This window comes from Dictyobacter vulcani (assembly GCF_008974265.1).
Taxonomy (GTDB): Bacteria; Chloroflexota; Ktedonobacteria; order Ktedonobacterales; family Ktedonobacteraceae; genus Dictyobacter; species Dictyobacter vulcani.
Window position 1 is genome coordinate 288356 of record NZ_BKZW01000003.1, and the last position, 57671, is coordinate 346026.

Annotated in this window: 47 protein-coding genes and 3 pseudogenes (2 of these 50 running past the window's edge); 22 read left to right on the plus strand and 28 right to left on the minus strand. The window is 49.4% G+C overall.

The annotated features are described in order from the left end of the window. Positions 1–781, minus strand: partial view of a CHRD domain-containing protein gene (locus KDW_RS25395; protein WP_151758730.1) — the 5' portion only. Its footprint begins 71 nt before the window's first position; 781 of the gene's 852 nt are visible here — the first part of the coding sequence; its start codon is at positions 779–781; its stop codon lies beyond the left edge, outside the window. A 514-nt stretch (positions 782–1295) separates the two neighbouring features. Continuing rightward, positions 1296–2183: a LysR family transcriptional regulator gene (locus KDW_RS25400; RefSeq protein WP_151758731.1), complete on the minus strand. Its 888-nt coding sequence runs from the start codon at positions 2181–2183 to the stop codon at positions 1296–1298. Between the two features lie 141 nt (positions 2184–2324). On the opposite strand from KDW_RS25400, the gene KDW_RS25405 reads away from it, so the two are divergent. Then, positions 2325–2978: a class I SAM-dependent methyltransferase gene (locus tag KDW_RS25405; RefSeq protein ID WP_151758732.1), complete on the plus strand. Its 654-nt coding sequence runs from the start codon at positions 2325–2327 to the stop codon at positions 2976–2978. Positions 2979–3022: 44 nt separating this feature from the next. Here the strand turns inward: KDW_RS25405 and KDW_RS25410 are convergent, their stop codons facing one another. After that, entirely contained in the window at positions 3023–3805 is a 783-nt protein-coding gene (locus KDW_RS25410) for an enoyl-CoA hydratase (protein ID WP_233097905.1), read from the minus strand. Positions 3806–3850: 45 nt separating this feature from the next. Continuing rightward, positions 3851–5431, minus strand: coding sequence for an acyl--CoA ligase family protein (locus tag KDW_RS25415; protein WP_151758733.1), 1581 nt, complete (start codon positions 5429–5431; stop codon positions 3851–3853). A gap of 469 nt (positions 5432–5900) precedes the next feature. On the opposite strand from KDW_RS25415, the gene KDW_RS25420 reads away from it, so the two are divergent. Next, entirely contained in the window at positions 5901–6263 is a 363-nt protein-coding gene (locus tag KDW_RS25420; RefSeq protein ID WP_151758734.1) for a PPOX class F420-dependent oxidoreductase, read from the plus strand. 80 nt (positions 6264–6343) lie between these two features. Here the strand turns inward: KDW_RS25420 and KDW_RS25425 are convergent, their stop codons facing one another. Together KDW_RS25425 and KDW_RS25430 are read right to left on the minus strand one after the other, a co-directional pair. Continuing rightward, positions 6344–6856, minus strand: coding sequence for a cupin domain-containing protein (locus tag KDW_RS25425; protein WP_151758735.1), 513 nt, complete (start codon positions 6854–6856; stop codon positions 6344–6346). A 23-nt stretch (positions 6857–6879) separates the two neighbouring features. Beyond that, complete coding sequence (locus KDW_RS25430) at positions 6880–7491, minus strand: DUF308 domain-containing protein (RefSeq protein ID WP_162005602.1); 612 nt, start codon at positions 7489–7491, stop codon at positions 6880–6882. 224 nt (positions 7492–7715) lie between these two features. On the opposite strand from KDW_RS25430, the gene KDW_RS25435 reads away from it, so the two are divergent. Further along, positions 7716–8222 carry a nucleotidyltransferase domain-containing protein gene (locus tag KDW_RS25435; protein WP_151758737.1) on the plus strand — a complete coding sequence of 169 codons (507 nt, stop codon included), beginning with the start codon at positions 7716–7718 and terminating at the stop codon, positions 8220–8222. Positions 8223–8259: 37 nt separating this feature from the next. Here KDW_RS25435 and KDW_RS25440 read toward each other — a convergent pair whose 3' ends face one another. The 5 genes from KDW_RS25440 to KDW_RS25460 all read right to left on the minus strand — a co-directional run bounded on the left by KDW_RS25440 (position 8260) and on the right by KDW_RS25460 (position 12836). Further along, entirely contained in the window at positions 8260–9099 is an 840-nt protein-coding gene (locus tag KDW_RS25440; RefSeq protein WP_371876278.1) for an ABC transporter permease, read from the minus strand. Continuing rightward, on the minus strand, positions 9092–9892 hold the full coding sequence (locus KDW_RS25445; RefSeq protein ID WP_151758739.1) for an ATP-binding cassette domain-containing protein: 801 nt from the start codon (positions 9890–9892) through the stop codon (positions 9092–9094). The genes KDW_RS25440 and KDW_RS25445 overlap by 8 nt, the downstream gene beginning before the upstream one ends. Continuing rightward, positions 9876–10319, minus strand: coding sequence for a MarR family winged helix-turn-helix transcriptional regulator (locus KDW_RS25450; RefSeq protein WP_151758740.1), 444 nt, complete (start codon positions 10317–10319; stop codon positions 9876–9878). Before KDW_RS25450 ends, KDW_RS25445 begins: the two co-directional genes overlap by 17 nt. 155 nt (positions 10320–10474) lie before the next feature. Beyond that, a complete protein-coding gene (locus KDW_RS25455) occupies positions 10475–11782 on the minus strand; it encodes a zinc ribbon domain-containing protein (RefSeq protein WP_151758741.1) in 1308 nt (435 codons plus the stop codon). Between the two features lie 388 nt (positions 11783–12170). Further along, positions 12171–12836: an alpha/beta hydrolase gene (locus KDW_RS25460; protein WP_198925545.1), complete on the minus strand. Its 666-nt coding sequence runs from the start codon at positions 12834–12836 to the stop codon at positions 12171–12173. 926 nt (positions 12837–13762) lie between these two features. On the opposite strand from KDW_RS25460, the pseudogene KDW_RS36155 reads away from it, so the two are divergent. From KDW_RS36155 to KDW_RS25475, 3 genes and pseudogenes are all read left to right on the plus strand, one after another. Beyond that, positions 13763–14603, plus strand: a pseudogene (locus tag KDW_RS36155) (MetQ/NlpA family ABC transporter substrate-binding protein). A 124-nt stretch (positions 14604–14727) separates the two neighbouring features. Beyond that, positions 14728–15708 carry a methionine ABC transporter ATP-binding protein gene (locus KDW_RS25470; RefSeq protein ID WP_151758742.1) on the plus strand — a complete coding sequence of 327 codons (981 nt, stop codon included), beginning with the start codon at positions 14728–14730 and terminating at the stop codon, positions 15706–15708. Then, positions 15708–16376 (plus strand): methionine ABC transporter permease, encoded by a 669-nt coding sequence (locus KDW_RS25475; RefSeq protein ID WP_151758743.1) that lies wholly within the window; start codon positions 15708–15710, stop codon positions 16374–16376. The genes KDW_RS25470 and KDW_RS25475 overlap by 1 nt, the downstream gene beginning before the upstream one ends. Before the next feature lie 206 nt (positions 16377–16582). Here the strand turns inward: KDW_RS25475 and KDW_RS25480 are convergent, their stop codons facing one another. After that, positions 16583–17275, minus strand: coding sequence for a class I SAM-dependent methyltransferase (locus tag KDW_RS25480; protein ID WP_151758744.1), 693 nt, complete (start codon positions 17273–17275; stop codon positions 16583–16585). Positions 17276–17585: 310 nt separating this feature from the next. Here KDW_RS25480 and KDW_RS25485 point away from each other — a divergent pair, with 310 nt between their 5' ends. Both KDW_RS25485 and KDW_RS25490 read left to right on the plus strand, forming a co-directional pair. Further along, positions 17586–19220 (plus strand): peptide ABC transporter substrate-binding protein, encoded by a 1635-nt coding sequence (locus KDW_RS25485; RefSeq protein WP_151758745.1) that lies wholly within the window; start codon positions 17586–17588, stop codon positions 19218–19220. Positions 19221–20065: 845 nt separating this feature from the next. Next, the gene (locus tag KDW_RS25490) at positions 20066–20521 is read left to right on the plus strand and encodes an RNHCP domain-containing protein (protein ID WP_151758746.1); all 456 of its coding nucleotides are present in this window, start codon (positions 20066–20068) and stop codon (positions 20519–20521) included. Between the two features lie 81 nt (positions 20522–20602). On the opposite strand, the gene KDW_RS25495 is transcribed toward KDW_RS25490, so the two are convergent. After that, on the minus strand, positions 20603–21814 hold the full coding sequence (locus KDW_RS25495; RefSeq protein ID WP_151758747.1) for an MFS transporter: 1212 nt from the start codon (positions 21812–21814) through the stop codon (positions 20603–20605). A gap of 707 nt (positions 21815–22521) precedes the next feature. Here KDW_RS25495 and KDW_RS25500 point away from each other — a divergent pair. Further along, the gene (locus KDW_RS25500; RefSeq protein WP_162005603.1) at positions 22522–22956 is read left to right on the plus strand and encodes a hypothetical protein; all 435 of its coding nucleotides are present in this window, start codon (positions 22522–22524) and stop codon (positions 22954–22956) included. A gap of 275 nt (positions 22957–23231) precedes the next feature. Continuing rightward, complete coding sequence (locus KDW_RS25505; RefSeq protein WP_151758749.1) at positions 23232–24752, plus strand: alpha,alpha-trehalose-phosphate synthase (UDP-forming); 1521 nt, start codon at positions 23232–23234, stop codon at positions 24750–24752. 93 nt (positions 24753–24845) lie between these two features. Here KDW_RS25505 and KDW_RS25510 read toward each other — a convergent pair whose 3' ends face one another. Then, positions 24846–25826, minus strand: a complete 981-nt coding sequence (locus KDW_RS25510) for a restriction endonuclease subunit S domain-containing protein (protein ID WP_151758750.1) — start codon at positions 25824–25826, stop codon at positions 24846–24848. 147 nt (positions 25827–25973) lie between these two features. Beyond that, positions 25974–26888: an EamA family transporter gene (locus KDW_RS25515; protein ID WP_151758751.1), complete on the minus strand. Its 915-nt coding sequence runs from the start codon at positions 26886–26888 to the stop codon at positions 25974–25976. 231 nt (positions 26889–27119) lie between these two features. Here KDW_RS25515 and KDW_RS25520 point away from each other — a divergent pair, with 231 nt between their 5' ends. The 7 genes from KDW_RS25520 (at position 27120) to KDW_RS31990 (ending at position 34147) form a co-directional block, all read left to right on the plus strand. After that, complete coding sequence (locus KDW_RS25520) at positions 27120–27914, plus strand: hypothetical protein (RefSeq protein ID WP_151758752.1); 795 nt, start codon at positions 27120–27122, stop codon at positions 27912–27914. A 452-nt stretch (positions 27915–28366) separates the two neighbouring features. After that, positions 28367–28951 (plus strand): RNA polymerase sigma factor, encoded by a 585-nt coding sequence (locus KDW_RS25525; RefSeq protein ID WP_162005604.1) that lies wholly within the window; start codon positions 28367–28369, stop codon positions 28949–28951. Between the two features lie 5 nt (positions 28952–28956). Then, a complete protein-coding gene (locus KDW_RS25530; protein WP_151758754.1) occupies positions 28957–30771 on the plus strand; it encodes a HEAT repeat domain-containing protein in 1815 nt (604 codons plus the stop codon). A gap of 191 nt (positions 30772–30962) precedes the next feature. Beyond that, a complete protein-coding gene (locus KDW_RS25535; RefSeq protein ID WP_151758755.1) occupies positions 30963–32282 on the plus strand; it encodes an MFS transporter in 1320 nt (439 codons plus the stop codon). A gap of 41 nt (positions 32283–32323) precedes the next feature. Beyond that, positions 32324–33283 carry a copper resistance CopC/CopD family protein gene (locus KDW_RS25540; protein WP_151758756.1) on the plus strand — a complete coding sequence of 320 codons (960 nt, stop codon included), beginning with the start codon at positions 32324–32326 and terminating at the stop codon, positions 33281–33283. Between the two features lie 47 nt (positions 33284–33330). Continuing rightward, on the plus strand, positions 33331–33618 hold the full coding sequence (locus tag KDW_RS25545; RefSeq protein ID WP_162005605.1) for a CopD family protein: 288 nt from the start codon (positions 33331–33333) through the stop codon (positions 33616–33618). A 259-nt stretch (positions 33619–33877) separates the two neighbouring features. Continuing rightward, on the plus strand, positions 33878–34147 hold the full coding sequence (locus KDW_RS31990) for a hypothetical protein (RefSeq protein ID WP_162005606.1): 270 nt from the start codon (positions 33878–33880) through the stop codon (positions 34145–34147). Positions 34148–34186: 39 nt separating this feature from the next. Here KDW_RS31990 and hypF read toward each other — a convergent pair whose 3' ends face one another. The 3 genes from hypF to rpoD all read right to left on the minus strand — a co-directional run bounded on the left by hypF (position 34187) and on the right by rpoD (position 37933). After that, positions 34187–36349 (minus strand): carbamoyltransferase HypF, encoded by a 2163-nt coding sequence (hypF, locus tag KDW_RS25555; RefSeq protein WP_307767768.1) that lies wholly within the window; start codon positions 36347–36349, stop codon positions 34187–34189. Further along, positions 36250–36513 carry an acylphosphatase gene (locus KDW_RS34300; protein ID WP_233097907.1) on the minus strand — a complete coding sequence of 88 codons (264 nt, stop codon included), beginning with the start codon at positions 36511–36513 and terminating at the stop codon, positions 36250–36252. The genes hypF and KDW_RS34300 overlap by 100 nt, the downstream gene beginning before the upstream one ends. Before the next feature lie 298 nt (positions 36514–36811). Further along, complete coding sequence (gene rpoD / locus KDW_RS25560; protein WP_307767764.1) at positions 36812–37933, minus strand: RNA polymerase sigma factor RpoD; 1122 nt, start codon at positions 37931–37933, stop codon at positions 36812–36814. A 1098-nt stretch (positions 37934–39031) separates the two neighbouring features. Between rpoD and KDW_RS25565 the strand changes: the two genes are divergently transcribed. Continuing rightward, the gene (locus KDW_RS25565) at positions 39032–40204 is read left to right on the plus strand and encodes a metallophosphoesterase family protein (RefSeq protein ID WP_151758760.1); all 1173 of its coding nucleotides are present in this window, start codon (positions 39032–39034) and stop codon (positions 40202–40204) included. A 596-nt stretch (positions 40205–40800) separates the two neighbouring features. Here KDW_RS25565 and KDW_RS25570 read toward each other — a convergent pair. Next, positions 40801–41694, minus strand: coding sequence for a LysR family transcriptional regulator (locus KDW_RS25570; protein WP_151758761.1), 894 nt, complete (start codon positions 41692–41694; stop codon positions 40801–40803). 317 nt (positions 41695–42011) lie between these two features. Here KDW_RS25570 and KDW_RS25575 point away from each other — a divergent pair, with 317 nt between their 5' ends. Beyond that, positions 42012–43772, plus strand: a complete 1761-nt coding sequence (locus KDW_RS25575) for an MFS transporter (RefSeq protein WP_151758762.1) — start codon at positions 42012–42014, stop codon at positions 43770–43772. A gap of 88 nt (positions 43773–43860) precedes the next feature. On the opposite strand, the gene KDW_RS25580 is transcribed toward KDW_RS25575, so the two are convergent. Together KDW_RS25580 and KDW_RS25585 are read right to left on the minus strand one after the other, a co-directional pair. Further along, entirely contained in the window at positions 43861–44664 is an 804-nt protein-coding gene (locus KDW_RS25580) for an alpha/beta fold hydrolase (protein ID WP_151758763.1), read from the minus strand. Positions 44665–44759: 95 nt separating this feature from the next. After that, positions 44760–45209 (minus strand): cupin domain-containing protein, encoded by a 450-nt coding sequence (locus KDW_RS25585; protein WP_151758764.1) that lies wholly within the window; start codon positions 45207–45209, stop codon positions 44760–44762. Between the two features lie 233 nt (positions 45210–45442). On the opposite strand from KDW_RS25585, the gene KDW_RS25590 reads away from it, so the two are divergent. Then, entirely contained in the window at positions 45443–45874 is a 432-nt protein-coding gene (locus KDW_RS25590; protein WP_151758765.1) for a MarR family winged helix-turn-helix transcriptional regulator, read from the plus strand. Positions 45875–45923: 49 nt separating this feature from the next. On the opposite strand, the gene KDW_RS36160 is transcribed toward KDW_RS25590, so the two are convergent. From KDW_RS36160 to KDW_RS25610, 4 genes and pseudogenes are all read right to left on the minus strand, one after another. Further along, a complete protein-coding gene (locus tag KDW_RS36160) occupies positions 45924–46448 on the minus strand; it encodes a DsbA family protein (RefSeq protein ID WP_151759076.1) in 525 nt (174 codons plus the stop codon). A 24-nt stretch (positions 46449–46472) separates the two neighbouring features. Next, positions 46473–46952 (minus strand): annotated as a pseudogene (locus KDW_RS36165) (redoxin domain-containing protein); the annotation flags it as partial. 196 nt (positions 46953–47148) lie between these two features. Beyond that, positions 47149–47997, minus strand: a complete 849-nt coding sequence (locus KDW_RS25605; RefSeq protein WP_233097908.1) for a sugar phosphate isomerase/epimerase family protein — start codon at positions 47995–47997, stop codon at positions 47149–47151. Between the two features lie 190 nt (positions 47998–48187). Continuing rightward, positions 48188–48451 carry a hypothetical protein gene (locus KDW_RS25610; RefSeq protein ID WP_151758766.1) on the minus strand — a complete coding sequence of 88 codons (264 nt, stop codon included), beginning with the start codon at positions 48449–48451 and terminating at the stop codon, positions 48188–48190. A gap of 658 nt (positions 48452–49109) precedes the next feature. On the opposite strand from KDW_RS25610, the gene KDW_RS25615 reads away from it, so the two are divergent. Beyond that, entirely contained in the window at positions 49110–51116 is a 2007-nt protein-coding gene (locus tag KDW_RS25615) for an ATP-dependent Clp protease ATP-binding subunit (protein WP_151758767.1), read from the plus strand. A 496-nt stretch (positions 51117–51612) separates the two neighbouring features. Then, positions 51613–53857 (plus strand): annotated as a pseudogene (locus KDW_RS25625) (ATP-dependent Clp protease ATP-binding subunit). Between the two features lie 106 nt (positions 53858–53963). Here KDW_RS25625 and KDW_RS25630 read toward each other — a convergent pair. The 3 genes in view from KDW_RS25630 to KDW_RS25640 are tightly spaced (at most 4 nt apart) and all read right to left on the minus strand, a layout consistent with a single transcriptional unit that may run on beyond the window. Then, positions 53964–55895, minus strand: coding sequence for an ABC transporter ATP-binding protein (locus KDW_RS25630; RefSeq protein WP_151758770.1), 1932 nt, complete (start codon positions 55893–55895; stop codon positions 53964–53966). 4 nt (positions 55896–55899) lie between these two features. Continuing rightward, the gene (locus KDW_RS25635; RefSeq protein ID WP_151758771.1) at positions 55900–56889 is read right to left on the minus strand and encodes an ABC transporter permease; all 990 of its coding nucleotides are present in this window, start codon (positions 56887–56889) and stop codon (positions 55900–55902) included. Next, on the minus strand, positions 56890–57671 hold the 3' portion of the coding sequence (locus tag KDW_RS25640) for an ABC transporter permease (RefSeq protein ID WP_151758772.1). Its footprint extends 211 nt past the window's final position; the window shows 782 of its 993 coding nt (coding positions 212–993); its start codon lies beyond the right edge, outside the window; its stop codon occupies positions 56890–56892.

Sequence of the window (57671 nt, forward strand, 5' to 3'; positions counted from 1 at the left end):
GAACGTTGATGTCCCAGCCAGTGGCGGGAATGCTTGAGACGCCAGAGAATGTCATGGTTTTTGTGGCATTCCCGTTGCTATCCACCTGTAATGGACTCAAATCGTAGAGTACTTTTTGGGTGTAATTACAATTGCCTGCATGTATATGGGCAGCGTGGGTGCTGTTGGGGACCAGACCGCTGACATTTAACGTGACTGTCAGGGTATTATTCTCGACACTGAGTTTGCTATCGCCAACCGCGTTTTCGTTGCTGCTGGTGCTTGGTCCAAAGGTTGCATCGACTGAGGTTGCTGCATCGGGATTCAGGATAGTGGCACAGGCGATGGATATCTCTTGATCGGCTGACTGGAGTTTTGGGCCGTTGTGGACATTGATAAGCCAACCAGTGGCGGGGATGCCATCGGCGATGTTTTTTAGCGTGGTTGTGCTGGTGCCTTGCCCTGTCTGGTCGGCGGTCACATCTGTCAATGGATATTTAATGGCATCGGTGGGATTCTGACAACTGCCAGCATGAATATGGGCTGGATGGGTACTACTGGGTGCCAGGCCGACAAGTTTGGCGGTGACAACAAGGGTTTTTGTGCTGGCATTATAGCTAAGGCGGACGCTACCAGTGGGACTATGGGTTAGTTTGGCATAGGCTACGTTTGCACCTGTTTTTTTGCTGGCGTAGCCTACGCGGGGGAACAGCAGCAAGCTGAGTAGTACGAGTAACACCGTTGCTCCTGAGATAGAAGCAACTATGACCTTTCCTGTTCGTGGCGCAGATCTTAAGGACATATATACTCCTCATTTCTCGCGATGACAATAACATTCGTGTTTATTATATATTTTTGCTTTTATAATTGGCAAAGTGAACAATTATATCTGGTAATATAAAAATCGATGAATTCTAATTCATTTCTTTTGTGTTAGATATTGAACATTTTTATCAGTTGCAGCTCGTATTATTGGCTCAGAAGATTAGCATAATGAGCACATCGAAATACTGCGACCATGAACAGATCATGCTGTGATTGAATGCCGGGGGATCAGGGCACCTCAGATCTCCGATGTGCCCTGACCAATAGTAAGGGGGAGTGAGTGATGGTTATGATTGTTGCCAGGCCCGAATATAGCTGTCCATATAATCGCTAAAGGCATCCAGCACGGAGACCTCAAATGGGCGTTCAGGAATGCGACCGCGATACATATCGAGTGCCTGCGTGATTGGGCTAATAAACTATACTGGTCTTTTCCATTTCAAGTCTCTAATAGAGTATCATATACAATATATGACAATTAGTTGCAATCGCTATAACAGGCGTGTCTCTTCACGCAAGATGCAGATAAACTCATTGGCCGCAGGAGAAAGTGATTTTCCGCGTTCATGGCGCAACAATACACATTCCCTTTGCATGGCAGGCAAATCTGGTATGGGGAGTTCAACCAGGATGCCCGCTTGAAGTCCATGATGAGCAAATGAGCGTGTCATCAAGGCGGCACCAATCCCGCTCATGAGTAGATCATAGGCGGTATGGGGTGGTACTTCGATGCTGGCAAACTGACTGGCCTGTATATTTCTCTGCCAGTAGCGCGCATCCAGGTTCCAATCTATCTGAAAAAAAGGCCGGCTGCCGACTTGCAGGTCTTCCAGAGTAACCTGTTGTTGTTGTGATAAGGGATGGTTGGCGTGGGCTATGACGATCAAGGGCTCTTTAAGCTGCACAATTGGATAGAGTGCAGGTGAAAAAAATGGTCCTACCACGATACCTAATTCAACAAAGCCATCATGAAGCATCTCCACAATTTGTTGATTATGGCCGGTATGGACTGCAATATCCAGTCCAGGATGAGCTTGCCGCAGCCGCGCTAGCGTAGAGGCAAAAAAGCCGGTGCTACAGGTGGGTGAGGTTGCCAGCATCAGCTGCCCTTTTTTGCCCTGGATGGTATGTTGCGCGGCCTCAAGACCCGCGTTCATCGCTGCCAGTGCCTGGCGTGCATGCGGTACGAAATTGCGCCCCAACTCTGTAAGCTGTAATTGCCTGCCGCCACGGACAAATAGTGTATCCCCTAACTCCTGCTCCAGCGCCTGAATACGCAGACTAATGGTTGGTTGTGATATGCCTAAGCGACGCGCAGCTTTACTAAAACTTTGCTGTTGCATAACTTGATCAAATGCCTGTAACTGATGAAGGTCCATGCTCTATGCGCTGCCTCATTTTCCATAAAAAATTTCAATATCTATTATAGCTGATCTGCTATTGTTCTTAAAAAGTGCATGGCGTATCCTTTTTTTAGTGATTGCATGCTTGAAAAAAACGTATGAGGAGATAAAAAAAATATGCCAGCACTCTATAAATTTATTGAGGACGTCTTTGGGGTTGGAGAATCTTATGGCCATCCAGCGGGCTGGAAAGGGATGATTGCTGGAAAGTTGATGGCGAAGCAGCATTATCCAGAGAATCAATGGACGGTCGAGTTGTTGCAGTTACAGGGGAATGAGCAGGTGCTAGAGGTTGGTTTTGGTCCTGGTATCGCTATTCAAGCGGCGGCGGCATTGTTGACAACTGGAAAAATTACTGGTGTTGATATCTCAAAGGCGATGATGCGGGAGGCCCGGCGGCGCAATGCTCAGGCTGTGCGTGTTGGTCGGGTAGAGCTCTTGCCGGGTAATGCCTATGCGTTACCTTTTGCTGATAGTACATTTGATAAAATTTATAGCATCCATGTCATCTATGTCTGGTGGTGGAATCAGCCTCAGCAGGTACTGGCAGAAGTCTATCGTGTCCTGAAACCGGGGGGTCTGTTCTGTGTGACCTTTTTATCACGTGAGAGCTGGCCTGGTTATAGCGCTGAAAAGGCCGCGTCTTTTGATGGTCCTGATGGTCCGAGTGTGGAAAAACTATTTACCGAGGCCGGATTTCGTACAGTACACATTAATAATGGACCCGTGGCTAAAAAATTTAGAGAGATAGCCGTTCTGGGTATAAAATAATCTGTTTTGCATGCGTGAGGTGTATGTACACCTCACGCCTTTGATTATACTTCTTGCTGGTCAAAGTTGGGTTGACGTTTTTCCAGGAAGGCGTGCATTCCTTCGCTGGCATCGGGAATCTGTGAGGCAGACGCCATGACGCCCTGGGCATACTCATAGGCCTGAGGTTGTGGCATGTCGATCTGGGTATAGTAGGCTTGCTTACCAATGCAGCGGGCATTGAAGCTATTGCTGGTCGCGGCTTCCAGTAGTCGTTGTGCCTCTGCCTGCAATTGTTCCGGCGCGACGACGCGATTGATTAAGCCCCAGTCGGCAGCGGTTCGGGCATCGATGGGATCTCCCGTCATCAACATTTCCAGGGCGCGTTTGCGACCAATGTTGCGGCTCAAGGCTATCATTGGCGTGGTACAGAACCAGCCGATTTTAACGCCGGGCGTGGCAAAGGTGACGTTGGTTGAAGCCACTGCCAGATCACAGGTCGCTACTAACTGACAACCGGCCGCAGTCGCGATCCCATGTACACGCGCCAGCACCGGCTGTGGAATCTCCTGAATTGTATTCATCAGCGTCGTACAGGTCTCCAGCAAGCGCGTCATGAAATCCAGATCCTGATCCACCATTTCTGAAAGATCATGTCCCGAGCAGAAGACAGCGCCATTGGCGGCCAGCAAAACGCCACGGGCCTCGCTTTCTCCCACTTCCCGAAACGCGCTGATCAACTCCTGCATATGGGCCAGTGAAAGCGCGTTACGCCGTTTTACATTATTCATCGTAATCGTCGCCAGATTACCCTCATAGCTCACTTCTACCAGTTGATAGGTCATCATCAAGCTCCTTTATTACTGCTGTCCGGGCATATTGCGAGAAGCATCCTAATTAATGCGTTTCTCTTTGCCCGCCCATGCCTTATCACGCAGGACATATTTTTGAACTTTGCCGGTTGAGGTTTTGGGGAGCAGCCCAAATTCGATCGAGGTAGGACATTTGAAATGTGCCAGTCGAGCCTTACAAAAGTTGATCAATTCTTCTTCGGTCGTTACCTGTTCAGGTTTGAGCGTGACAAACGCTTTGGGACGCTCACCCCAGACCTCATCTGGAATCGCGACCACCGCGCATTCCAGCACGGCTGGATGTTGGACCAGGGTTTGTTCAACTTCGATGGTCGAGATATTTTCGCCACCCGAGATAATGACATCCTTGGCACGATCGCGCAACTCGACATAGTTATCCGTATGCCAGACCCCAATGTCGCCAGAATGGAACCAGCCGCCCTCAAAAGATCTGGCCGTCGCGTCAGGATTCTCAAAATAGCCTTTGGCGACATTATTGCCACGCATCATCACCTCACCCATCGTCTGTCCATCGAGCGGTACATCCTGCATCTCCGGACTAACCACCCGCGCCCGCTCCGCAGTCACATATCCCTGTCCCTGTCGGGCTAACAGCCGAGCCTGTTCGTTGATTGGTAAACTATCCCATTCCTGCTGCCATTCACAAACAGTGTAAGGACCATAGGTTTCGGTCAGGCCATAGACATGGATTGGCCGAATATTCAGTTCTTTGAGTTGTCCCAGCAAAGTAGGAGATGGAGGCGCGCCCGCGATAGTAACGGTAATCTGTTGCTCCAGCCGATGCGCTTTAGGATGGTTGACCAGGAATATATGGACGGTCGGTGCTCCATTATAATGGGTGATCTTTTCCTGCTCAAATAGCTCCCAGATACGCGCGGGATCAACCTTGCGCAGGCACACATGGGTCGCGCCAACGGCCGTGACGCCCCAGGTAAAGCACCAACCATTACAATGGAACATTGGTAGTGTCCATAAATAGATACTATTGCTATTCATTCCAGTTTCAATCACTTCTGATAGTGCATTCAGATAAGCGCCACGGTAGGTATACATTACACCTTTTGGGTTGCCAGTGGTACCAGAAGTATAATTGATCGAAATAGTCTCCTCTTCATCTTCCAACCAACTCGCTAGCGGCTCAGGAGAACCTTCCGCCAGAAATTGCTCATAAGGATCCTCTGGCGTTCCTGTATCGTCGATACGGATAACCTGTGCTAGCAGTTCTTGTGGGAGTGTTTCGATCAGATGTGTAAATTCATGATCCACAAACAGATATTTGCTGCCCGAATGCTGCAAAATAAATTCAATTTCCTGTTTGCTCAAGCGATTATTGATCGCCACCAGGATGCCGCCCGCCGCCGGTACAGCATAGTGTGCTTCTAAGAGGGCGGGCGTATTCGGACAGAGGAAGGCGACACGGTCATGTTTTTGCATTCCCAATGCGCGCAAACGCGAAGCGAGGCGAAACACACGTTCAGCAAACTCCTGATATGTATAGCTGCGTGTTTCATGGATGACCGCAACCTTATTGGGAAAAACGAGGGCGCTGCGCTCAAGAAAACTTAATGGTGTCAGTTCGGTGCGATAGACTTTTTGTTCCATCTCGGTAACCTTTCTGAGGGAAGGTAAACACCAATCAGCATTGTGCCACTATTATACGCTATATGTTACCAGGTTTCTCCTGTTTCCCGATGTAGCGCTAGCGCCATTGCTGCTAAACATATCATTGCTTTCCTTCAGAGAGTGCCTGACCCTCGTCTTCTCTACAACCGCTCTACAGATATTTTTGCGCCTGCGGCGCTCAAAAAAGGTTAATGATGTTGTGGTAAAAAATGAGCCCGGCTCATTTTTTACCACAACATCATAATAGATGGCTGGGCACATTTGTGCCAGAATATAAGGGTAAAGCACAGACATTACCCTTATCATAACTTTAGACCGTCTTGTGATTAATCTTATCTGAGTGGTAGAGTTAGTATAGTGAAACAGCAAGCAAAGGCTTATTATTACCTTATTTATATAGAGGAGTTTTTAGACCTATGTCAGCACAAGAGATTGATACCCATCATCCATTTGCTTTTCTGGCCCCCATGACTTTCTTGTTTTAACCACCTATCGCAAAGATGGCACCCCGGTTCCCACCACCGTCTGGTTCGCGTATGAAGATGGTAGAGTGTATGTCACCACATCCAATAATGCAGGTAAAATGAAACGTATACGTGCTACTGGCCGTGTGGCAATGACCCCCTCCGATCGGATAGGCAAGCTACTGGGCGAGCCAGAAGTGGCTGGTGTGGGCCGTGCTGCTGCGACCGAGGAGCGTGCAGCCGCGCGTACAGCCCTGGAGCACAAATATGGTGAGCAATTTCAGAAGATAGCAGGCGTAGAAACACCTGACCGCGCCTATATCATAATTGAGCCAGCCGCCAGATAATAAGCAAGACCCTGAGAAACACAGTCACATATAGATGATGTGACTGTGTTTCTTATAGCCTGAAAGTGTAGTATGTACTTTCACTGATCTTCATGCATGGCTGCAAAGTTTAGCGTAATCCCAAACTGCTGTGAGAGCTCCTGCCATTTTTGCGCTGCTGCGGGTGGGAGATATCCTGGTTGAACATGTTCTTGTTGTAATAATTGTCCCATCAGCGTAAAGTAGCGCTCCAGACCGGCTGGCATGATCAGGACCAGAACCCGGGCAGTCTGGCTGTGAATAACAAATGAATGTTGCAGGTTGCGTGGTAGCCAGACAAAGCTGCCCGCCGAGGCTGGAATAGGTTGATTGTCAACATAGAACGTGATCGAACCTTCCAGTACATAGAATGCTTCATCTTCTCTGGTATGGGTATGTGGCGGTGGCTCCATTCCCTGTTGGATAATTGTCTCGCTTACCGTGAGCTGGCCCGCAGTATCTTCAGTTGTTGAGAGATAATTAAAGTTAATCGTATTCTGCTCGGTCTGGGCTGGCGTACTATGGATATTGCGAGCATAAGGACGTGTGCCAGACTGTCGGACATTTTTTGCCATCGTTTGTCCTCTCACTAACAGACTTATTCTTGCGCTGCCGACATCATTGGAGGAGGCTCGCTGGTATGTTCACGGCGCATATAAAGGCCACGCGCAATCAAGAGTACTCCGATGATGATGCCACTGATACTAATGATAAAGGGCATTATTAACAAGATCACAGCAAAAGAAACGGAGAAAAGTGCACCCACGGGTACGATTAATGAGAGCAGAATGAAGCCAATCAGCGCACTGAGTAAACCAACCCCGACATTATCCATGCCTTCCCCGCTTAATCCTTCCACAATCTGTATCAGGCCATACACAATGGCTAGAATAGCGCCTATGAAGAACGCGATAGGTGGCAGAAGAACCACACTCCATAGCTGAAAAAGCATGATCAGAAGTCCTGCAATGACGCCGATAGCGGCAACAAACATATCTGGTCCTGGATACTCTTTGCGGCGCACCATATTGAAAAACTGTAGTAGACCAGAGATAAACAGGTATGCTCCAAGCAAGCGTACCATTAAGATAGCCACTCTGAAGGGGTTGAGTAAAACCACTATACCGATAAGGATGGCGAGGATGCCCTGCAGCAGTACGACCCACCAGATCGTGCTTGAGCGCATAGCATGAACATAGCGTTGCATCATTTTTCCTCTCGAAACTGGCTTGTTTGATGCTAAGAAGACCCTATCTCTCACTGAGAATATAGCATGCTCTCGGCCTTTAACGTATCCTCCAAATGGTTGAAAAGTATTATGAATAATAAATATTTGCATGAATCGATGGAAATACTACTATAGTAAATTTTATTGCCAGGGATTGTATACTATATATCAGGAGTTGTATAAAGTAATTTGAGAGGCTACTATTTATGATGTATGCGCAGGATGTGCTGATTGTGGTGAATAGGTTAACCGCTGCAGGTGTTTCGGTCTGGCTGGATGGTGGTTGGGGGGTAGACGCGTTAGTGGGTAAGCAGACGCGGGAGCACATAGATATGGATGTGGTTGTGCTGCTGACGCAAGCGGATCTGGCGCATAGTATCCTGGAACTGGCAGACTATCGCATCACTGAGGATGATTTTCCGACGCGTTTTGTGATGCAGGATGCGGCTGGCCATAGTATCGACTTTCATCCCATCTTTAAAGATGAGCAGGGGGATGGCTTTCAGCAACTACAAGATGGAAGTCTGTTCTGTTATCCAGCCAGTTGTTTTGCTGGCACCGGGACCATTGAAGACCAGACTGTCGCTTGCATTGCTGCAGAAGCCCAGCTCTTATGCCATCTCGGCTATGAGCCAGCTGAAAAGGATCAACATGATGTACACCTGCTGGCAGCGCATTTTCAGCTGGAACTTCCGGCTCAATATCAAAAATAAAGAGTTTACGCCTTAACGTTGCATATCCCCTGCTGGTTTATTGGACGATTCTGGGATAAAGCATGGCTCCTATGGTGACGAGCACGATGGTGACGATGAGCAGAATCCCAAAGTCGCGACTGACATTAACGATATTAAATGGCGTACTGGCCAGCATTAAAGAGCGTAGACCATCTACGACGTAAGTGAGCGGATTGATGTGTGCAATGGCTTGTAGCCAGGATGGCATGATACTGATGGGATAGATGGCATTGCTGGCAAAGAACATTGGCATGGTGAGTACCTGTCCGATTCCCATGACGCGGTCGCGGGTTTTGAGCAGGCAGGCGATGATCAAGGAGAAGGTTGAGAAACAGCCTGCACCCATCACCACAAACACCAGTACGCCGAGCAAGGCCAGTGGATTGAAGTTCATTTTGACGCCAAGGATCAGCGCCAACAGATAAATCACCAGCGCTTGCGGTAAGGCGCGGATGCCAGAAGAGAGCGCCTTGCCCAGGACTAGCGAGCCACGCGGTGTAGGACTGGCCAGAAACTTATGGATGACGCCCAGGTCGCGTTCCCAGATAATGGCGATGCCGGCGAAGATAGCGATAAAGAGCACGCTCTGGGCCAGGATTCCCGGTGCCATAAATTCTAGATAGCTCACATTGGCACTGCCAGTTGGTATGGCCCGAATGCGGGTGAATACTTCGCCAAAAACGAGGATCCACAGGGCAGGTTGGACGGCGCGCATTACCAGATCCGTTGCATCATGGCGGATCTTGCGCACTTCCCACTCAGCAATGACCAGCGTTTTGCGCACAAAATTTGTCAGTACCGCGAGGGGTGATTGTGCTTTTTGTGGCGAAGGGGATAGTGTATTGACCCTAGCCAAGTCTTCGTGCTGTACGTCGTGCTCGTGAAGCGTCACGGTAACTTCCTCCTGACTCCAGGGCATCGCCCGCGAAATGGACAAACACATCATTCAAGGTAACCTGTTCACCACCTACAACTGCCTTCAATTCAGCCGGTGTCCCAATGGCTGCAATCTTCCCACGATGCATGATGCCAATTCTGGTACACAGACTATCCGCCTCTTCCATTGAGTGGGTGGTTAAGAAAATAGTCATATTTGATTCTGCGCGTAGTTGCATTAAATGTTCCCAGATGGCCTGCCGTGCAATTGGATCAAGCCCCACCGTTGGCTCATCCAGGAAGAGTACATGGGGCTGATGGAGCAAGGCCTGGGCCACCTCCAGACGGCGAATCATCCCACCAGAATAGTGGCGTACGAGCTGGGATCCCGCATCCGTCAGGCCAACAAAGGAGAGGACTTCTTTGACCCGTGCATCGCGACCGGCGCGCGGTAGATCATACAATTTGGCAAAGATCAGTAAATTTTCATAACCGGTCAGGTTGCCATCAGCCGAAAGCGCCTGAGGAACATAACCAAGACTATGGCGGACCGCTGTCGTCTGATGAATAATATCAAAGCCATCCACACTGGCCTGTCCCGATGTTGGATTGAGCAGTGTGGTGAGCATTTTGATGGTCGTACTTTTGCCGGCACCATTCGGACCCAGCAGACCAAACACCTCGCCTCTGGCTACCTCAAAACTTATATCGTTGACGGCCGCATAGTCACCAAACTTTTTTACCAGATGAGATACCTCAATGATGGCTGTCATGCTTTTTTATTTCTCCCAATCCTTGTACCTCGGCTGCATCCAGTAAACGCTCGACCAGTCGCTGTAACTCCTGTTGTTCAGACTCATCGAGTACCTCTAATAAATGGGTCAATGCTTCACGCCGTTGCTGGCGTACCGCATCAATCTGCTGGCGTCCTTGCTCTGTTAAGGACACATGCACGACCCGTTCATCTTGCTCCTGCCGCTTGCGAGTAATCAAGCCAGCTTTCTCCAGTCGCTGACAGGCAACGGTGGCTGAACCGGTGGTAATGCCCAGAGCCTGGGCCAGCGTACTGATACTCTGGGGTGCTGAACAACGCAGATGGCGTAGCAACCAGTATTGTTGCTGGGTCATATCTGTATGCCGCGAAGGACGTAACAGTCGCGTCAATAAAAGGAGATCCTCAGTTAAATGCTCACTCGCCATATGCAGTCCTTTGATGGTCAATTGTTTTGATACTCAAAGTAATTATACAGATAAATATATCGAATATCAAGGCTGTACATGTTGTTTGAGTATAGTCGAGTGTCTGGACACTCGACTATACTCAATGTTTGGTCATGAGGAATGTATTTGTGAAGTTATTTAACCTGGAAAGTGGTGGTGACTGGTTGGGTGGTCGCGAGCAGATCATTAGGTAAGAGTTCAAAGGTAAAATCGGTGCTATCCGCTGGCATGATGAAGACGCATTCGCCGCGTGAGTTCATCTGTCCTGCAGCAATGCTGGAGTTCAAGGTGTTGGAACTGGGTTTATTGGTTGTGCTGCCTGCTTGCAACCGCATCGTATCGCTTGGAAACGGATAGATTTCTTTTTGTGACGTATTGTCAATTTTTAGTTTGACAACCACAAACACACTATCCTTATCAGCCTGTTTGGCATCATAGCTGGTCTGTTTGGTGGCATTGGTAATTGTCCAATTGGCTCCTGCATACTGGATAAGCTTGTTCGGTGCTGAGGTAATGGGCTGATATTTTGAGAGATCTGCATCAGCTTTCAGCGGTATCTCGATCTGTGACTCGGTACTGGTGCCGATGGTCAGGGTGAGTTGATCGGGTTTGACCGTTGTCGGGACCGCGAAATCTACCCAGTTTGTACGCTTAATTGAGGCATCAGGACCCGAAGATACTTTGCTGGCTTCTGGATGAACGCTGGTGTTGTCGGGTAACGTCAGGAGCATGGAATCCGTATATGAATAATAGGAAGCGGTACTCGAAGTGTTTTCCTCACTGAGATCGATGCGTAGTATTCCGGATTTATTATTATTATCCTCAGGAAAACTGGTAGCTTGCTGGACATCTTTAATGCTCATATTGACGCTGGCATAGGTAACGGGTTTGGTATTCAGAGTGGTTACCACTGGCTTTGGTGCTGAGGCAGTTGTATCCGTATTGCTGGAGCCAGTGCTGGTACTGGTGTTGTTGGCTTGATCGGTTGTACTGTGCATTGCACCTGCCAACCAATTATATGCGAAGTAGCCACCACCGCCACAAAGGGCCAGGATCACCAGGATCGTCACCAACAAACCACAGCCTACCTGTCCTAAGACGCGCCGTGATGAATCCTTGACTGGCGGAGCTGCTGCATAGCCAGGTACCTGTGCCTGTGCCTGTGCCTGTGCCTGATACATGGGGGTATCCGGACGATATTCCTGTTGTGGTTGGTAGCCGGGATAACTGGTGCCACTGTCCACATTTCTGGGTGGTGGTGGTGGTGTTCTTCCCTCAAAATTAGCTCCACTTTGTAATGATGTGGGCTGGGCATCGACAGAGTATTCGGTTGGCCTGCTGGTGCCACCTTCAGTACTTTTCCCACAATTGGAACAAAATCTATTACCTGGAGTAATTGGAGTGCCACAATACTGGCATGTAACCTGGTTGTATTCGGGCATGGTATCTCCTTGAGCTGGATAAAATCAGAGAAAATTACATGGCTATGATCATGGATGTTTTCATGTATACCATCATACCTGATGAACGGGCAGAGCCGCGAATTCTGTGGCATCAGAATTAGGATTTTTTGAGCTGCTTCATTCTTTATTTGACGGGCAGAAGCACAGGGAGAGGAATTTTTTGTGTGAGGAGAAAAAGGGATATGAAGGTTGTTGCTAGTGATGTTTGTCGCATGCTGTATCAGAATGCACCATACCCCGGTGGGGATGGTCAGGAAAGTGGCTATCTCCTCGCTGGTGATGCGTAGTGGATGGCTGGATGCATGTGCATGCCAGGTCATCTCACTATGCATCAATAGCGATCACGAAAAGTTGTATGCTGCGTGGGCTAGTGTGCCAGGAGCTGTTTCATCATTGTCGTCACCAGTTCGATCTCTTCGTCGTTAATGGTGTGTGCCATATTTGGATAGATGCGCTCGGTGACCTTTGCTCCCATCCCTTGAAGAATCCTGGCCGAGACATCGACACGCTCTTTAGGAATATGGGGATCGCGATCACTGCAGCCGAGCAACACAGGCGTCTCGGCCAGTGAGCCAGGGTAGTTACGGTCAGTATCATTAGGACCAATCAGGCCGCCGCTGAGACCTGCGATACCACCATAGCGCTGTGCATTGCGGGCCGCAAACTCCAGTGAAAGACAGGCTCCCTGTGAGAAACCCAGCAGGATGGTACGCTCAGCTGGAATGCCTGCTTCTGCCAGACTATCCAGTAACTGGCTGATGACCGAGAGCGCTGAAGAAAGTCCAGGCTCATTTCTGGCCAGGGGAGCCAGAAAACTATTTGGATACCATGTGCTGTTAGCTGCCTGGGGTGCTAAATAAACAAAACCAGTCTGCGGCAACTCTGCTGACAAACCCAGAATATCCTGTGCTGAGGCTCCACGGCCATGCATCATAATCATTGCCGCGCGTGCCTGTTCCAGTTGCTCCCCTGCCATCAAAACAGGCTGGCCACGGTGGGGACCGGTAATCTTATTGATTGGATTACTCATCATCTATCTCCATCAAGTCTTACGTCTTGTTTTTCTCTCATGGATGCATCTTCTTTACAAAAAAGTTTAATCCTTATGAGACAGTATACAATGAGCGTGCATTAGTATTCGCTTTTCTGTGGAGAGTATAACCGTTGTGATATAAAAAGTCATGCCCTGAATAGATTAGTACCTGCTCGGTCGCCTCTGTGATGCTGGCACGATTGTTCTCGACATTGCCTCTCTTACCAATCTTCATTATGGCTTGCGTATTCCCTCAGGTATGATTCTGCGTAGTAATTAATAGCAAGCAGACAATCAGGGTGCTCAGAGCTATTTCATGTTCAGGTAGAAGTCGCGTGGGAACCATAATCAAGCCATCAAATCACATTCTTTCATGTGTGGAGTGTGCCAGTCGTACGGCCGTGGCCGTACGACTGGCACACTCCACACATCCCAACCTGGCGCCGTAGGCGCCAAAGAAGAAATTGAAATAGTCCTATCTGGTACTTTTATTGTAGTTGACATAGTTTATCAAGATTGTTATTATTAACTGTAGAAATTTACCATTCTACTGGTGTGAGCAGCGTTTAAGCTTGCATTTTTTCTAGTATGTAGAGATTTTTTACACAGCAAAAAACCTGTTGAGTGGGGTTGTACGTTGCAAGTGGATGCTCCTTGAGCAGAAATAGAAGAAGAGGTTGGAGTAGATAGTGAGTCCGCTCGCTGTTCCTGTACTATAGGGATACTATAATTCTCCTTACCCGGTATCATTCCTTTTTTTATTATTGCCAGATAGCAATACTCATGGCGAGAGCTTTGCTATCTGGCGAAGTGGGAAGTACGCGATGCTTCTTTCATCCATCGGCTAATGTCAACCGCATGCAGCAGGTTATAATACGGGGTTGTCCAACCAGCTAACCCCGTTTGATGTAGAAGGGAAAACCTGTCTGATGCGTTCGTTGAAACTTAATCTGGTCATTCTGTGTGCCTTGTTGGCGACCGTTTTTGCGGCCTGTGGTGGCAGTTCCAGCCAGAGTGGAAGTACTGCCACGGGCAATGGTCCAATTACGATTAAAGTAGGCGCCAGTCCTACTCCTCATGCTGAGATTCTGCGTTATATTAAGGATCACCTGGCCGCTAAGGCCGGTCTGGATCTGCAGGTTGTCGAGTTTACCGACTATATTCAGCCGAATATGGCGCTGCAGGATGGACAGATTGATGCTAATTTCTTCCAGCACGTAACCATATATGCAAGATTTCAACCAGCAACATGGGACGAATCTGGTGGCGGTCGCTAAAGTACATATCGAGCCGCTTGGTATTTATTCTCATAAAGTAAAATCTTTGCAAGCAGTGCCAGCCGGTGCGGTTGTGGCGATTCCAAATGACGCTACCAATGGCGGCCGTGCTTTACATCTCCTGGCTGATCAGGGGCTGATCAAACTTAAAGCTGGTGCTGGCAATAGTGCGACCAAGCAGGATATTGTGGCTAATCCCAAAAATCTCCAGCTCAAAGAATTAGAGGCGGCCCAACTCCCTCGTTCACTGGATGATACTACCCTCTCAGTTATCAATGGTAACTATGCGCTCACAACTGGCCTGGTGCCCGCTAAAGATGCATTGGCCTTAGAAAAAGGCCAGGGCAATCCCTACGCAAACGTCCTGGCAGTAGCGAAAGGTCATGAGAAAGATGCTGGCGTGACCAGACTGGCCAGATTGCTGAATTCACCCGAGGTTAAAAAGTTTATTGAGGATAAATACAAAGGCGCGGTTATTCCCGCTTTCTAAGCTACCGGTGCTCTTCTGCTACCTGAGGTAGTGGATAGAAGCTGATGTGTGTGGCCTCCATTGTTCTTCATCTGCGGTGAAAATAATGGAGGCTTTGGCCTGTAGCTACCAGGGGAGATTGGTGATGATAACAATTAATGATGTGAGCAAAGTATATGGCCGGGGAGAAAAGGCGATCGTGGCGCTGGATGCCGTCAATCTGGCGGTACCACAGGGTGAAATATTTGGGGTACTGGGTGAGAGTGGCGCTGGCAAGAGTACCTTGATACGCTGTGTGAATCTACTGGAGCGGCCGACGAGTGGATCGATTATTGTCAATGATCAGGAAATTACCTCGCTGAATGGACCTGCTTTGCGCAAGGCTCGTCAGCGTATTGGCATGATCTTCCAGCACTTTAACCTGTTAAGTTCGCGTACGATCGCGGAAAATGTGGCCTTTCCTTTAGAGGTCATGGGCTATAATCGGAGCCAGCGGCAGGAGCGTGTGAAAGAATTATTGGCGCTGGTTGGCCTGGAGAACCGCGCTCAGGCCTATCCAGCACAACTCTCCGGCGGTCAGAAACAGCGGGTAGGTATCGCGCGTGCCCTGGCTGGAAAACCCGATGTCCTGCTTTCAGATGAAGCCACCTCAGCCCTTGATCCACAAACTACGCGCTCTATCTTAGAACTGCTGCAGGACCTCAATCAGCGCATGGGGTTGACTATTCTCTTGATTACTCATGAGATGGGTGTGGTGAAACAGATCTGCCACCAGGTCGCGATCTTAGAGGCTGGAAAAGTAGTTGAACAGGGACGCGTAAGTGAACTGGCGGCCCTGCCAGAGTCTCGTCTGGCCAGAAGCCTGTTCCCTCGTCTTCAGAGCTATGAGGCCCAGCCAGGAGCCAGAATTGTCACGATCACATTTGCGGGTGACACCGCTGATGAGCCGGTGCTCTCAAATGTGATTCGCCAGTTTGATGTGAATGTCAACATTTTAAGTGGCAATATCGAAAAATTTGGAGAACAACGCATCGGACAACTTCAAGCTGAATTTGTTGGTGGTCAGTTTGAGGCGGCCCTCAACTATTTGCGCCAGCTTGGACTACGTGTGGAGGTCGATGAGTAATGGATTGGAATTATTGGTCATATCTCCTACCTGATCTCTGGCAGGCGACTCAGGATACCTTGTTGATGGTTGGTGTTTCAACTATTTTTACTGTTCTGCTTGGCTTACCTCTGGGTGTATTACTGGTCGTGACCGATCGTGATGGCCTGCTCCATCTTCCCTGGCTGCACCAGATTCTGGGCTTTATTGTCAATATTGGAAGATCGCTGCCGTTTATTATTCTACTGGTCGCTATCACTCCTTTTACGCGCCTGATTGTTGGGACCACCATCGGCACAACCGCCGCGATTGTCCCGCTGACGGTGGCCGCTATTCCTTTCTTTGGTCGTGTTGCTGAGACCTCACTGCGCGAAGTTGATGGAGGCGTGGTCGAGGCCGCTAAAGCCATGGGGTGTAATGGCTGGCAGATCGTACTCAAGGTTTTGATTCCCGAAGCACTCCCCTCGCTGATCCTGGGTGTGACCATCACGATAATCAGTCTGGTTGGTTACTCCGCCATTGCTGGTGCCGTTGGTGCTGGCGGCCTGGGAGACCTGGCTATTCGCTATGGATATCAGCGCTTCGAGACAGGCGTGATGGTGGTTACGGTGGTACTGTTAATTGTCTTTGTACAAATTATTCAATGGATTGGTAATCGCCTGGCCGAACGTATGGCCCGCCACGCATAATATTTTATTGTAGGTAGAGTTAGATAGTGTCATGGTCACTATGTATGCGTCTCGCGCCACACGGCGCTCTCACATGTTTCATGTTGTTGCATCAGGGGCGCAATGCGCCCCTGATGCAACAACATAAAAAAGAGATTGGGGGCGTCAGCGCCCCCAGGCTGGCATGAGGTTTACCACTTCCATGGGGATGGAAGTAAGACACATTTTTACTTTTGTGCGAGGATGAGCAGGCAGAAGAGCTGTTCAGCATGGGTAAGCATCAGTTCATCTGGAAGATAACCTTTTGGGACTTCTTTGATGGGCAATTCTATGACCTGCAGGATGGTCAGTCCGGCCCGGGTCAGCGCTTCCAGGTAGTCCTGGCGCGTGTGAGGCATATTGGGGAGCAAGTATTTTACCTCGGACTGGACAAATTGTGTCCGCCAGCCAGAATCTACGCTCGCCGGATGGAAGTCCGTGATGAGTAGATGTCCACCTTTTTTGGTCACGCGTGCAAATTCCGCAACGGCATGATAGATATCCTGGACGTGGCAGAGCATCAGCGCGCTGAGCAATAGGTCAAACTCGTCTGTGTCAAAAGGAAGATCATGATCCAGTGAGGCCTGCAGGAAGTTGATTGCGAGTTGTTCATCCTGCGCAACTTTTTGCGCGACAGCCAGCATTTCGGGAGATTGATCCAGAGCCGTCACGGTCTTACCTTCGCGCGCGAACCTTAACGCATAGCGGCCCGTGCCTGTACCGATATCCAGCACTTTGTGGTAGGTGATCCGCGTTAAAAGCGGATCGACAAATGCTTCTTCCAGTGCGATCAGTGCATTGTTTTCCTGATCATAGGAAGCGGCCCACGCAGCATAGCCTTCCTGAGTGCTGATTTCTTTGACCTTTAGATCGTTGTTCATGATTACTCCTTCTGATCTAGTGAACTTTTGACGTGAGTTTAGCCGGAGAGCAACCTCCTTGTGTCATCACGGTTTGGAGATTGAATGTGTGCGAAATTTCCTGATGAGTTGTAGCAATAATCTGAAAATATTTTTGTGTAGAATCTGATTATAAGCGAGCTTAAATTATAGCAGCTTCATAAAAAGCCTTCAAATGTGGAATAATTGTAGCCTTTCCATGTGTTTTAACCTATGCAGTTTTGCTACATAATTGATAGATTGTTATATAACCACGTGATGTGTTTGTTAGTAGAAAGTGAGCATTTCATTGATGTCCTCATTGCGGAAAAATCATCCGCGTTCGATATTTTTACTCTTGCTAGCTGTGCTTGTGATGCTGTTGAGTGCCTGTGGTGGAGCAGCCAGCACACCTGGCAAGGGAAGCACCACACCTGATACAAATCAAGTCCTTCGTTTCCCTAATGTGGGAACTGCTGGTATTGGCAAGCTCGATCCAGCCAGTGGTCCAGACTCAAATTCCAACCAGGCCATTGACATGATCTTGACTGGTCTGGTGCGACACGATAAAGATTTGCATGTGCAGCCAGATCAGGCGACTTCATGGGATGTATCGAAAGATAACAAAGTTTATACCTTTCATCTTCGTTCGGATGTGACTTTTTCTGATGGCACTCCCGTCAATGCCCAGTCCTATGTCTACACCTGGACTCGTGCTCTGTTGCCAGAGGTGAAATCGCCCAATGCGCCAGTATTGGAAGAGTCGATTGCAGGTGCCAATGATGTTATCAACGGTAAAAGTAAAACCCTGAGTGGTGTCAAAGCCCTGGATGACCATACCTTACAGGTGACCCTGGTGCGACCAACCTCCTACTTCCTGCAAGTATTAACCGTTTCCCTGTTCTATCCACTCAACCAGAAAGTGATTGAGAAATATGGTCAGGCGGACTGGGTAAATCATGCTGCAGGTAGTGGTATTGGTACCGGACCCTTCATGATCAAATCCTGGCTACATGGTTCTAAGATGATCTTTGCGCCAAACCCTCATTACTATGGCAAAAAGACGCAGCTCAAAGAAGTACAAATGTCCTTTATACGCTCGATTCCGACGGCATTCAAGGCGTATCAGTCTGGCCAGTTTGATTTTACCTGGGGTATCAGCGCAACAGATCAGTTGCAGGCCCAGAGCATGCCTGGTTTTGTTCGCAAGCCGGTTTTAGAGAGTGACCTGCTCTTCTTCAACAATAAGATGGCACCATTTGATAAACCTGCTGTGCGCCAGGCTTTTGCCGCTGCGATTGACAAAAAGACCCTTGCTAAAACAATCTTCCATGATACAGTTACTCCAGCCAGCACCATCGTACCTCCTGGCATGCCTGGTGCTCAGCCCGACTATCCTGGTATTGCTTTTGATGCCAGCAAAGCTAAAGCACTCTTAAAATCTGCCTATCCTGATCTCAGCAAAGTTCCTGCGATCTCCTTCTCCTATCCCACCTCCCAGGTCGCACCCGACCTGGCGGAAGCCTTACAGCAGATGTGGCAGGATAACCTGGGTGTCAAAGTCAAACTGAACGGAATGGAACTGACCACCTATAACGCTGAAACAACCAAGCGTACTGTCCAGTTCGGCTTTACACAATGGGGCGTCTACTTCCCAGATCCTTATGAGTGGTTGGACCTGAGCCTGCTTTCAACCTCGGCCAATAATAACGGCAACTGGAGCAATCCAGAATTCGACAAAACGGTCGCTCAGGCTGAGCAAACCTCCGGTGATGCACGCCTGGCCCTGTATGCCAAAGCTGAGCGGATCGCCATCGACAACGTTGGCTGGTTGCCAATCGACCACCAATCGCAAGCGGCCATCATCCCCAGCAAAGTTCATGGCTTAACCTTGAACAGCAACGGCCTCTACTTCGGCGACTGGTCCGACATCTACATGACCAAATAGCATCATTCAGGTTAACTACCACCTCCCCATCCTATCAAAAATAGGATGGGGATTTTTATGCCCGTTTTATGTCAGAAACTCTATGTGGATACTTTATTTATAAAATCTAGCTCGCCTGACCCTCTTCAGCTAAGCTTTGAGCAAGCAGATTGGTAATAAATTGGCCATAGTCCTCTTGCATTATTTCAGGTGTGGAGTGTGTCCGACGTGCGGCCGCGGCCGCACCCACACCCGCAACCCGGCGCCGCAGGCGCCAAAAAGGATAATGAAATAGCCCTGCATTAAAAAAAAGCTTGACAACATATCTATAGCTCAGTATACTAAAAAAACAATCTTACTTTCTAGAAGGGTCTTTTTTTTATGCAAGTCCTCTCAGTTTTGTTTGTGGCAGGTAATCGCTAAAAAAGTTGTACACATGTGTACAGAAGTACCAATGCATAGGTACTTCATTGCAGAGTAGATAGCTCTACTGGCTAAGCTACCTGTTTATTAAGTTTGCGCTATTTTCTTTGTCATCTGCTAAGAAAATACACCAGTGCAAACAGCTTGATTACACCTCCCACAAACCTCTCCATTTCTTTTTTCCACAATTTTTCTGTGCATTTGCATTAGCACGACCGCAGATAGATTTTACCCAAAACAGTCTGCACAGAATGCTTATCGTCTTTTTCTTATAGCCTTAAGGCTCTAGATAGGAAGTAATTTTTTATGGGTAATTATATGACAATACATTCAGTCCTCTCTTCTTTTTGCGCCACTTTACAGACTGCACGATGGGCAGGGGTGGCGCGCTGGCGAACAACATATTATCCACCTTTTGTTTATAGAAGAGATGAGGACACCCATTGCGCAGAACACGCAAAGATGCATATAATTCCTATTCCGAATATTCCACACATAAAACCAGCCGTCAGCATCGGCATAGCCGCTCGACAGAAGAAGTCTTTAAATGCCGTAACTGCCGCCGCTTCATTGGTCCTTTGCCGTATGGAGGCTATCATCGGAACCATTGTCCTTTCTGCCTCTACTCACGCCATGTGGATACCAGTAAAGGCGATCGCTTAAACGAGTGCGGTTCAAGGATGGCTCCGATTGGTTACTTTCAGCGCTCGAACGGGGAGTATGTACTGGTGCATCGCTGTCTGGGATGTGATTTTGAGCGCTTCAATCGCATCGCAGGTGATGATGATTTTGATCTGGTGCTGACTTTGCCACTGGTAGCAGCGCGTACCAGCCAGGACGTGAAACGGCAACGATTACAGCAGTGGCTGGAAGGTTCTGGAATAATCGAAGGAGACTAGTTGCCAGTCTTTAATGGGCGGACACGCTTTCTTTTCATAGCAATGCGTGTCCGCCCATTGGTTATATATAAGGGATGATGTTTAATCTACGGCACGAATAGCCGGATGTAGCAGGCCAGAGGCGATGACAATGGCCGCTGTTGCACCGCCAATGATAAAGATTGGCGCCGCGCCAATGTGATCGGCGGCGATTCCAGCCAGCCCATAGCCAATAGGGACGAGTCCGGATGAGACCAGCATATCGATACTGGCCACACGTCCCAGCAGGTTAGCGGGCACAAACTCCTGTAAACTATTCATCCAGGCCAATCCCAGTGCGGTGATGGATGCTCCCTGGATGAAGAATGCCAGGCAGATTCCTGCTACTGGCAGTGGCAGCCCCATAACCACCAGCATCAGACTGGCCAGCATCCAGGCACCATAGGTCAACGGTCCACGCCGCCGTAACTGTTTGAAATGTCCAAGCCAGAAGGCGATGATGAGCGAGCCTAGCGCTGAAAGAGCGTTGAGAAGAGCATAGAGGCCGATCTGGGATCCAAAGCGTTGTTTTATCAACAATGGCAGAGCTGCTTCGGCCGGACCATCCAGAAAAATGGTACTGACGCTGGCAACTACCAGTGTAACCCAGAGCCAGGGAGAATTCAGGACTGTGCTGATGCCTGTACGTATATCTTGCACCACACTCTCCTCTTTTTCTACTGGTAGCTTGAGTATGGCTACACGCGGAAGCGCGATGATGCAGACCGCCGAAATGATAAAGGTCAGCGCATCCAGGGCGAATGCCAGGGAGGTACCGCCCAGCGCGATAATGGTGCCTGCGATGGCTGGACCAATCAGCCCGGCCGCTTTGGTGCTGATGCTTCTTAGGGAGTTGGCACCAGGTAGCATCTCAGCTGGCACCAGATCTGGTAGCAGTGCTGTGTAGGCAGGATAGAAAAATGCCTGCACGATGCCAAACAGTGTGCTCATGATAAAGATTTGCCAGAGTTCTAGCCGTTGCTGGAAGGCTAGCAACGCGATTAGAAGAACCACTCCTCCCCGCAGCAGGTCTGATGTCAGCATCAGGCTCACGCGTGGCAACCTGTCTACTGCCACACCGCCAAACAACAGACAGAGAAGCATCGGAATTGTTGAGCAGATGAGCACGGTTCCCATCGCCGTGGCGGAACCAGTTTTCTCCAGTACCCACCAGGCTAGCGCAATCGTATGCAGGCTATCACCCAGACGCGAAATGATTTGTCCGGCCCAGAGCAGGACAAAGGAGCGGTTTGAGAATGCACGCAATAGTGGCATTGGTGTTGTCTTATCCTCTCATCATAGAAGTGAGGGAGCAATTCCGGCCGGGGCAGCTAAACAGCAAAAACCGTGGACAGTCAGAATGCTCGCCTCACGGTTTTTTTGCTGCTCTACAAGCAACATAAAGGCCATGGGCAATATCTTTCTATCACCCACGGCCCCTTTTTCAGCAGTTTTTAGCTATAATTTCATGCTAGATCCAGTTATTGCCAGCCTGAAAAAGGGCATAGTACGACCGTGGGCCAACTGTCGAGGTTTATACAGCCCACAATAATGCTTACGGAAAGCGCAATTCCGCAGCAATTTTACGTCATCCATACTATGCATCTAACATCCCTTACACCACAAAAAATTGCTATCTGTCTTTTTAATAGAGCTGATTATAGCCTACATGATTTTTTATCGGAAAGTCAAGCTGCAAATGAGTGGCGTTCACGATGGCTTTTTAATAGCAAACAAGCTATAAAATTGCTTTGAAGATCACAAAGACAACTATAGATTTCTATTTTGTTAGATAACAAAAGCAAAAGTGAGAAACGATAGACAAGACAAAACACGTAGCAAGGATGTATAATACTCAAAAGCCATGTGTAACAATTGTACAGAGCGGAAGGTCTGCCAGGATGTTCAAAAAGGATAATTTTTTAATCCTACTTATTTTAGCCTGTTCCATCGTTATCGTGTACGCACTTCAGCTTCATCAAATGTTGTATGTCGTACGCTATATTGTTACCAGCGAAGCGGTCTTATTTACGTTTATCTTTGGCTTTAAGATCTGGCAAAGTCCAGCACGTTTAAAGCAAAAAGGGATGATGTTGTGCAGCCTGTTTCCTTTTCTTTGCGTCCTTATTTTAATTTTTCCATTCATGCACAACCCCTATCCTCAACTTGCCTCACAAGACGCGACGCTGCAAACATTGACGACAATCAGTGCTTATTGGGAGGCTGGTTGTGGGAGCATCCTATTTTGTTTTGTCACCGTCTTTGCCATTAAAGTTCGTAAATTTTATGGCGAGTTAGGACGGCCAGAAATTGTGCCCGTACAGGAGCCCTCGGCGGTGCCACGGCGCAGGCGTGTAGTCTCGCTGGCCGAGGATAGCGTGTATGGCCGTCAACACCGTGAATATTTCCAACCTTAAGCCAGTGTTTCAGGCTTGATCTTCAGAGCATCCTTGCCCTGGCCCACGTGCCTGGAAGATGTGCTTATTTTTGAGCAGTAGAAATTGCCGAACAGTAGTAACCATTCGGCAATTTCTACTGCTCAAATGTTGGTAATGAAAAATATTGCATACGGAGTTAATGAATTAAAAATATTCTATTATCATTTTCTTGCCATGTCTGTTACATTTTATATAGGTGGTACGTGACTAATAAGTACAAGAATTTGGTGTTATATAGAAGGTGGGGTCAGGCTATGCCTACAGCTACAAAGAAACGACCAAAAAATCCAGAAAATCAATTATCTATAGATGCTGATCGGCTTATTATTGCTACTAATCGCGGGCCTGTCGAATACTTTAAAACGAAGGAAGGCCATCTTAAGTCCCGGCGTGGTTCGGGTGGAGTCGTCACGGCTCTGACCAGTACAGTGAGCAAAGTAAATGCTACCTGGGTGGCGCTGGCTATGACCGAAGGAGATCGAGAAGCGCTCAAGGATGCAGAGGATGGTGTGATGCCATCGCCGATTCGCGATATTCCCATGCGCTTACGGTATGTGACCGTGCCTAAGGCCACATACCGTAAACATTATGACATGATGAGTAATCGTGTCTTGTGGTTTACCCAGCACTATTTGTTAGATCAGGCAGATGGGGCGTTTACTTCGCATCAGATGCAGGATGCCTGGGATAAAGGCTATCATAAAGTCAATCAGGCCATCGCGGAAGCGGTCTGTGCTGAGATTGAGAGTAAAGACTCAAAGGCGCTGGTGATGCTGCACGATTATCATCTCTATCTGGCGTCATCGATGATTCGTAAGCGTCACCCCTCGGTTACCATCCAGCAATTTATTCATATTCCCTGGCCTGAGAACCGTTATTGGGCGTCATCACTACCAACTGAGATGACCCGCGAAATCCATGAAGGTTTATTGGGTAATGATATCCTCGGTTTTCAAACGCGAGGAGACGCTCAGAATTTCCTCAATGGCGTCAGAGCCTTTTTTGAGGATGCTAAAGTAGATATGGATGAACGTTTCGTGGTCCTGAATGGGCATAAGACCTTTGTACGTGACTATCCTATCTCAATCTCCGTTTCCGAGGAGCGTCGTCAATTGCAGAGCGCCGCTGGTAAACGGGCTATTGACAAAATTAAGCCCTTTCTGAATAGATATACGATTATACGTGTGGATCGTATTGAGCCCACGAAAAATATTGTTCAGGGTTTTCAGGCTTATGATACCTTGCTGGAAAACCATCCAGACCTGCAAGGACAGGTTACCTTTCTGGCTTTTCTGGTTCCCTCGCGTCAATCGCTACCTCTTTATCGCAGGTATCAAGATGACACCCTGAAAGCTATAGAAGACATCAATAAAAAATATGGACGTAAAGATTGGACGCCGATTCACTCGTTTGTTCAGAATGATCGTATTGCTGCTCTGGCAGCACTGCAATTTTACGATGTCTTGCTGGTTAATTCGCTGATTGACGGGATGAATCTGGTTGCAAAGGAAGGGGCCGCTGTAAATACGACCGATGGCATATTAGTTCTCTCGCGTACCAGCGGAGCCTTTCAACAATTAGAGAATGCTGCTCTCTCCATCTCTCCATCCAATAGTGATGAGACGGCCGAGGCACTTTATCAGGCGTTAATGCTTCCAGCCAGTGAACGCAAAAACCTGGCCGAACGGGCCCGGCAGGAAGTTGAACATAATGATCTGCGCACCTGGATTACGCAGCAGATTGATGATGTCAATAACTTGCTCAAAACCCGCTAAGTTTACCTGCTTGCGCAAGCATACTTTTCAGATAAAAGCGGTATGTCCACATTATCGAAGGCTGATAATGTGGACATACCGCTTTTGCTTTGATCAAGGGATAATCGACGCTGACTTCTGGATTGTGTCAAAAATCTCATTGGCGACTACTTCACTATTCCAATAACTACTATGAGATCTGCCACCGGAAAGGACAATTTCGGCTAGTTCGCCTAATGTCGCAGTATTAAGCAGTCGATCGAGTAAGCCAGGTTCCTGGGTCAGGATATCTTTTATATCCAGAATCTGTTGGGAGGGATCAATCATCATCGCTAATAGATCTTCGAGCGGATAGGCGACTGGATCACCGGGATGGATGTAGTTGCGCCAGGGCAGCCTGCGTTGTAGTACGGCATACAGAGCGGTCAGGAGTTGTTGGAGTTTGGGGGTAATATCATGGGTATTCGGGATACTATCGTCGACTCCATTGCTGTTTTTAATCATGATCAAGCTATACAGGCTGATGGGTGAGCCCATGGTATGAATACTGCATAGCGTCAGTCCCTGACCCATTTTGGGATCCAGTCCAAAGATAATCTGACGAATCTGCTGCACTCCCTGGTAGTCCGACGTTTTTTCTGGATCCCAGCGCGCACTAAAAAGCGCATCAAACAGGATGACCGTTCCCATACTATGGGTCACCAGATGGAGCCGATCTCCTGGCTTGATGACCATCAAACCATTTTTGTTCAGGCCCGCGATGGTTTGCAGGCGTAACCGTTCAATCACCCGTACACCGTCATAGCGGCTAATAAAAAGCGCTGCATCGCCCGTAAACTGTAAGAGTTGATTGCTACGGATAGCGGTGAAATTCATCTTTTTCCAGAGAGGAGAGCGTTGATACATGTCCAGGAGCATCTCTTCATCTTGTTTGGTCACATCTCCCCAATAAAGAGGAATCATATTTAGATCGAGTTGCTCTGCCTGGGACTCGTTTTTTCGTAGCAGCAAATGAATTAAATTGTCTGCATATGTTGGTTCTACTCTTGATTCTCGAGTATTGACCCCATGGATAAAGATAATATGATCCGTCATAATGTCTAATCCTTTAGCTCAACTCAGTCCCCTGCATAGCCGTAGAGGCTGTTCGTGGATTGCATATGCTCTATGCTTACCTTAATAGACGTTTACCTGAGTATTTTTTACACTATGGATGGACTATATCTGCTGTGGTGCAGCGGATTAGTGGGGGGATTTCCCTTCCAGGGAAGTACCTATTGAAGCGGTAATGATCAATAGAATGGCGAGGATTTCACGTAGCGTAATCACTTCATGCAGTACCACGAAGCCGATGATGGTTGCCAGTCCTGGCTCAACGCTCATAAAAATACCAAAGACCCGCGAGGGTAAGCGGCGCAGTGCCTCTAGTTCCAGGGTAAATGGAATAATAGTTGAGAGTATTGAAACTCCCAGACCAATGATTAAAACCTGGGGAGCAAAAACGGCTGGACCACCATTGATGATACCGATTGGAGCGCTGACACAGGCAGCTACCAGCATCGATAACGCCAATCCCTGTCCACCTGAGAATGCCCGACCAATGCGTACATTGAAGATAATATACAGTCCCCAGAAGATGCCAGCAATTAACGCGCAGGCAACCCCAATCAGGTCTATCTGGATTGCTGATCCTAATGGTGCCAGGAGCACAATGCCTATGGCCGCCAGCACCACCCAGATCACATCTTTTAAGCGCCTGGATTGAATGATGGCAACGCCCAGCGGACCCACAAACTCAAGCGTCACAGCGATTCCGAGCGGGATCCGATCGATAGCGATATAAAAGGCAGAATTCATGCAAGCAATAGCTACACCAAAGGCCACCACTAAAAGAATGTTGCTGCGTGTCAACTTGCGCATATCGGGACGCCAGAAGAGCATCAAGAAGAGTGCTGCAAAACCAAGTCGTAGCAATGTGGTACCCAGTGGTCCAATGATCTGAAATAAACTTTTGCTGACTGAGGCGCCCAGTTGAACAGAGATCATTGCCAGCAACGCAAAAATCTGTGGAGGTATCCTCTTCAATAGGTTGCCAGTTGCGGTATCATTTTTTTCTACAGGTGACGTTTCGGTCAGGGACGATGAATGTTGTTGCATGATTTCCTCTTTATATGGACAAGCTTAAATACTTTTTCATTATCACACATACGGGAATAGTTAGAACTTTCTGAAATTAATAATCCCAGAGAGTTAGCAGGGATAAAGTACTTTTGTAGATAAGCTCTACTTTGCATTGACATAGAGCTTTTTCCATTTTATGATGAATCAAATTATAAAATAGTACCTGAGCCGAGGATATTGCAAAATAGTCTACCGGGAGAGAACTCTATGTTTGGACCACTACGTTTTAATAAGCTGCTCAAAGCTATTCCAGGACTTGATCACCTGAGTCTGACACCACAAGCCGCCCACCATGCGAAGTCACGTGTCTATGCACATGTGAAAGAAGAGATTAAAGTTGATAAGGTTCAACATTCGGCTCGCGGAAATAAAGAGACCCGTATCCATGAAGATATTGTGAAAGATGTCAAAGTGGATACTCGCCAGGATGCTCATACGGCTGGCCGTAAGCGGCAGGTGACGGAAGATATTAAAGTTACAAAGGTTGAGCAGGTTGGGAGCGAAGTGGTCGAGACCTTAACCCGCGTGCATGCCACTACTTTTGAGGTAGCTGAGATTGAAATGACTCCCCCTCATCCTCCGCGCGAAGAGACGCCTGGCTATGTTCGTACGCATAATCGTCTGGTGAATAAATTAGACACCCCTGTGCAATCTGTGGTGTACGTAAATCGACCCTTAACGATTCCAGGGAGAATCCTTTCCACGCCAAAGATCTCGAGACGCACCATTATCCGATTGAGCGCAGCCTGCTCAATGCCTGTGATCCCAAAAAGCTCCGCGTCACCTTTCCACAGATTAAAGATCATCAGACGCTCGAAGAGTTTATCGATTCAGAGGATAATATTATGGTGTTGTGCGATATTCACCACCGCCATCCTCACTATGGCATCCACCATTTGCTGGCACAGGACTTTTTCATTCAACCATATCTCTACAATGGCTATCAGGTTGTCGCTGAAGTTGAAGAACAAGCAAAGATTATGGCTGCCAACGAACGCGTGATTAAAAAGCATAGCGGCAAAAACTAGTTAGCAACTAATTGGTACTGAACATCGTCAATAATGTAGTGGCTGCGGGTATTTTCCATGAACATTGCTGTGATTTAAGGAAGTTTCACTGTATATGGTTGACCCGCAGTTTCTTTCCTCTGCTTACACTTTGAAATTTTCTTCAGCTATGTTATCCTTCCATACAGATGCTTGCCTTGATCGGGTGCCAGATATTGCTGCTCTACAGCAAGCTCAGGCGTATTTTGAGCTGTCACATATTGTAGCCTTTCATCTCTATGACTCGTATTACTATTTGGCTCTGCCATTTCTATAAGGCGGCTTACTGGCGTCCTTACATTCAGGTCGCTGTTTTTTATTTTCATTTTGAAACTGGCAGTGTAACCAAAAATAAGTATATTGTGTTTTCTCCTACGAATAGAAAAAACACACTGGAGTGTTATGGATGTGAGCGGTGAGAAGGGCCTGGCCCAGTTTGCTGATGATGTGGATGCTTATTATGAGCAGCTTGTAGCACTGTACTGGCAACAATTAAAAGCGTTTGCAGTGTCGCGGATCGGGAATGCGCTGGATGCGGAAGATCTGGTGCAAGACGTATTTATTCGCGCCTATGTAGCGCTGGAGCGTTACTCAGTTCGTCAGCGTCAGGATCTCAAGGCACGTGCATGGCTCTATAAAATTACCTGGAACCTCTATTATAATTTTGTCAGTCGTTCCCCCGAGCAGCAAGGTTTAGCGGTGGCCCTGGCTGAAAGGCCGGACCATGAGTGGCAGGAAATTGATGAGGAGAATGGCGTTAATCCTGAAGAAGTATTTGAGCAGTTGGAGCGCAGGCAAGAGTTAGAGGCCCTGGTTGCAGGTTTGCCACAGCACTATCAGGCTGTTGTGAATCTCTATTATTTTGAAGAGTTGAGTCTTCAGGAAGTGGCTGATGTGCTCAACCAACCCCTTGGTACAGTGAAAGTGTATGTACGCCGCGGTATTCAGCAGTTAAGAAAGACTTTGCAGATGCGGGTGAACATGGTAGGGTAAGCCAGATGGAAAAAAATGATAGCGATCACCAGGAGGAGCCTGAAGCGCTTTCGCTGTACAGGCAGTTTGAACGTGGTGAAAAAAGGCAGGATGCTGAATTGCGCTTGCCTCCATTAACTTACCTGGGACTTGGATTGGTACCGGAATCTCCTCTTGCTGTTGAGCAACTACGCGCTCATTTGCGGCATGCTGATTGGACTGTGCGTGTTGAAGCCTTGCGGCAGCTTGAACGCTGTAAAGAGCCCTTACCTATCACGGATATCCTGATTTGTTTACAGGATGAACATAAAGCCGTGCGGGCTGCAGCTATACGTTTACTCGATAAATCAGGTGATACCATCCCCTTGGATCCACTGTTGACGGCCCTCTATGATCCCGATTGGCATGTCCGGTCTCGTGCAGTCATGGCGCTGGGCAACCACCTTCAACACGCGCCACTAGATCCATTACTGTATGCATTAGGCGATCAAGATGAAGCGGTGCGGTCGGCGGCAGTGACAGCTCTTGGCAAACTGGGAGAGCAAACCCCGCTGGAATACATTGTAGCCGCTCTGCAGGATCCTTCATGGATGGTGCGCGAGGCAGCCGGCATGGTCCTGGCTGAGTCAGGTCAGCTCGCTTCAGGTGGTTCTTTGCCTGGAGCAATGACTGATCAGGGTCAGCATGTCACTCATCCTTCAGAGCCTGTTGCCCTTCTTATGGCATCGCCTGTACATCATCATTTCTGGTCACTGTCCGCGCTCGCTGTACGGATCAAGCATTTCCGTCCTGCGAAGCGTGCTATCTCGGCGGCTATTTCAGTGGTATGTATTATTGCTTTATTATGTGCGGTGCGCTCCCCATTGACTGCTCCTGCTACGCTCACACCGATAGTGGATCAGATCCACTATTATGCCGTGACAGGTGGGAGCGCACGGATTACCTGGCTGGGGAACTCACAGTTCGCCTGGGCCGATGAGCATGGGGCTGTACGCGTGGCTAACACCTTGCTCCGGCAGGCTACCACTCTGTATCGTACGCCCGCTCGTATCCTGGATCTGGCGCGTGTGAATAACTCTTTCTATACCGTTGAATACCAGGACGATACTGTTTCTGTGCGCAAGGATAATCAGCAAACGGTCTTTGCGTTACCTACGAGCTCGCAAATTCCAACTGCTTTCTTCTCACCAGATGGGAAGTATGTGGCGCTGGCTTTGAATGAGCCGGGTGCGATTACGACTATTACTATCTGGAATACGCTGACTGGTCGACAACTCAGTAGCTATACAGCTCAACAGGGTACGATTACGAATATTTCCTGGCCGGCCACTGGCAACGTTCTGGCTTCGGTCAGTACAGCTATAGATCGTAGTGGGCAGCGGAGCTGGAAAATCGAGATGTGGGATATGCGAACCGGCCAATCGGTCCTTACCCGGGCACCAACCACTTACATGAATCTCTCTCAACAGGTAGTTGCCCTCTCCTGGTCACCAGATGACACCAGGCTGGCCTATACCCTGGCCGATGGTGTGGTACACATCCATGACCGTATCACGTTGATAGATGGCAGTTATAACGCCAGGAGTGTTGCCAGCAGCGATTGGGATGGGGCTATCTCCTGGTCACCCGATGGCCGCTATCTGGCTGCTACGAATGTGAATGGCCATGTTGAAATCTGGGATGTGTCTGGCGATAATAATGATGGCCACCTTGTCTGCACCTATCTACGCCATAAAACTCCTGTTCAATCTGTCGTCTGGGCCCCAAAATCGAGCATTGATCGCATTGCCTCTACTGATGCCAGTGGCAATCTTTTCATCTGGGACGTACAAGGAAATTAAACGAGCTTTTTTCTTGTTATTGATGGAAAGGGTTTTTGCCACCACTCCGATCTTTGGCGCTGAAGGACCTACCAGCTCCGTGAAAGAGGCGGCTACATTGTTGATTGATCTGCATTGTTCGAGTACCTCTACCCTTTAAATATATGATGCCTGTATTGTCTGAATGCTACGCTCTATAAAAAGGAAAAAGTATGCGATTTCTCTCCACTCGTGTCCGGTTTCATTATAGCTGGATTATTGCCAGCGTGGTGTTTCTATCGTTATTGGCGGCGGCTGGTATGCGTTCGACACCCGGCGTCTTATTAGTTCCATTAGAGCATGAGTTTCACTGGAGTCCTGCCACGGTATCGCTGGCTGTATCAATCAATCTGGTGTTTTATGGCTTGAGTGGTCCGTTTGTGGCGGCGATTATGGAGCGCTTTGGCATACGACGCGTGATGGTCATTGCTCTCTTGCTTATCGCCATGGCCGCAGGCGCTACTATCTATATGCGTGAGCCCTGGCAACTGGATCTCTTATGGGGATTGCTGGTGGGCCTGGCCACAGGAGCTATTGCGTCTGTGCTGGGTACCATCGTTGCTAATCGCTGGTTTGTGAAGCGTCGTGGTCTGGTCATCGGTTTGTTCTCGGCCAGTAATGCGGCTGGACAACTGGTATTTTTGCCGCTCCTGGCTTCCCTGGCCGTCTCCTTTGGCTGGCGTTCGGCCGCGCTGGTAACGGCTGCGGCCGCTCTGGTGGTGGTTCCACTGGTGGCCATCTTTATGCGCGAACGTCCACAAGATATCGGTCTGACCCCCTATGGATCAGATCACGTTGAGTCTGAGGCTGCGGCGGTCGCACAAAATCCGTTTAAGACTGCTTTGCAGGGTTTGATGCTTGGATTACGTACCCCCGATTTCTGGTTGCTCGCTGGTAGTTTCTTTATCTGTGGTGCTACTACCAATGGTTTGATCGGCACGCACCTGATACCGGCTTCGATGGATCATGGCATTGCAGAAGTCACGGCGGCCAGTATGCTGGCTTTGATTGGTATCTTTGACTTAATTGGTACGACGATCTCCGGCTGGCTTTCTGATCGCATCGATAATCGCTGGCTCCTGTGCTGGTATTATGGCTTGCGCGGCTGTTCCCTGCTGCTGTTGCCTTACGCTCTGAGTTCGTCCTATCTTTCCCTGGCTGTCTTTATTGTGTTCTATGGTCTGGATTGGGTCGCGACCGTACCGCCCACGGCCCGCCTGGCTACCGAGCTATTCGGCGCGCGCAATGCTGGTGTGGTGTATGGTTGGATCTTTGCCTCCCATCAACTTGGTGCGGCCAGCGCTGCTTTCTCTGCCGGACTTGTACGCACCTGGCTTGGTTCCTATCAGGTCAGTTTTATCTCGGCTGGACTGCTCTGTCTCTGTGCCTCTGGCATGGTTATTCGTATTGGTCGGCGACCGCGTATGGGTCAACAGGTTGTATCTGATATCCTGGTGCGCTCAGATGCACCAGTGGTAGATGGTATTTCATAATATAATTGATGCCTCTCTATTGAGATAAGCGAGGAACGTCTATGCGCGTACCATTTTTGGCAGGACCTCACTTTTACTGGTACCGTTTTTTGCTGCCATGCTGTCTGGTGATAAGTATCTGGCTGATGCAGCCATCAGTGGCTATGGCTATGACATTGCATGCAAGCCTGGTGCGCGCAGATCCTGCGGAAGGAAGCCTGCTTCAGACTCCTGTTACCACTCTTCGGTTGTTTTTTTCTGAGCCTGTTCAGCCACTTGGTCAGACCATCACTGTTCTGGATCCTATGGGCCAGCCTGTAGCACATGGCGCGCTACGGATTGTCACTAATCAGGTAGAATTGCCGGTTGATGCTCGGCGTCCGGGGAGTTATCTGGTGAACTGGCAGGTAATGTCACAGGATAGTCAGCCGGTGAGCGGTCAATATATTTTTAGCATCAAGCACGCGGCTGGCCCATGGGCTACTATGGCGGCCCAGGATCAAACAGGTGGCTGGTATCTTGTTTTGCAGGCGCTGGCCCATCTGGTCCATTTCGTTGGTTATGCACTTGCCTTTGGGGTGCTGGCCTTTCTCTGGCTGGTGGTTGATGCATCTGCCGTACCTGCAAGTGACAATGTACAGCAACGCTTGCTCAGACTGGCCCACATAGGTATTCTGTGCTTGCTCCTGGCTGAACCTCTGACACTCCTGACGCAAGCTCTGACACTGACAAATGGTCAGGGTTTGCGCCTGGATAGTATTGGTGGATTGCTGGCCACCAATTTTGGCTGGCTGCTCTCTCTGCGCCTGGGTGCTGCGCTCTTACTCTGGAGTATTGTTGGCGCTATTCAGCAAGGCGCAAAACGAGGAATACAGGTTGCCTGTGGTTTAGGCCTTGTGCTGGCTCTGATTGATAGCATCGGTAGCCATGCGATTGGTGCGAGCTTGCCCTGGCTGAGTTTGCTGGCCCATATCGGACATCTTGTGGCCATGGGACTCTGGCTGGGGGGTTGTGTGGTTTAATTGCTCTCTGGAACATGCAAGCACTGTCCTCTCAGAGATCTATGCTCTTGTGGCGTTTTGGTCATTTGAGCGTGGCAGCCGTGGCTGAACTTTTCATTTCAGGGATTTTTTTATTATGGCTTCATATTGGAAGTATGGTTCATCTTTTCACAACCCTTTATGGAATGATAGCGCTGGCTAAAATCTGTCTTGTCTTGCTTATTCTGTCAATTATAGCTGTATTCATTCAGGCAAAAAAGTACAGCAAGCGAGTTTGGTGGATGATCGAGGCGAGTGCTTTATTAGGAGTTTTAATCTTAGCCGGTTTTTTAATTTCTCTTTCTCCCGCTTACTAACTACTATCTGACCTCAATTCGTCCACTGCGCAGCTTTTCAGGATGATTAAATACACTATAAAAGTTTTTCCTGTGAATGTATCGCTAGTATATATTGATGTAATGAATGTTCTAGATTAATTTATGATTAAACTATAGAAATTAGTCAATTAACATAGGCTTGACATATAAATCATTTTAGGGTACATATGAAGTGGCACATAAACAACTGGGTTTTTTCCAGTGAGACTTCCTGATACTTTACGAAAGGATCAATGCAATGTTTAACAGTAAAAATGCTCAGAGCGTAGAGTCCTATCCAGAATTTTTGGAAAATGTTGATGTAGAAGAGCTATCTGACCTGCAACTGCAAGTAGTGTATGGCGGTCATGGTAGCTGTGGTGGCAGCTGTGGTGGTTATGGTGGTAGCTGTGGTGGTTATGGTGGCAGCTGTGGTAGCTGTGGTAGCTGTATTGGGGCGGTAGTTGTGGCGGCAGCTGTGGCGGACATCGCCATCATCATCACCACCATCATCACTGTTAATAGTTAGCTGGGTGCTGTTATGTAGTAACGTACATGGCAGCACCCATTATGTATGCAGAACAGCTTTTTCTCCTCGTAGCTGCGCAGCCGCGATTGCCAGCTGTCCCAAACTGAGTCCACCATCGTTGGCGGGCACTTTCTGATTAAGATAGACAGCAAAAGACTGTGTATGTAAGATCCTGACCAGCTCTTCTACTATCAGCCGGTTCTGAAAAATCCCCCCACTCAGCGCGACCTTCTGTAAACCACTCTGTTCTCTGACTTCATTACAAGCATTGGCCAGCAGGTGAGCAATCGTAAGATGAAAACGTTGCGCGATCTGTGCCACCGGCATCTTATGACTGAGATCATCGACGATAGTGCGGATCATTGGGAGAACATCTATCTCACCCGTCTGTGCTAAGAGCTCAAAAGGATACGGATGAGCTATGGTTGGATTGGTTGCGGCCAACTGTTCCAGCTCAATGGCGGCCTGACCTTCGTATTGCACCTCTGAGCGTAGGCCCAGTAAGGCTGCGACCGCGTCACAGAGGCGTCCCAGGCTAGAGGTTGCCGGACAATTCAATTTCCGCTCAATCATCTGTTCCAGCGTTTTCCAGGCTGTCCGCTTCATCTGTTGTGTAAATGGGATCGTGAGCCGTTCAAAATCTGTTCCATAGGCTGCATAGAGATAGGCGCCCGCCATGCGCCATGGCTGTCTGATAGCTTGTTCTCCACCCGGGAGTGGCATATAAGTCAGATGAAAGCGGCGCTGAAACGTGCAGAGATCAGCCACCAGAATCTCACCACCCCAGATGGCACCATCAGGACCATAGCCGGAGCCGTCGGCGGCAACGCCAATGACTGGTTCGGTCAGACCATGTTCAATCATCACACTGGCGATATGGGCGTGATGGTGCTGCACGCCGATCAGTGGCAGATCGAGTTCAAGCGCATAGTGTGTTGAGAGATAATCTGGATGTAGATCATGGACCACGACCTGAGGAGTAATATCAAAGATCCGCTGAAAATGGGCAATGCCAGCTTTAAAGGCCAGCAACGTTTCAAGATTTTCCAGATCACCGATGTGGTGACTGACAAAAGCCTGACGCTCTTTAGCCAGACAGAACGTATTTTTTAATTGGGCTCCACAGGCCAGAATAGGTGTGGATATGGACCAGGGCAAGTTTAAAGGCTCGGGCACATAGCCGCGTGAGCGCCGCAGGATTTGTGGACCTGCGGTGGTCTGCCGCACGATAGAATCATCACAGCGAATAAAAATCTCCCGATTATGAGCTAACATGCCATCACTAATTGGCCCCAGCCGTTCTCTTGCATCCTCATCCTGGTAGGCAATCGGTTCGTCGCTGCGATTGCCGCTGGTCATCACTAATATTACCGGTTGTCTGGCATCAAACAGACGGCGGCATTTCTCAAACAGCACATAGTGTAATGGTGTATAGGGGAGCATGATCCCTAGCGTCTGATGACCGGGTGCCACGCCGGGCGCTACCTGAGCTTCTGGATATTGACGCAGCAGCACGATAGGACGACGATGAGATTGCAGTAGTGTCGCTTCCTCAGCTGAGATCTGACAGAATTGTTGCGCTACTTCCAGGGTCGCTACCATCAACGCAAAGGGTTTAGCCTCGCGCTGCTTACGCTGACGCAACCGTTGCACTGCCCCTTCATCCAATGCATTACAGGCCAGATGATATCCTCCCAGGCCTTTAAGTGCCAGTACCGCTCCCTGAGCCAGTTGGGCCGCTGCCTGTTCAATAGAATCAGTGGTTGAGCTTTGACGTAGAATAGCGGGATGTGTGCTGAAGCTTACCTGTGGCCCACACCGGGCGCAGGCATCTGGTTGTGCATGGAAGCGCCGATTAGATGGATCTCTGTATTCCTGCTGGCAATCCGGACACATCTGGAAGCTTGCCATGGTCGTATTGGCGCGATCATAGGGGATATCCTGAATAATTGTAAAGCGTGGCCCACAATTGGTGCAATTGATAAAAGGATAATGATAGCGCCGATCCTGCGGATCAAAAAGCTCCAGCAAGCAGTCTTTACAGATTGTGCAGTCAGGAGAGATCAATGTGTGTCGTTCAGCCTGGTGCTGGCTTTCAACAATCATAAAAGACTTCTCATGTTTAATGGCGACCTGGCTGCATTGCAGGGTGTCGATATGGGCGAGGGGGGCAAGTCTGTCTGTAGCGCTACCTGGAAACAGTGCACTCTCTCAGAGGAACCTTCGATCTCAATGACTACCCCCTGGCTATTATTGAGCACAAAACCACCCAATTGCCAGCGCGTAGCTAAAGCATACACAAACGGACGAAAGCCTACACCTTGCACAATGCCCTGGACGAGGATACGTCGTCGCTCTTGCTCCATCGCTCCATCCTCCCAAACGCCGCCTCGGCGCAGCTTTTTAACTGGTTCTGTTAGTTATGCTGGATAGAAACCATGTCATTTTTTTCTGATAGTCATAGGGGTAATCAGCTCGTGTGTTTGTTGCACGTTGAGGTACAGGAATTCGTAACAGGAAGAGAGGATTCGCGTGGGGAGAGGACATAAAAAAAAGCACCGCGTATCTCTTGAGAGAGTATCACGGTGCTTTTAATATTCGCAGTGAATACCATTAATGGATACCTGCTCTGTAGGACTACAGAGAAAAGCGTAGCCGCTGAACTTAGTCCAGGTAGTCTTGCAGGTGGTGCATGGTGCTTAACTGGCGCAGTTTACGTAGCGCTTTGGCTTCGATCTGACGAATGCGCTCACGGGTTACGTTGAATGTTTTGCCAACTTCTTCCAGCGAGTGGCTCTGACCATCCACAAAACCAAAACGGATCTGGATGATCTTGCGCTCACGCTCGGACAAATTGGAGAGCACCTTGTTGATCTGCTCTTTGAGTAACTGGCGATCAGCACCTTCCGTTGGGGTCGCCGTTGTCTCATCTTCAACATAATCGCCGAGGCTGCGATCGCTATCCTCACCAATTGGCGTTTCCAGGCTGACCGGTTTCTGATTGACATGGATAATTTCGAGCACTTTCTCCGTAGAAATGCCCATCTTATCCGCAATCTCCTGGGGTGATGGTTCGCGACCCAGTTCTTGTACCAGCGAGCGGCTAACTCGGCCCATACGATTGATCGTCTCTGCCAGATGGACTGGTAGGCGAATCGTGCGGGCCTGGTTGGCGATCGAGCGGCTAACCGCCTGCCGAATCCACCAGGTCGCATAGGTACTAAATTTATAGCCCTTGGTATAGTCGAACTTATCGACTGCACCGATCAAGCCAGTGTTACCTTCCTGGATCAAGTCCTGTAAGGACATGCCGCGTCCGGTATATTTCTTTGCAACACTCACGACCAGACGTAGATTCGCTTCGATCAGGTGACGGTGGGCCTCTTCAGCCTTCTGCATCACCAGGCGATCTGGCAAGATGTTCAGATGCTCTGCGCGAATGCGCTCAAGCTTGCCGCGTTCAATCGCTTGAGCCAGGCGCACTTCTTCCTCTGCGGTCAGCAAAGGGGCGCGTCCAATCTCACGCAGATACATCGCGACCGAATCATCAACCTCGCTTGTTCCTGGTACCAGTAGACTGTGGCTTTTCAGATGAGCCTGGATCTCTCGATCCGTTGCACTCTCCTCCTCATCCTCCTCCTCCTCCAGGAACACTTCTCTATCTATATCATGATCATGAATATCACCGATGGTGTCGAAGTCAGGGTTAATCTGCATATCATCCATCTCGAATGGAAGTGATGCATGGTTCCCCTCTTTATGTTGTTCTTTAAGCATAGTCGCCATAGGAATCTCCATTATATAGAATAATTACTGCGATAAATACATGTAGATGTGATATTCAAGCCAGATGGACTGCTTCAGCACTCTCTACCCACGTTAATAATGACAGACGACCGACATTGAAAAAAAAATTGAGTGCCACGATTACATGGCGTCAACGATGATCGTATAAGTGAACGAGCGTAGTCGGAGAAATCTAGGAGTGCGTTTTCAACACCGTGCCTTTTCATGCACATACAGTGGTGTATATCATTGCTTCTTTCCATATGATAACACATTTGCGTGCTTTTTTCTTCCCATTCCATACCTCTATTGAAAACTGCAGACCATTGCACCCAACAACCAACTCAGCTACGGAGGAGCTAGCCGCGGTTACGGCACGGTTAGTTGCTTTTAATCGCATTATGTTGAACCTGGCAAGGATACTCGACAACTACGAGGAATTGTGGCTACGCTGTCACAAAATATCTTGTGCTCTTTTGACTTTACTACGTACTACCGGCAACTTTGGTGACATGCACTGCCATTCTAGAGATACACTACCGTATATATCTATCTGGTAGTATCCGTCTACGACATGCACAAACGCGCCCGTTACGTACAATCCATGCAGGATGAAATGTATAGTCCTGATCAGGCGGAGCGGGCGTGTGCCATTAGGCCCTTTTCATTGAAGTTTCTTTACGTATTTCCTGGAAGCGTGTTTCTGGATTACGTATAAAACCTCTCAAAATAATACATGAAAAGGTTTGTAGTAAGCGCCATACCTGTCTGCTTGACAGGTTGTATCTACTCAGGTTGCAGACAGGTTTGAATTATATGTGACAAATTCTCTTGCGATTATACCATAAATACTGCTTGAAAGCAGACAAATTGGCAGACAGCTATGACTTCTGGGCTATGTTGCTCTGCTCGTTTGCTCCTCCTCGAACACGTATTTATCGCCGCTAATCATCAAAAGCGATATTATTTGAATCAAGGTTACAAAATACGAAATATTTTTGTTTGTGTGTTGATATTTGTATAAAATAACCTTATAATCATTATAAGCAAAGTATCCTAATGTTTTTGATAATATTATCAGAAAGGTATTTATAGTATATGGATACCGTAGATAAGAATAAGCATGCTCATCGGCGTTTTCGCGCTGATGTGCCTGATCCTCAAAGTATACAAATTAATCGTAGCCAGCTTGCGTTCGCAACCCAACCTTTTCGCCCTTTACCCACGCCTACTGGCAAGACTCCATATCATGTGGAGTTAGCTGATATTCTTCCAGGCGCGCTGATGCAGAATATTATCGCCGGACAGAAGATGATTTTTCATACCGTTGGTGATACTGGAGGTGTGAAGCAGCCTGCGGACCAGCAACTGGTGATCTCGCATATGGAAAATGACTTTCTGGCTCCGGATCCACTGGACCGCCCGGCCTTTTTGTATCATCTGAGCGACGTGGTCTATTATTATGGTGAAGAGAATCAGTATTATTCCCAGTTTTATGAGCCGAACTCGCATTATGCTGCGCCGATTTTTGCTATTCCCGGGAACCATGATGGGGATTTGATTGACCAATCTGTGCCATCTCTGCAAGCTTTTGTGACGAATTTTTGTGCGTGCGAGGCTCAGCTTGCTCCATCTTCGGGTGATGCGCCACGCGACACCATGACGCAACCCAATGTTTACTGGACCCTGAATACGCCTTTTGCGACCTTTGTTGGACTCTATACGAATGTGCCAGAAGGTGGTAGCCTGGACGCTAACCAGATTGACTGGTTCCATCAAGAACTGGATCAAGCGCCGAAAGATAAAGCGTTAATTATTGCTACTCACCATCCGATCTATTCAGCGGATACCCACCACGCGGGTAGCCAGTATATGGAAGGTGTGCTGGATACAGCGATGCAAACGACTGGCCGCATTCCTGACCTGGTTTTGACGGCACATGTACACAACTACCAGCGCTTCACACGCCAGTATAACGATAAATTTATTACCTATCTGGTCGCGGGGGCGGGTGGTTACTGGCATCTGCATTCAATGCTGAGCAGCATTACAAACCCTCCGACACCAATTGAATTTCCCTATGCCCTACCAGACCGACCCGATGTCAGCATCCATTCCTTCAGCGATGATCGTCATGGATACCTGAAAATGACCGCCACCCCACAGGAAATCCTGGGCGAATACTATACCGTCCCGCGCTCACAAGAATCCTGGAAAGCACCAGCAGTATTATTCGATCAATTCTCCATTCCTCTCCACCTCCCAACGTAGCGGCAGGTCTTGGGCCTGCGACCTGCTCACGTACGAGTAGGCACCATCCAGACGCGGCACACGCTTTGATGCGTGTGCCTCACCACAATCACGTGCGTGAGGGACCTCTCAGATGTGGATTGGTCGCAGGCCCAAGACCTAATACTTTTCACTTAAGGATTGAATGGCTGAAATGATAGCATGGCGGTGAAGGAACACCTTCTCAAAGGATCAAGAGAGGTAAAACGTGTAGGTTCGACCCTTTGGGTCGATTCGGTTGCCTCCACGATACCCTCACCTCCGCAGGATCACGCAAGTGAAAAAGCGGTGAAGCAAGGCGTGAAGAGGCTTGCTCATGGTCAAGCACGGATATCATGCAGGCACGAATCGACCCAAAGGGTCGAACCTACCTGTTCGCTTTTCTTGATTCTTTGAAGTCACTGGGCCTCTGATCGGCTTAGATGCTTTCGTCAATCTCGTCCAGAAAAAGGCTTAAACGAAAAATATTGGGCCCAAGACCTGCCGTTACGCTGAGAGACCTGCTCACGGTTCTTCGGCGTCTCAGTCGCCGAAGCTGCTAAGTGAAACGTCTTGGCGCTTGCCGCTGCGAGCCGTCATTAGCTGGCATTGCTGGCGAAATAGTCGATAATAAACTGGCGGAATTCGCGGACGGCTGTTGAGATGTAGCGTTCTTTGGACCAGGCGAGTCCGATGGTGCGCTGGCAGATTGGTTTTTCGATGCGCAGGATTGAGATGGCTGGATCCGGGTGTTGTAAGATGGTTTGCCAGCTGACGGCCGAAGTAAAGGTGAGCCCGAGTCCTGCGCGAACCAGACCACGGATGGCGGCGGGTTCATCTCCTTCAAAGATAATTTTTGGTGTAAAGCCAGCTTCCCGGCAATATTGATCAGTAATATCCCGCAGTCCATAGCCGGGTTTCAGATTGACAAAAGCTTCATCGGCTACCTCGCTGAGTTCAATACTTTGTTGTGAGGCCAGCCGATGTTTTTGTGGTACGACCAGGAAAATTTCTTCTGTCATTAAGGAGATCCAGTCGATACCAGGTTCCTGGATCGGCGGTGAGGCCAGGCACAGATCGATCTCACCGTGTTCCAGGTGATCGAGCATGGTGAGATTGGGCTGTTGATAAAGCCGAAAACTGATATCAGGATAGAGGCTACAAAAGCCGGTTAAGATATCCGCCAGGAGGTTGACATTGACGGTGGCAATTGAGATCTGACCATGCTCCAGACCTGCCATATCCTGGATCTGGCGTTTTCCCTCTTCGAGTTCAAAGAAGGCGTGATCCACCTTTTGGAGGAAAATTTTCCCAAATTTATTGAGCCGGATCTGGCGTCCATAGCGATCAAAAAGTGGGACACCAAGCTCTTTCTCCAGATGAGCAATCATCTTGCTGAGGGAGGGTTGAGCGATCATCAATTCTTCAGCGGCCCGCGTCATATGTTCATGCCGGGCCACCGTCTGGAAGTATCGTAACTGTAACAGATCCATGCTGATGTCCTCTGGGTGATCCACTTATAGCCTGTGAGCTATGATTACATATAAAATTATATATTGGAAATTATCAACATTCAAGGGTATGCTATAAGTGTACTAAAAACACTGTTTTTAATACATTCTTCCTGATGTTGTGCCAGGCACCATTACCTGCAAAATGACAATGGATTGTCATGGGTGCATGCTTGCATCGCATCGTTGTCTCTTCCAGTAAATTCTATCTTCTTTATCAAGTTTTGTGTGCTTTGCAAGTAACGGTGATATAGTGTGGTGCTGATATTACAGTGTGGTCAGAATTAAAAGGATAAAACATGTCTCAAACGAAAGTTGCCAGGTCCGCACGTCCAATTGGTCCTAATTATAAATGGATCGCGTTATCAAATACGACGCTTGGCATGTTGATGGCAACCATCAATTCCAGTATCGTCTTGATTTCTTTGCCGGCTATTTTTACTGGCGTTGGTGTCGATCCTCTAGCTCCGGGTGAAACGAACTATCTGTTGTGGATGTTGATGGGGTTTATGATTATTACCGCAACGCTGGTAGTGACCTTTGGTCGTATTGGCGATATTTATGGTCGGGTCAAATTATATAATCTCGGTTTTGCTATCTTTACAGTTGGTAGTATTTTATTATTCCTCACGCCGGGTTCCGGTAATACTGCAATCATTTTAATGATTTTGTTCCGCCTCGTACAGGGTGTCGGTGCAGGTTTCCTGATGGCGAATAGTACCGCGATTCTGACGGACGCCTTTCCTGCTCACCAGCGTGGTATGGCCCTGGGTATTAACCAGATGGTCGCGATCCTGGGCTCGATCCTGGGTTTGATCGTTGGTGGTGTCCTCTCGGTGATTAGCTGGCGCTATGTGTTCCTGGTCAGCGTGCCCTTTGGTATTTTCGGTACCGTCTGGGCTTATCTGAAGTTGCGTGAGACCTCGCAGGCCAGTTCCAGACGACAGGGCATCGACTGGTTAGGAAACATCACCTTTTTCCTGGGTTTGACTATCCTCTTGATTGGTATGACCTATGGTATCGAACCATATGGCACTTCCGCGATGGGCTGGGGTAATCCGCTGGTAATTGCTGCTCTGGTAATTGGTGCGGTCCTGCTGATCACATTTGTCGGGATCGAGATGCGGGTTGCTGATCCGATGTTTCAGCTTTCCCTGTTCAAGATCCCTACATTTACCTATGGAAATATTAGCGCGTTACTAGCCAGTCTGGCTCGTGGTGGCTTACAGTTTATCCTGATCATCTGGTTGCAGGGTATCTGGCTGCCCCTGCATGGCTACAATTTCGAAGACACCCCACTCTGGGCTGGTATCTACATGTTGCCCCTGATGATTGGCTTTGTGCTTATGGGTCCTGTGAGTGGCTGGCTCTCTGACCGCTATGGCGCACGCATCTTCTCATCGGTTGGTATGTTCCTGCAGGCTATTGGCTTCTTACTGCTGACCTTTTTGCCCACCAACTTTGACTACGTCTGGTTTGCGGTGATCCTGTTTGTGATGGGTGTTGGACAAGGTATGTTTGCCTCTCCGAACACTACTGAAATTATGAATAGTGTGCCTGCTTCGCAGCGCGGTGCCGGTTCTGGTATGCGTAGCACATTCCAGAATGCCGCTAATGTCATCAGTATGGGTATGTTCTTCAGCATCGTGACGGCTGGCCTGGCTGGAGCTTTGCCCTCGGCGCTCTTTGGTGGTTTGACGAAGGCTGGCTTGCCTGCCGCCATTTCGACAAAGGTCGCGCACCTGCCACCGGTCGCTGCACTCTTTGCCGCCTTCCTGGGCTACAATCCAGTGCAGACATTGCTGCCAAAGGCGGTCCTGCATAGCCTGCCACAGGCCAGTCGGCACACCTTATTGGGGAAGAGTTTCTTCCCGAATCTGATGTCGACCCCATTTGTGGGTGGTTTGCATATCGCCTTCTATGTGGCTACGGCCATGTGTCTGGTTGCTGGTTGCGTTTCACTGATACGCGCCAAAGCCGCCGTACCAGAAGCAGAGCGCGAGCATATTGATTTTGTGGCCCCTGAAGTTGAAGCCGTAGCTGAACTGGCCAACGACTAAAATCCTCTCATAATGTCTGATTGACGAGAGCGGGACCACTGGATTATCTCCAGTGGTCCCTTTTTTGTGTTTATTTTGATCCGGTGACCTATACTGTTGCCCCGGTGCTGTTCGCGAACTCTAACACGAGGTTGAGCAGGCGTTGAGGCTGCTCGAACTGTGGCAGGTGGCCAGCTTCTGGAATGAGTTCGAAGCGAGCATTCGGGAATGCCTGGGCATAGGCACGGCCATACTCAGGGAGTATCACACGATCACTCTCTCCCCATACCACAAGGACCGGGATGCTTACATGGCTGAGATGACGCTTCAGCCTGGGATCACCCATGCCCTGTCCCTGATCATAGATATAGAGCGCTCGGACGTTGGCTGCACGAGCCTGGGCCTGTTCAGGGGTGATGGTCGATGGGTCAATGCGGAAGGCGGCTGGATTGTGGTAGCTGAGGGCCGCGAGCTCATCAGGTTTCAAGGTGGACACATCAGGAATGGGATATCCCTCTACCTGGATGCCACCAGCATCTACGAGCACAAGCCCGCTAAGACGCCGTGTGGTATCGTGCAAGGCCATGGCAGACGCGATCCAGCCACCCATTGAAGAGCCAATGACCAGCACATCATGCAGGTCGAGCTGTTCGAGCAGGGCAAGATAGGCGAGGGCAAGATCATCAATGCTATCAAACCACTCAGGACGTGGCTCGCCCGCGAATCCAGGATGGGTTGGCAAGAGCACGTGCCCGCGTTTGGCAAGTACTTTAGAGAGTTCAAGCATGGTGTGTGGGCCGCCACCACCATGTAAGACAAGCATCGGGCGGCCATTGCCACCTTCATCAACGCGTATCGTTAAACCATCAGCGAAAGACTCTTTTCGTGTGTTCAGTGGAGGTAAATTGCTCATGAAATTTCTTCTTTCTTTTATAGATATGAATATCGAATGTGAACCAGTCCTGATTCTTTGTGTCTTATTCAAACAGGCAAGAGGGAAACAATAACTTACGAAGAGACAACCTCTGTTTTGTAGCGTGCCATCAATTCAGCAGCCTGGTGTGGATCGAGAGCACCATCTGTCTGAATGAGTTTGCTCATTTCTTCAAAGTAGCCAATATAGAATGGCGGCGTAAAAGTATTGAGGAAGCGAGCTGGTTTGTCAGTCGGATTGCGGAAGGTATGGACGGATCCAATGGGTACCATCACTAATGTCCCTTGACTGGCCCGCACGGTCTGTTGCTCTGTCAGAAACTCCAGTTCTCCTTCGAGGATGTAAAAGCCCTCTTCATGCGCATGATGAATATGCAGTGCCGGCCCAGAAGTATGAGGAGGCACGTCAAATTCAGCGATGCCCAATGTTTCCCGTGTCTGCGTCCCATCCTCCTGGACCACCATCTGAATGGGACCGAGAGGAATCGTACGTCCTTCTCCTGGTTTGACTACGGTGATACTCATGAAAAAATCCTTTCTTTCTTTGCTGTTGAGCGCTGAGATATGACACGAACCACGCTCCGACTCCTCAAGGAGGGAGGGCGTTTGCAGTATCCACTCCAGAACTGCTATAGTTATATAAGCAAGTTTATATAAACAAGCTTGTATGGTGATTATAACACAATATGTTTATATAAACAAGTGTATATAAGGATATTTATAAAGATGTTTGCAAATTGAAGAAAGAGAGAACATTCATGGGTGTCGCACTTGAAAATCTGGGCCAGGCCGTTAAACGTTTGCAGTATCGTCACCACCGCGCGCTCGATACAAAACTGCTGCAGTTGGGAATTACACTGGTGCAGTGGGACGCGCTACGTGCGATTGGTCAGCATCCTGATGCCTCGTCACACCGGCTTGCGCAACTGACCTTTCAGACCGATCAATCTTTTGGTGCTCTGGCTGGCCGGCTGGTGGCTCATGGGTTGATCAATCGAGTCAGCGGACCCGGGCGAGCACTACGCCATCGCCTCACGCCTGCCGGAGAGGAGTTCCTGAGCAAAGGTCATGTAGTAGTCAATGAGGTGCTCGCACAATCCTTCGCGCCGCTATCGCCCACAGAAAAAGATACCTTATACGACCTGCTGACACGCCTGCTGAATGGGTTTGAAGAGTTACCTGGAGCTTAGACGTTGGAAGGGGCAAGGCATAGCCCGTACCCCTTCCCTATACATTTGTTTAATTTTTGGCTTCAAGGGCTTTGTTGATGGCAGCTAGCAGGGTCTCGACATCGTAAGCTGCGTTGTGGCGCTGACCATTGATGAAGAAGGTCGGGGTACCATTGACACCGCTGCGTGTACCGCTACTGATTTCTTCTTTGATGCGTGAGGTATAGGTATGATTATCCAGTGCTTGCTGAATTTTTGCTCTATCCAGGCCGAGTTGGTCTGCATACTGTAGCAGTTGCGCATCCTCAAGTTGCTGCTGTTTTTCATATAGCAGATCATGCATTTCCCAGAATTTTCCCTGGTCACCGGCGGCTTCGGCCACTTCGGAGGCGTGCTGCGCGTGTGGATGCTGGTGGTTCAACGGGAAGTTGCGATAGACAAAGCGCAGCTTGTCTCCCAGACGTTTCTGTAGCTCTTTGACCACAGGATAAGCATCTCCGCAATCCGGACACTCGTAATCGCCATATTCTACCAGCGTAACGGGTGCTGTGGCTGGCCCCTGGGCGTGGTCATGTGCGTTAACGGGCACAATCATTTTGTCTGTGTGTGGTTCGTGTCCTGCGAGTTCGTCAAGTGCTGAAAGGATACCATCGGCACCGGGATTTACCCCTGGAGAAGAGAGATAGCTCCAGCTAATCATTCCTTTCTCATCAATCACAAACAGTGCCCGCTCGGTAATCCCATCATTCTGACGGTAGGCACCATATTGTCTGGCAATCTGACCCTTGGGTTCAAAGTCTGCCAGCAAGGGGAATTGCAGGTTTTTGTGTTCGGTAAAAGCTTTGTGGCACCAGAGGCTGTCTACAGAAATACCCAGTAGCTGCGCATTAAAGTTCTGAAACTCGGGCAGGATCTCATTATATAAAGCTACCTGATCTCCACAGACAGGACTCCAGTCGGCTGGATAAAAGACCAGGACCACGGGTTGACCGCGGAAGTCGTGTAGCGACACTTTTTTGCCGGGTCCGGCTGGCAAGGTGAAATCTGGTGCAGGCGTTCCTGCTGCTAATATCGTGTCTGGTGTTTCGGTCGTATTCATACGATGAATCTTTCTCTCTCTCTGCAATAGGTTGTACTATCGTCGCAATGCTTGCTCTGCGCTGGTTGGGATAGCTGGCAGGTGTGAGCAATGCTGAGATGTGGACATCAGCAAGAAGACGCTCCCTTCCCACAAATCAGGTAAGCGGTTGTCTCAGCTAGCTTGCTGGCAATATATACTTTATACGGATATGCGGCTATGCCTGGATATAGGGTGCCACGATCTCTTTTTCTCGCTGCAGGCCATCCCATTCATCTGGATTGGGGCCGTCATAAATTAATGTGTAGGGACCTGAGAAGTTTGCGGCGCGTGTGATTTCAAGGCAGCGAATGTAATCATCTTTATCGATCTCGTCATTGTCCGAGAAGTGAGCTTTCGTATGGCAGGACTCGGCATAGGGCGCGATTGAGGTCAGGGCTTCATATTTGGTGGGGCCAGACCAGTTGCCAAAGTCGAAGCAGAGTCCGATGCGTTCATTGAGTTGTTCAAATACGGTGCGGACGGCTACTGGCTGCGATAGCAGGCTGAACCAGTTCTCCGTCATGAGGCGTACGCCCTGTTCTTCTGCATAATCAGCCAGCTGGCGTAGTCGGTGGATGCTATTTTGTAGATTGGCTCCGGTCGGAGAGGTTTTTCCGGCAATGACGCGGGAGCGCTTTGCCCCTAACTGACCCGCAACTTCTAGCCAGGAACGTATCCAGTCCTGATCGCGATCACCATTGGTGGGATGCGTAATATCGCCTTCATCGATCAAGAGTGAGAAGAGTTCCACCCGCTCATGTTGCAAGGTAGAGCGCAATTCTTTGAGATAGCCTGCATCTAAGCTGGGGAGATGAAAATGGCAGATCTCCAGGGTTGAAATACCAAAGGCCGCCAGCCGTGCCGGTAATTCTAAAAGTGTCAGTTGTCCATGTTTATCTGTATTGTTTAATGAGGATGGTTCTTTTGTGTCAGGACCGTAGACGGCGTAGTCTCCCAGCGTGCGGTGCAAGCTCCAGGTAGAAACCGAAAGACGGCGTGTGCTGTTGGGTTGGTCTATGGGCATCGTGCCAATTCTCCTTGACTATGAATTTATGGGTGCGCATTTGTCTATCTATATCTAACTATAAAAGTAGAAAGATAGAGAACGAGAGAGAAAAATCTCTCTCCGTTAACGTAATTCTCTCTTATTGTAACCCATTGGCAATCTTTTAGCCTGGAGAAATAACCGCTGGAAGATGCGCCTTCCTAATAGATTACGGCTCATCTACAGGGAGTTCTCGATCGTCAGCACTCTCGGTGAGTGGGGCACTGGTCTCTTCCCGTAGTATGTCGGGAACTTCGTAATCAACATGGCTTCTGGCGATTTTTTCTAATGTTCTTTTATGCTGGTTGAGCCAATGCAGAAAATCGAGGGCCTCGTGAGGTGCGAAGGTGATACGTACCCCTTCACCTGTGATTGCGAGCATCCCTTCTTCGTGGAGTTCCACCACATGTCTTCCTAAGTCGTGTGTACTCAAAAGCTGTTCCTTTCTCGCTACAAGGGAAATCATCAGCATTCCCTGTCTGTTACTACTATACACCACATTCTTTTATACACGCACGTGCTGGCTCATCCGCTGCAATTTTTGACCGTCAATGCTGTTGTTCTGTGTCTGTGATTACCGGTTTAGCACTCGACGATTGGAATTGCTAAATATGGGAATAAGTGTATTCAGGAACGTGTTATTATAGGTGATTAGCAATCTCGCAAAGAGAATGCTAAAAGTGGGAATAAAAAGGTCGCGATCATCGTTATTATAAATGAATTAGCAATCAATTAGTGAGACTGCCAGAAAGTTGACAGGATTTGCTAGTGAAGCTAAAAGCGAAAACAACAAGAACCTCCACCGGGGAGTCGGCAAGAAGTTGATTCTCTTTTTATAGAATAAAGAAGCAGGAGCATACGTAAATTATGAAATGTGAACGCTGTCAAAAGAATTCCGCCCAGGTCCGCGTTGATCAGATGGTAGAGGGACGCCGTGAATCCCATTTCCTCTGTCAGTCCTGTGTTGATGAACTGATGCGTCTAATGGAGCAGGCTGATAGTTTTGATGGTCCCGAGACTTCGGGTGCTCCTTTGGTTTTAATACCAATGGTAACAATACTTCTTCTGCTGCTGCTGCACGCGCTAATAGTGTGAATACTGCGACCGCTGAGCGTCAGGAGACGCAAAGCAAAACGCCTACTCTGGATAAATATGGTCGTGACCTGACCGGTGAGGCAGCCGCTGGCAAATTAGATCCAGCTGCCGGCCGGGAACGTGAGTTGCGCCGTATGATCACCATTCTGGGTCGTCGCCAGAAAAACAATCCGGTCCTGATTGGTGAGCCGGGCGTGGGTAAAACCGCCATCGTTGAGGGCCTGGCCCGCAAAATTCATAGCGGCGATGTGCCGGCTAATCTACGTGGGAAACGGATTATCTCGTTGAACATGGGTAACATGGTTGCCGGTGCCTCTTTCCGTGGTCAGTTTGAGCAACGTATCAAAGCCATTCTGGAAGAGTTGCGCAATGCTCCTGAGATCATCGTCTTTATCGACGAGTTACATACCGTCGTGGGCGCTGGTGCTTCAGAAGGCTCGGTGGGCGCTGCGGATATGATCAAGCCAGCCCTGGCCCGTGGCGAACTGCGCTGTATCGGTGCCACCACGCTGGATGAGTATCGCAAACATATCGAGAAAGATGCCGCACTGGAGCGTCGCTTCCAGCCGGTGAAAGTGGATGAGCCTTCGGTAGACGAGGCGATCCAGATGTTGCGCCTGTTGCGTCCGCATTATGAAGAGCACCATGGGGTCAGCATTACCGATGAAGCTATCGAAGCTGCAGTCAAGCTCTCTGATCGCTATATCAGTGATCGTTTCTTGCCCGACAAAGCCATCGACGTGATGGATGAGGCCGGTTCCGCTATGGTCATGGAGGCCAACGAAAAAGGTCTGGCCAGCCCATCCGCACTGGAAAAAGAGTTGGCGGAACTGCAGGAACAGAAAGAGGCGGCGGCTGAGGCTGAGGATTATGAGCAGGCGGCTAAACTACGTCAGCAGGAGTTGTTGACGCTGGAGAAGCTCACAAAGGCTCGCTCTGAGTCGGAGACAACGTTCTCCTTACTGGTCACTCCTGAGCAGATCGCGCAGGTGGTTGAGCTGTGGACCGGTGTACCTGTGACACAGATGCTGGATAGTGAGCGCAAGAATCTCTTGACCCTGGAAACTGATCTACGCCAGCGTGTGATTGGTCAGGACGAGGCGATCAAGGCCGTGGCAAAATCGATCCGCCGCTCACGTGCCGGACTGAAAGATCCCAAACGCCCGATCGGGTCCTTCCTGTTCCTGGGACCAACCGGTGTTGGTAAGACCGAACTGGCGAAGGCTCTCTCCGCCGAACTTTTCGGTGGTGAGGAGCACATGATCCGGCTGGATATGTCGGAATATATGGAGCCACATACCGTCTCACGTCTGTTTGGGAGCCCTCCGGGCTATGTCGGTCATGATGATGGTGGACAGCTCACCGAGCAGGTGCGCCGCCGACCCTATAGCGTGATCCTGCTGGACGAGATTGAGAAGGCACATCCTGAAGTCTTCAACTCCCTGTTGCAGATCCTGGACGATGGTCGTCTGACCGATGGTCAGGGACGTACGGTGGACTTCAAGAATACCGTGGTGATCATGACCAGTAATGCTGGTAGCGCCGATCTCAAGCGTGCGGTCAACATGGGCTTCAATACTCGTAAGGGCGAGGAAGCTAAAATTGAGCAGCACGAGGTGATGCGCTCCAAGGCTATGGCTGGCTTGAAGCAAGCGTTCCGACCGGAGTTCATCAACCGTATCGACCAGATTGTGGTTTTCCACACGCTGGATCGTGAGAATCTGTATCAGATCGTTGACCTGATGCTCGATCAGGTGCGGCAGCGCTTGCAGGAGCAACAGATCGAACTGCTCGTCAATGACGAGGTGCGCGACTTCTTACTGGAAGTCGGCTTCGACGAAGAGTATGGAGCACGTCCACTGCGCCGTGCTATCCAGAGCTACGTCGATGATGCTTTGGCCGACGCCATCCTGGATGGAACCATTGCCAGTGGCAAGCAGGCTCAGTTGACCATGGTTGATGGCAAGATTATCGTGCAGGCAGCAGCGTCTGTCCTGGCGTAATCTGACTCAGCCATTAAAAATATCCTTGTAGTTTAAGGCGAACGAGAAAGTTGCATCTGCTTTCTCGTTCGTTGCTATTTGCAGCCGTTTGGGTTAGCACTACATCCAGATTTCATATTTGTGCGTACAACATAGAAAGTGGCTCGCGAACTAACTCCATGGACAACTTTTTCCTACACAAACACAAGCGAGCGCCACAGGCGGGAGGTCGTAGCCCAATAAAATTAAATATGCCATGAACTCATTCAAAAATGGAATAATTGTTTGAAGCCGGCTGTTATCATAACCAACTGGCAATCTTATTATAAGAGTGCTAAAAATGGGAATAAACCTTTTATGTCAATAGTTATAAATAAATGAATAAGCAATAGAAAAATCTGGTGTGAGGGCTAAGAAATCAGCCCTACTCTTTATTCATTGCCTGTTACATAATCTCGTGGAGATCCCAAAATCGAGATTTCCGCCGCAAATATAAAAGTGAGGAGCATATAATTTCATGAAGTGTGAACGCTGTCAGAAAAATCCTGCCCAGGTTCGCGTTGAAGCAATGGTGAATGGAAAACGTGAATCCCATTTCCTTTGCCAGAGCTGCGTAGAAGAATTAATGAGTGAGTTGAACCAGACGGGCGGTCTCGGTGATTCTGATTTCGCCGGTGCTCCCTTTGGTTTTGCTGCGAATAATGATAAATCTTTCGCCTCGGCCGCTCGTGCCGGTGGAGTCAATACAGCTACCGCTGAAAAACAAAACAAGCACAGTAAGACGCCCACCCTTGATCAGTATGGTCGCGACTGACCGATGAAGCAGCCGCAAATTAGATCAGCAATCATGAGACTGACGATCCAGCTGCTGGCCGGAACGTGAGTTGCGCCGTATGATCACCATTCTGGGCCGTCGCCAGAAAAATAATCCGGTCCTGATCGGTGAGCCGGGCGTGGGTAAAACCGCCATTGTTGAGGGCCTGGCCCGTAAAATTCAGAGTGGTGATGTGCCAGCCACGTTACGCAATAAACGTATTGTTTCGCTGAATATCGGTGGTATGATCGCCGGAGCGATGTTCCGTGGTCAGTTTGAGCAGCGCATCAAATCTATTCTGGAAGAGTTGCGCGACGCGCCCGATACCATCGTCTTTATCGACGAACTCCATAGCGTTGTAGGAGCCGGTGCTGCTGAAGGTTCCGTGGGTGCCGCGGATATGATCAAGCCAGCCCTGGCCCGTGGCGAACTGCGCTGTATCGGTGCCACCACGCTGGATGAGTATCGCAAACATATCGAGAAAGATGCCGCGCTGGAGCGCCGCTTCCAGCCGGTGAAAGTAGATGAGCCTTCGGTGGAAGAAGCCATCCAGATGTTGCACCTGTTGCGTCCACATTATGAGGACCATCATGGGGTCAGCATTACCGATGAAGCCATCGAAGCCGCGGTCAAGCTCTCTGATCGTTATATCAATGATCGTTTCCTGCCGGATAAAGCCATCGATGTGATGGATGAGGCTGGTTCCGCCATGGTGTTGGAAGCTGACGAAAAAGGCCTGGTCAGTCCGACCGCGCTGGAAAAAGAGCTGGCGCATGTACAGGAACAAAAAGAGGCGGCGGCTGAAGCTGAGGACTATGAGCAGGCTGCCAGCTTGCGTCAACAAGAACTGGTCGTGATGCGCAAACTGGAGCGAGCTCGTAAGAGCGGTGACGCCAGCGTCTCCTTGCTGGTGACGCCTGAGCAGATCGCGCAGGTTGTTGAGTTGTGGACCGGTGTGCCCGTGACACAGATGCTGGACAGTGAGCGTACGAACCTGTTGTCGCTGGAAACTGATCTACGCCAGCGTGTCGTTGGTCAGGATGAGGCGATTACGGCGGTGGCAAAATCGATCCGCCGCTCACGTGCCGGACTGAAAGATCCCAAACGTCCGATTGGTTCCTTCCTGTTCCTGGGACCGACCGGTGTTGGTAAGACCGAACTAGCGAAAGCACTCTCCGCCGAACTTTTCGGAGGTGAGGACCATCTGATCCGTATGGATATGTCGGAATACATGGAGCCACATACCGTCTCACGTCTGTTCGGGAGCCCTCCGGGCTATGTCGGTCATGATGATGGTGGACAGCTCACCGAGCAGGTACGCCGCCGACCCTATAGCGTGATCCTGCTGGACGAGGTCGAGAAGGCTCATCCTGAAGTCTTCAACTCCCTGTTGCAGATCCTGGATGATGGTCGTCTGACCGATGGTCAGGGACGCACGGTAGACTTTAAGAATACCGTGGTGATCATGACCAGTAATGCTGGTAGCGCCGATCTCAAACGTGCCGTCAACATGGGTTTTAATAATCGCAAGGGTGATGATGCCAGAGATGAGCAGCATGAGGTGATGCGCTCCAAGGCGATGGAAGGCTTGAAGCAGGCGTTCCGGCCGGAGTTCATCAACCGTATCGACCAGATTGTGGTTTTCCACACGCTGGATCGTGAGAATCTGTACCAGATTGTTGACCTGATGCTCGATCAGGTGCGACAGCGCTTGCAGGAGCAGAATATTACCTTGAGTGTTGATGATATCGTCCGTGACTTCCTGCTGGAAGTGGGCTTCGACGAAGAGTATGGAGCACGTCCATTACGCCGTGCCATCCAGAGCTACGTCGATGATGCCCTGGCCGACGCCATCCTGGATGGAACCATGGCCAGTGGTCAGCAGGCACGCTTAGTGGTCGAAGATGGCAAGATCGTTGTTCACGCCGAAGAGGTAGTGAGCGCGTAAGCCAGCGGACCCAAAAGAATACATTTTCAATGTATGTTGAGAGCCAGATTGCTGCAAAGCAACCTGGCTCTTTTTTTATATCGTTATTCTTAAATCTTCGGTGATCTTATTCCTCGGATACGGGTGACGCATCTACTTGCACTTTGGTTGGCTCAGCAGTCGGAACATAACTTGCCCGAACGTGATCTGGACGTTCGAGCCTGGGTATTGCCTCAAGCAGCAACTGTGTGTACTCGTTTGTAGGTTGGCGAATTACTGTTTTGGCTGCTCCCTGTTCCACCACATGTCCTTGATTGAGTACCAGTATCTCGTCCGAGAGGAGACGGGCACTCAGCAGGTCATGGGTGATATAGAGCATAGCAATCTTGCGTTCACGCACCAGTTTGTCGAGTAGTTGCAGGATCTCAGCGCGGATCGACACATCCAGCATCGAGATTGGCTCGTCGGCTATGATGATATCCGGATCAGGAGCCAGTGCGCGGGCCACAACCACGCGCTGGCGCTGTCCACCTGACAATTGATGGGCCATCTTGGTCTCGAACTGCTCGGCGGGAGTTAGTCCGACGGTCTCCAGCAACTCGCGTACCTTCTGGCGGGCCTGCGCTGCATTGAGTTTGCCATAGTTCATTAAGGGGCGCATCAACAGATACTGGATAGTATGAACCGGATTCAGGGCCGAAAACGGATCCTGGAAAACATACTGCACGTGTTTCCGATAGTTGTGAATACCGCGTCCTTTGAGCTTGTCCACGCGGGTTTCGCCAAACCATATGGCTCCACTGGTTGGATATTCGGTGCCCGTAATCATACGGGCAATTGTTGTTTTGCCACTACCACTCTGGCCCACTAATCCAGTCACTTTTCCTGACCGCAGATTGAATGAGACATCGTTGACTGCGTTCATGGATGTCGTTTTGAAACCTGCTCTGCGCTGGTAGGTCTTGCTCACATTTTCGACCCGCAGGACCTCTTCGCCTTCCAGCTTCATGGCCTTATGCGATGTTGCTTCAGAGAACGCTGCATCGAGCAATTTCGGTCCTTCTTCTGAATGCCTGGTGTGATTATGCTGTTCATCATTCCATTGCATCTGGGCAACATGGCAGGCGGCCTTGCCGTCCCACATTGGTAGTAACTGGGGCTTGGCTTGCCGGCAGAGCGGGATTGCCTCAGGACAGCGGGGTGCATAGGGGCAGGCTTTAGGGACCCGTGTCAGGTCGGGTGGCCGACCTGGAATGTAGCTGATCTCGACCTCTTCGGCCGCTGGATCAGCATAGGAGCCGAGCAGACCGTGGGTATAGGGATGGATGGGATGCTTGAGCATGCCATGGGTTGGCGCATCCTCAACCATTTCTCCTGCATACATGACCAGCACCCGGTCGGATACTTCCAGTACCGTGCCCAGGTCGTGGCTGATCAGCAGGACAGCGAAACCTTGCTCGCGCTGCAAGGTGCGCAAGTTGTGCATGATCTCTTTTTGCACCAGCACATCCAGGCCGGTTGTGGGCTCGTCAAGGATGACCAGCTTGGGTTTCAGTGCCAGGGCCAATGCCAGCGCTACTCGTTGTTTCATGCCACCCGATAATTCATGTGGATAATAGCGCATGAAAGAAGGATCTATCTTGACCATCTGTAGCAGCTCACCGATCCGGTCATGGATCTGTGAGTTGCTCAGGTCGGACTTCTCCGCCATCACATCCTGGAACTGCGCCTCGATCCTGGTGACAGGATTCAAGGAGTTCATACTGCTCTGGAATACCGTAGAGAAGTCGCGCCAGCGCATCTGGCGTAATTCTTCGTCGGGTAGGGTTGTCAATTCTTTGCCTTCAAAGCGCACGCTTCCAGCGGTGATGCGTCCAGGCGGGAGCAGCAATTTCAGGATGGCGTTGCCCAGCGTGGACTTGCCACTGCCAGACTCGCCGACCAGCCCGACAAATTCTCCAGCATTGAGCTCAAAGTTGACGTTGCGCACCGCGAATAGGGGCGGGCGCTGCTTTGTGGCATAAGTTACGTCAAGATTCTCGACTTCAAGCAGAGCCATGGTGCTACTCCTCTCGTAGTTGTGGATTACTCAGTGCGTCAACGCCGAAGTTAATCAGCATCAAGCAACTGGTGATCGCGGCCAGTGCCAGACCAGGAGCTACCAGCCAGGCCCACTGACCGGTGATCATTGCTCCACCATTGTTGGCCCAGTACAGCATCATGCCCCAGCTGATTGTGCTTGGGTCGCCGACACCCAGAAATTCCAGACCGGCCTCGGCACCGATGGCACCAATGGCTGCGCTGATGTAACTGAGGACGGTTAGCGACAACATATTCGGCAGAATTTCGCGGAATACTATCCGTAAAGTGCCGTCTCCAGCGAACTGAGCAGAGGTGATGTAGTCACGCACGCGTAATGTCAGTACCTGTGAGCGTTTGAAGCGCGCGCCCCAGGCCCAGCCTGTTAAGCCGATGACCAGAATGATAATAGTTGGTCCCTTTACCGGCGAATAGGCGGCTACTGTGACCATTAATGGTAGTGCGGGAACTACCAGACCGAGATTAATGAAGAACGAGAGAATCTCATCCACGATCCCACCCATATAGCCAGCCACCATACCAATCACCAGAGCGATGATCGTGGCTAGCCCTCCGCCCAGAGCTCCTACGATCAGCGAGGTACGAGTGCCGTAGATAAGCTGCGAGAACACATCCTGTCCTGCCTGTGTCGTGCCCAGCCAGTGTTGTGAATCAGGCATTTGAGAAGGCCCAAAACTGATATCAGTGGGACTATACGGCGCGAGCACATTGGCAAAGATCGCGACCAGAATAAAGAAGAGCAGTAGAATCAGTCCGACTCGTGCTTTACGATTACTCCATATTACCTCGAACCACTCCGGTACGTGACGCTTGGCCCGCGCTTGTTGGGGCACAACGTCATCATCCTCAGGTTCGAGGATTGGAGGCTCTGGAACTGCGGTGGTTACTCCTTGCGTGACTGTGAGTCCTTCTTGTTCCAGGGGCTCTTTCAGATTGTGATCTTGCGTATCCATTTAGTTTTTCCCCTTTCGCACTCGTGGATCGAGCAAGCCGACCACGAAATCCGCAAGCAGGTTAGCCAGCAGCATGCCCACAATGGTGAATAGAAGGATGGTCTGCATTAATGGGTAATCACGGTTACCAACCGCCTCGAAAAAGAGTCGGCCCATACCAGGATAGTTGAAGATGGATTCAACTAATACCACACCACCCATAATGCCACCCAGTGACATAGCAAAGCCGGTAACGTTGGGTAGGATCGCGTTGCGGGCGCTGTAGAGCAGAGCCACCTTCCAGGGTTTCAGCCCTTTGGCGATGGCCAGCCGGGTATAATCCTCGCGGAGGGTCTGTACCATGTTATTGCGCATACCCATAATCCAGCCGATGGGTCCGGTAATCAGAATCGAGAGCGCGGGCAGCAACGCGTGCTGCATGATGTCCAGGGTGTAGCCCCAACTCATTTGCCGTGTGGAGGTCTCGCTGAAACCACCACCCATCGGTAACAACTGGAGTTGGAAGGCAAAGATAAAGAGCAACACCAGTGCGATCCACATATAGGGCAGCGTACCAACAAAGCTCAGTCCAACGCTGACAAAGGAATCGAAAATACTATTCCGCTTCCAGGCTGCGAAGGCACCCAGAAGATTGCCAGCGATAAAGCCAATAATATTGGTGGTGAGCACCAGTCCCACGGTCCACATGATAGATTGACCGATCAGTGTGGTTACTGGATACGGAAAATAGGTATAAGAGACACCAAACTGTCCGTGAAACAACAGATTCAAATAGTCTATAT

Coding starts and splice junctions, on each gene's coding strand:
- KDW_RS25400 (WP_151758731.1), bottom strand. CDS start 2,183: ATGGACCTTCATCAGTTACAGGCATTTGATCAAGTTATGCAACAGCAA.
- KDW_RS25405 (WP_151758732.1), top strand. CDS start 2,325: ATGCCAGCACTCTATAAATTTATTGAGGACGTCTTTGGGGTTGGAGAA.
- KDW_RS25410 (WP_233097905.1), bottom strand. CDS start 3,805: ATGATGACCTATCAACTGGTAGAAGTGAGCTATGAGGGTAATCTGGCG.
- KDW_RS25415 (WP_151758733.1), bottom strand. CDS start 5,431: ATGGAACAAAAAGTCTATCGCACCGAACTGACACCATTAAGTTTTCTT.
- KDW_RS25425 (WP_151758735.1), bottom strand. CDS start 6,856: ATGGCAAAAAATGTCCGACAGTCTGGCACACGTCCTTATGCTCGCAAT.
- KDW_RS25430 (WP_162005602.1), bottom strand. CDS start 7,491: ATGATGCAACGCTATGTTCATGCTATGCGCTCAAGCACGATCTGGTGG.
- KDW_RS25435 (WP_151758737.1), top strand. CDS start 7,716: ATGATGTATGCGCAGGATGTGCTGATTGTGGTGAATAGGTTAACCGCT.
- KDW_RS25445 (WP_151758739.1), bottom strand. CDS start 9,892: ATGACAGCCATCATTGAGGTATCTCATCTGGTAAAAAAGTTTGGTGAC.
- KDW_RS25450 (WP_151758740.1), bottom strand. CDS start 10,319: ATGGCGAGTGAGCATTTAACTGAGGATCTCCTTTTATTGACGCGACTG.
- KDW_RS25455 (WP_151758741.1), bottom strand. CDS start 11,782: ATGCCCGAATACAACCAGGTTACATGCCAGTATTGTGGCACTCCAATT.
- KDW_RS25460 (WP_198925545.1), bottom strand. CDS start 12,836: ATGATGAGTAATCCAATCAATAAGATTACCGGTCCCCACCGTGGCCAG.
- KDW_RS25470 (WP_151758742.1), top strand. CDS start 14,728: ATGATAACAATTAATGATGTGAGCAAAGTATATGGCCGGGGAGAAAAG.
- KDW_RS25475 (WP_151758743.1), top strand. CDS start 15,708: ATGGATTGGAATTATTGGTCATATCTCCTACCTGATCTCTGGCAGGCG.
- KDW_RS25480 (WP_151758744.1), bottom strand. CDS start 17,275: ATGAACAACGATCTAAAGGTCAAAGAAATCAGCACTCAGGAAGGCTAT.
- KDW_RS25485 (WP_151758745.1), top strand. CDS start 17,586: ATGTCCTCATTGCGGAAAAATCATCCGCGTTCGATATTTTTACTCTTG.
- KDW_RS25495 (WP_151758747.1), bottom strand. CDS start 21,814: ATGCCACTATTGCGTGCATTCTCAAACCGCTCCTTTGTCCTGCTCTGG.
- KDW_RS25500 (WP_162005603.1), top strand. CDS start 22,522: ATGTTGTATGTCGTACGCTATATTGTTACCAGCGAAGCGGTCTTATTT.
- KDW_RS25505 (WP_151758749.1), top strand. CDS start 23,232: ATGCCTACAGCTACAAAGAAACGACCAAAAAATCCAGAAAATCAATTA.
- KDW_RS25510 (WP_151758750.1), bottom strand. CDS start 25,826: ATGACGGATCATATTATCTTTATCCATGGGGTCAATACTCGAGAATCA.
- KDW_RS25515 (WP_151758751.1), bottom strand. CDS start 26,888: ATGCAACAACATTCATCGTCCCTGACCGAAACGTCACCTGTAGAAAAA.
- KDW_RS25520 (WP_151758752.1), top strand. CDS start 27,120: ATGTTTGGACCACTACGTTTTAATAAGCTGCTCAAAGCTATTCCAGGA.
- KDW_RS25530 (WP_151758754.1), top strand. CDS start 28,957: ATGGAAAAAAATGATAGCGATCACCAGGAGGAGCCTGAAGCGCTTTCG.
- KDW_RS25535 (WP_151758755.1), top strand. CDS start 30,963: ATGCGATTTCTCTCCACTCGTGTCCGGTTTCATTATAGCTGGATTATT.
- KDW_RS25540 (WP_151758756.1), top strand. CDS start 32,324: ATGCGCGTACCATTTTTGGCAGGACCTCACTTTTACTGGTACCGTTTT.
- KDW_RS31990 (WP_162005606.1), top strand. CDS start 33,878: ATGTTTAACAGTAAAAATGCTCAGAGCGTAGAGTCCTATCCAGAATTT.
- KDW_RS34300 (WP_233097907.1), bottom strand. CDS start 36,513: ATGGAGCAAGAGCGACGACGTATCCTCGTCCAGGGCATTGTGCAAGGT.
- rpoD (WP_307767764.1), bottom strand. CDS start 37,933: ATGGCGACTATGCTTAAAGAACAACATAAAGAGGGGAACCATGCATCA.
- KDW_RS25565 (WP_151758760.1), top strand. CDS start 39,032: ATGGATACCGTAGATAAGAATAAGCATGCTCATCGGCGTTTTCGCGCT.
- KDW_RS25570 (WP_151758761.1), bottom strand. CDS start 41,694: ATGGATCTGTTACAGTTACGATACTTCCAGACGGTGGCCCGGCATGAA.
- KDW_RS25575 (WP_151758762.1), top strand. CDS start 42,012: ATGTCTCAAACGAAAGTTGCCAGGTCCGCACGTCCAATTGGTCCTAAT.
- KDW_RS25580 (WP_151758763.1), bottom strand. CDS start 44,664: ATGAGCAATTTACCTCCACTGAACACACGAAAAGAGTCTTTCGCTGAT.
- KDW_RS25585 (WP_151758764.1), bottom strand. CDS start 45,209: ATGAGTATCACCGTAGTCAAACCAGGAGAAGGACGTACGATTCCTCTC.
- KDW_RS25590 (WP_151758765.1), top strand. CDS start 45,443: ATGGGTGTCGCACTTGAAAATCTGGGCCAGGCCGTTAAACGTTTGCAG.
- KDW_RS36160 (WP_151759076.1), bottom strand. CDS start 46,448: ATGATTGTGCCCGTTAACGCACATGACCACGCCCAGGGGCCAGCCACA.
- KDW_RS25605 (WP_233097908.1), bottom strand. CDS start 47,997: ATGCCCATAGACCAACCCAACAGCACACGCCGTCTTTCGGTTTCTACC.
- KDW_RS25630 (WP_151758770.1), bottom strand. CDS start 55,895: ATGGCTCTGCTTGAAGTCGAGAATCTTGACGTAACTTATGCCACAAAG.
- KDW_RS25635 (WP_151758771.1), bottom strand. CDS start 56,889: ATGGATACGCAAGATCACAATCTGAAAGAGCCCCTGGAACAAGAAGGA.